This window comes from Shewanella seohaensis (assembly GCF_023283775.1).
In the GTDB taxonomy this organism is placed as follows: domain Bacteria; phylum Pseudomonadota; class Gammaproteobacteria; order Enterobacterales; family Shewanellaceae; genus Shewanella; species Shewanella seohaensis.
In genome coordinates this window covers 1-57,671 of sequence record NZ_JAKILE010000001.1, presented here as the reverse complement: position 1 = coordinate 57,671, position 57,671 = coordinate 1, and the positions used below count along the sequence as shown (strand labels likewise).

General features: G+C 48.8%; 46 protein-coding genes and 2 tRNA genes (1 of these 48 running past the window's edge). 35 read left to right on the top strand and 13 right to left on the bottom strand.

Going from position 1 to position 57,671, the window contains the following annotated elements:
• From greA to secF, 4 genes are all read left to right on the top strand, one after another.
• Positions 1 to 147, top strand: the 3' end of a protein-coding gene (gene greA, locus L2713_RS00240) for a transcription elongation factor GreA (RefSeq protein ID WP_011621805.1). The gene continues 330 nt to the left of window position 1, outside the view; 147 of the gene's 477 nt are visible here — the last part of the coding sequence; its start codon lies off the left edge, out of view; the stop codon is at positions 145 to 147.
• Between the two features lie 314 nt (positions 148 to 461).
• On the top strand, positions 462 to 989 hold the full coding sequence (locus L2713_RS00235; RefSeq protein ID WP_248966746.1) for a hypothetical protein: 528 nt from the start codon (positions 462 to 464) through the stop codon (positions 987 to 989).
• Between the two features lie 379 nt (positions 990 to 1,368).
• Positions 1,369 to 3,243 carry a protein translocase subunit SecD gene (gene secD, locus L2713_RS00230; RefSeq protein ID WP_248966744.1) on the top strand — a complete coding sequence of 625 codons (1,875 nt, stop codon included), beginning with the start codon at positions 1,369 to 1,371 and terminating at the stop codon, positions 3,241 to 3,243.
• Positions 3,244 to 3,245: 2 nt separating this feature from the next.
• Positions 3,246 to 4,130, top strand: a complete 885-nt coding sequence (secF, locus tag L2713_RS00225) for a protein translocase subunit SecF (RefSeq protein WP_248966475.1) — start codon at positions 3,246 to 3,248, stop codon at positions 4,128 to 4,130.
• A gap of 57 nt (positions 4,131 to 4,187) precedes the next feature.
• On the opposite strand, the gene yhbY is transcribed toward secF, so the two are convergent.
• Positions 4,188 to 4,487, bottom strand: coding sequence for a ribosome assembly RNA-binding protein YhbY (gene yhbY, locus L2713_RS00220; RefSeq protein WP_011716136.1), 300 nt, complete (start codon positions 4,485 to 4,487; stop codon positions 4,188 to 4,190).
• A gap of 90 nt (positions 4,488 to 4,577) precedes the next feature.
• On the opposite strand from yhbY, the gene rlmE reads away from it, so the two are divergent.
• The 14 genes from rlmE (at position 4,578) to rpsO (ending at position 17,883) form a co-directional block, all read left to right on the top strand.
• The gene (gene rlmE, locus L2713_RS00215) at positions 4,578 to 5,207 is read left to right on the top strand and encodes a 23S rRNA (uridine(2552)-2'-O)-methyltransferase RlmE (RefSeq protein WP_011621809.1); all 630 of its coding nucleotides are present in this window, start codon (positions 4,578 to 4,580) and stop codon (positions 5,205 to 5,207) included.
• Between the two features lie 29 nt (positions 5,208 to 5,236).
• The gene (gene ftsH / locus L2713_RS00210) at positions 5,237 to 7,210 is read left to right on the top strand and encodes an ATP-dependent zinc metalloprotease FtsH (RefSeq protein ID WP_248966474.1); all 1,974 of its coding nucleotides are present in this window, start codon (positions 5,237 to 5,239) and stop codon (positions 7,208 to 7,210) included.
• A 159-nt stretch (positions 7,211 to 7,369) separates the two neighbouring features.
• Positions 7,370 to 8,203 carry a dihydropteroate synthase gene (gene folP, locus L2713_RS00205; RefSeq protein ID WP_248966473.1) on the top strand — a complete coding sequence of 278 codons (834 nt, stop codon included), beginning with the start codon at positions 7,370 to 7,372 and terminating at the stop codon, positions 8,201 to 8,203.
• 74 nt (positions 8,204 to 8,277) lie between these two features.
• Positions 8,278 to 9,615: a phosphoglucosamine mutase gene (gene glmM, locus L2713_RS00200; protein WP_248966472.1), complete on the top strand. Its 1,338-nt coding sequence runs from the start codon at positions 8,278 to 8,280 to the stop codon at positions 9,613 to 9,615.
• A 193-nt stretch (positions 9,616 to 9,808) separates the two neighbouring features.
• Entirely contained in the window at positions 9,809 to 10,591 is a 783-nt protein-coding gene (gene tpiA / locus L2713_RS00195) for a triose-phosphate isomerase (RefSeq protein WP_011071430.1), read from the top strand.
• A gap of 1 nt (position 10,592) precedes the next feature.
• Positions 10,593 to 10,925 (top strand): preprotein translocase subunit SecG, encoded by a 333-nt coding sequence (gene secG, locus L2713_RS00190; protein WP_011625494.1) that lies wholly within the window; start codon positions 10,593 to 10,595, stop codon positions 10,923 to 10,925.
• An 11-nt stretch (positions 10,926 to 10,936) separates the two neighbouring features.
• Positions 10,937 to 11,023 (top strand) — tRNA-Leu (locus tag L2713_RS00185).
• Between the two features lie 83 nt (positions 11,024 to 11,106).
• Positions 11,107 to 11,183, top strand: a tRNA-Met gene (locus L2713_RS00180).
• Positions 11,184 to 11,351: 168 nt separating this feature from the next.
• Positions 11,352 to 11,807: a ribosome maturation factor RimP gene (rimP, locus tag L2713_RS00175; RefSeq protein ID WP_011621815.1), complete on the top strand. Its 456-nt coding sequence runs from the start codon at positions 11,352 to 11,354 to the stop codon at positions 11,805 to 11,807.
• A gap of 29 nt (positions 11,808 to 11,836) precedes the next feature.
• Positions 11,837 to 13,336: a transcription termination factor NusA gene (gene nusA, locus L2713_RS00170; protein ID WP_248966471.1), complete on the top strand. Its 1,500-nt coding sequence runs from the start codon at positions 11,837 to 11,839 to the stop codon at positions 13,334 to 13,336.
• 25 nt (positions 13,337 to 13,361) lie between these two features.
• Positions 13,362 to 16,031 (top strand): translation initiation factor IF-2, encoded by a 2,670-nt coding sequence (gene infB, locus L2713_RS00165; protein WP_248966470.1) that lies wholly within the window; start codon positions 13,362 to 13,364, stop codon positions 16,029 to 16,031.
• A gap of 62 nt (positions 16,032 to 16,093) precedes the next feature.
• Positions 16,094 to 16,534, top strand: a complete 441-nt coding sequence (rbfA, locus tag L2713_RS00160; protein ID WP_086903703.1) for a 30S ribosome-binding factor RbfA — start codon at positions 16,094 to 16,096, stop codon at positions 16,532 to 16,534.
• Positions 16,534 to 17,487 carry a tRNA pseudouridine(55) synthase TruB gene (gene truB / locus L2713_RS00155; RefSeq protein ID WP_086903702.1) on the top strand — a complete coding sequence of 318 codons (954 nt, stop codon included), beginning with the start codon at positions 16,534 to 16,536 and terminating at the stop codon, positions 17,485 to 17,487. Before rbfA ends, truB begins: the two co-directional genes overlap by 1 nt.
• Before the next feature lie 126 nt (positions 17,488 to 17,613).
• Entirely contained in the window at positions 17,614 to 17,883 is a 270-nt protein-coding gene (gene rpsO, locus L2713_RS00150) for a 30S ribosomal protein S15 (RefSeq protein ID WP_011621820.1), read from the top strand.
• Between the two features lie 85 nt (positions 17,884 to 17,968).
• Here rpsO and L2713_RS00145 read toward each other — a convergent pair whose 3' ends face one another.
• The gene (locus L2713_RS00145) at positions 17,969 to 20,023 is read right to left on the bottom strand and encodes a putative bifunctional diguanylate cyclase/phosphodiesterase (RefSeq protein WP_248966469.1); all 2,055 of its coding nucleotides are present in this window, start codon (positions 20,021 to 20,023) and stop codon (positions 17,969 to 17,971) included.
• A 192-nt stretch (positions 20,024 to 20,215) separates the two neighbouring features.
• Between L2713_RS00145 and pnp the strand changes: the two genes are divergently transcribed.
• The 11 genes from pnp to deoD all read left to right on the top strand — a co-directional run bounded on the left by pnp (position 20,216) and on the right by deoD (position 33,470).
• Positions 20,216 to 22,315 (top strand): polyribonucleotide nucleotidyltransferase, encoded by a 2,100-nt coding sequence (gene pnp, locus L2713_RS00140; protein WP_248966468.1) that lies wholly within the window; start codon positions 20,216 to 20,218, stop codon positions 22,313 to 22,315.
• Between the two features lie 191 nt (positions 22,316 to 22,506).
• A complete protein-coding gene (gene nlpI / locus L2713_RS00135) occupies positions 22,507 to 23,409 on the top strand; it encodes a lipoprotein NlpI (RefSeq protein ID WP_086903699.1) in 903 nt (300 codons plus the stop codon).
• Between the two features lie 99 nt (positions 23,410 to 23,508).
• Entirely contained in the window at positions 23,509 to 25,089 is a 1,581-nt protein-coding gene (prfC, locus tag L2713_RS00130) for a peptide chain release factor 3 (RefSeq protein ID WP_248966467.1), read from the top strand.
• A 74-nt stretch (positions 25,090 to 25,163) separates the two neighbouring features.
• The gene (locus L2713_RS00125; RefSeq protein WP_248966466.1) at positions 25,164 to 25,343 is read left to right on the top strand and encodes a DUF5363 family protein; all 180 of its coding nucleotides are present in this window, start codon (positions 25,164 to 25,166) and stop codon (positions 25,341 to 25,343) included.
• Positions 25,344 to 25,353: 10 nt separating this feature from the next.
• Complete coding sequence (locus L2713_RS00120; protein ID WP_248966743.1) at positions 25,354 to 26,118, top strand: TatD family hydrolase; 765 nt, start codon at positions 25,354 to 25,356, stop codon at positions 26,116 to 26,118.
• A gap of 176 nt (positions 26,119 to 26,294) precedes the next feature.
• Positions 26,295 to 27,554, top strand: coding sequence for a NupC/NupG family nucleoside CNT transporter (locus L2713_RS00115; RefSeq protein WP_248966465.1), 1,260 nt, complete (start codon positions 26,295 to 26,297; stop codon positions 27,552 to 27,554).
• 349 nt (positions 27,555 to 27,903) lie between these two features.
• Positions 27,904 to 28,743, top strand: a complete 840-nt coding sequence (locus L2713_RS00110) for a nucleoside-specific channel-forming Tsx family protein (RefSeq protein ID WP_086903697.1) — start codon at positions 27,904 to 27,906, stop codon at positions 28,741 to 28,743.
• Between the two features lie 414 nt (positions 28,744 to 29,157).
• Complete coding sequence (deoC, locus tag L2713_RS00105) at positions 29,158 to 29,928, top strand: deoxyribose-phosphate aldolase (protein ID WP_011716152.1); 771 nt, start codon at positions 29,158 to 29,160, stop codon at positions 29,926 to 29,928.
• Between the two features lie 184 nt (positions 29,929 to 30,112).
• Positions 30,113 to 31,444 carry a thymidine phosphorylase gene (gene deoA, locus L2713_RS00100; RefSeq protein WP_011625502.1) on the top strand — a complete coding sequence of 444 codons (1,332 nt, stop codon included), beginning with the start codon at positions 30,113 to 30,115 and terminating at the stop codon, positions 31,442 to 31,444.
• 9 nt (positions 31,445 to 31,453) lie between these two features.
• On the top strand, positions 31,454 to 32,668 hold the full coding sequence (locus L2713_RS00095; RefSeq protein WP_248966464.1) for a phosphopentomutase: 1,215 nt from the start codon (positions 31,454 to 31,456) through the stop codon (positions 32,666 to 32,668).
• Positions 32,669 to 32,759: 91 nt separating this feature from the next.
• Positions 32,760 to 33,470 (top strand): purine-nucleoside phosphorylase, encoded by a 711-nt coding sequence (gene deoD / locus L2713_RS00090; RefSeq protein ID WP_011621831.1) that lies wholly within the window; start codon positions 32,760 to 32,762, stop codon positions 33,468 to 33,470.
• A 168-nt stretch (positions 33,471 to 33,638) separates the two neighbouring features.
• On the opposite strand, the gene L2713_RS00085 is transcribed toward deoD, so the two are convergent.
• A complete protein-coding gene (locus L2713_RS00085) occupies positions 33,639 to 34,814 on the bottom strand; it encodes a YtjB family periplasmic protein (RefSeq protein ID WP_248966463.1) in 1,176 nt (391 codons plus the stop codon).
• A gap of 79 nt (positions 34,815 to 34,893) precedes the next feature.
• Between L2713_RS00085 and serB the strand changes: the two genes are divergently transcribed.
• Positions 34,894 to 35,886, top strand: coding sequence for a phosphoserine phosphatase SerB (gene serB / locus L2713_RS00080; protein ID WP_248966462.1), 993 nt, complete (start codon positions 34,894 to 34,896; stop codon positions 35,884 to 35,886).
• 84 nt (positions 35,887 to 35,970) lie between these two features.
• Positions 35,971 to 36,972 (top strand): alpha/beta fold hydrolase, encoded by a 1,002-nt coding sequence (locus tag L2713_RS00075; protein WP_248966461.1) that lies wholly within the window; start codon positions 35,971 to 35,973, stop codon positions 36,970 to 36,972.
• A gap of 16 nt (positions 36,973 to 36,988) precedes the next feature.
• On the opposite strand, the gene L2713_RS00070 is transcribed toward L2713_RS00075, so the two are convergent.
• On the bottom strand, positions 36,989 to 39,361 hold the full coding sequence (locus L2713_RS00070; RefSeq protein WP_248966460.1) for a PilZ domain-containing protein: 2,373 nt from the start codon (positions 39,359 to 39,361) through the stop codon (positions 36,989 to 36,991).
• A 102-nt stretch (positions 39,362 to 39,463) separates the two neighbouring features.
• Between L2713_RS00070 and radA the strand changes: the two genes are divergently transcribed.
• On the top strand, positions 39,464 to 40,828 hold the full coding sequence (gene radA, locus L2713_RS00065; protein WP_011621836.1) for a DNA repair protein RadA: 1,365 nt from the start codon (positions 39,464 to 39,466) through the stop codon (positions 40,826 to 40,828).
• 81 nt (positions 40,829 to 40,909) lie between these two features.
• Here the strand turns inward: radA and L2713_RS00060 are convergent, their stop codons facing one another.
• Positions 40,910 to 41,281: a PilZ domain-containing protein gene (locus L2713_RS00060; protein ID WP_248966741.1), complete on the bottom strand. Its 372-nt coding sequence runs from the start codon at positions 41,279 to 41,281 to the stop codon at positions 40,910 to 40,912.
• 200 nt (positions 41,282 to 41,481) lie between these two features.
• On the opposite strand from L2713_RS00060, the gene torR reads away from it, so the two are divergent.
• On the top strand, positions 41,482 to 42,192 hold the full coding sequence (gene torR, locus L2713_RS00055) for a two-component system response regulator TorR (RefSeq protein WP_011625509.1): 711 nt from the start codon (positions 41,482 to 41,484) through the stop codon (positions 42,190 to 42,192).
• Between the two features lie 78 nt (positions 42,193 to 42,270).
• On the opposite strand, the gene torT is transcribed toward torR, so the two are convergent.
• Positions 42,271 to 43,338 carry a TMAO reductase system periplasmic protein TorT gene (gene torT / locus L2713_RS00050; RefSeq protein ID WP_248966459.1) on the bottom strand — a complete coding sequence of 356 codons (1,068 nt, stop codon included), beginning with the start codon at positions 43,336 to 43,338 and terminating at the stop codon, positions 42,271 to 42,273.
• Between the two features lie 56 nt (positions 43,339 to 43,394).
• On the opposite strand from torT, the gene torS reads away from it, so the two are divergent.
• Positions 43,395 to 46,448 (top strand): TMAO reductase system sensor histidine kinase/response regulator TorS, encoded by a 3,054-nt coding sequence (gene torS, locus L2713_RS00045; RefSeq protein WP_248966458.1) that lies wholly within the window; start codon positions 43,395 to 43,397, stop codon positions 46,446 to 46,448.
• 303 nt (positions 46,449 to 46,751) lie between these two features.
• Here torS and torD read toward each other — a convergent pair whose 3' ends face one another.
• From torD to torE, 4 genes are all read right to left on the bottom strand, one after another.
• Positions 46,752 to 47,381, bottom strand: a complete 630-nt coding sequence (gene torD, locus L2713_RS00040; protein WP_248966457.1) for a molecular chaperone TorD — start codon at positions 47,379 to 47,381, stop codon at positions 46,752 to 46,754.
• 67 nt (positions 47,382 to 47,448) lie between these two features.
• Complete coding sequence (gene torA / locus L2713_RS00035) at positions 47,449 to 49,938, bottom strand: trimethylamine-N-oxide reductase TorA (RefSeq protein WP_011621842.1); 2,490 nt, start codon at positions 49,936 to 49,938, stop codon at positions 47,449 to 47,451.
• A gap of 15 nt (positions 49,939 to 49,953) precedes the next feature.
• On the bottom strand, positions 49,954 to 51,132 hold the full coding sequence (torC, locus tag L2713_RS00030) for a pentaheme c-type cytochrome TorC (RefSeq protein WP_011625513.1): 1,179 nt from the start codon (positions 51,130 to 51,132) through the stop codon (positions 49,954 to 49,956).
• Positions 51,133 to 51,158: 26 nt separating this feature from the next.
• The gene (gene torE, locus L2713_RS00025; RefSeq protein ID WP_011621844.1) at positions 51,159 to 51,329 is read right to left on the bottom strand and encodes a trimethylamine N-oxide reductase system protein TorE; all 171 of its coding nucleotides are present in this window, start codon (positions 51,327 to 51,329) and stop codon (positions 51,159 to 51,161) included.
• 517 nt (positions 51,330 to 51,846) lie between these two features.
• Between torE and L2713_RS00020 the strand changes: the two genes are divergently transcribed.
• Positions 51,847 to 53,199 (top strand): NCS2 family permease, encoded by a 1,353-nt coding sequence (locus L2713_RS00020; protein ID WP_011621845.1) that lies wholly within the window; start codon positions 51,847 to 51,849, stop codon positions 53,197 to 53,199.
• A 25-nt stretch (positions 53,200 to 53,224) separates the two neighbouring features.
• Here the strand turns inward: L2713_RS00020 and L2713_RS00015 are convergent, their stop codons facing one another.
• The 3 genes from L2713_RS00015 to L2713_RS00005 form a co-directional block, all read right to left on the bottom strand.
• Entirely contained in the window at positions 53,225 to 53,656 is a 432-nt protein-coding gene (locus L2713_RS00015) for a CBS domain-containing protein (RefSeq protein WP_011621846.1), read from the bottom strand.
• A 101-nt stretch (positions 53,657 to 53,757) separates the two neighbouring features.
• The gene (gene olsF, locus L2713_RS00010) at positions 53,758 to 55,530 is read right to left on the bottom strand and encodes a bifunctional ornithine lipid synthase OlsF (RefSeq protein WP_487250710.1); all 1,773 of its coding nucleotides are present in this window, start codon (positions 55,528 to 55,530) and stop codon (positions 53,758 to 53,760) included.
• A gap of 119 nt (positions 55,531 to 55,649) precedes the next feature.
• Positions 55,650 to 56,732: a UDP-2,3-diacylglucosamine diphosphatase gene (locus L2713_RS00005; RefSeq protein WP_248966456.1), complete on the bottom strand. Its 1,083-nt coding sequence runs from the start codon at positions 56,730 to 56,732 to the stop codon at positions 55,650 to 55,652.
• Between the last annotated feature and the right edge of the window lie 939 nt (positions 56,733 to 57,671).

Sequence of the window (57,671 nt, the reverse complement as noted above, 5' to 3'; positions counted from 1 at the left end):
GATGAAGCTAACATCAAAGAAAACCTGATTTCAGTCAACTCTCCGATTGCCCGTGGTTTAGTGGGTAAGAATGAAGGTGATGAAGTGTCGATCGCAACCCCTGGTGGTTTGACCGATTACGAAATTATTTCGGTGCAATATATCTAAGTTTTGGTCTCACCAGACTCGATGGTTTACCGATAAGAAGCCGCCTAGCGCGGCTTTTTTATGCCTTTTTTATGTCTAAAGTACTGCGATATCAGCGTCCTTGGCGCACAAATAAGCAAGATGGATAAAGTTTAATTTGCCTCTGAGGCGGCGGTTACCTAAGCTGCATGCTTGGAGCTTTCTATGCATTCATCAAGGTTCTTTACGAAAGCTATCCAAAAAAGTATTGTTTCTTCTGCAAATATTTCATCACGTAAAAGTTGCGTGTACCCAATTAGGAACTGAGTTTGATTAAGCACTGGCGCCAAGGATTAATGTTACTCTGTGTGTCGATCATCTTGATCGCCCATACGGGTGGCTATGCGCCGCGCAGCTTAACCGCCCAGCAACTGCATCTGGCGCCTAAAACGGTAGCGACAACGGTAGTCATAACTGTGCCTACCGCGGATACGCCGTCACTCACTGCGCAACAGAGCAAAACATCACATCACTCAACGGCACAATCGACGGCGAGCGATAGCCAAGCTGTCTGTTCTGCTGTTGATAAGGCACAAGCCACCGATTGCTCCGAGTCTGAATTAGTCCGTCACTCGGATGATTTTAATTTTGCTCCGGCTAACTCCCAGCGTTTTATCAATCTTGTTCAGCATGATATGCGTGAGGTGAAGCCTGTTTACCTGTTGGCTTTTGAGTTCGAACCAGAGCCTGCGCCCGCATTAGGGGAAAATATTCGCCTCGATGCTCGCCCGGATTGGACTCTCTTAGCCGAATCTTCACCAGCGCGGATCTCCGGCTGGAAAGTCTCCAACCTCCAATATCGCTTTAGTCAGCAAGCCGCTTAACTCACCGCTCCCTGTAGCAAGTTAGCAAGGCTTATCCATAACGATACCGTTTGAGCTCATCATCTGAACCAGAGGTCGTTAGGGATACCTTTGATTAACTTTGCATTTTGTTATCCGAAACCTGTACCCGATAACCTAGCATCAAAGCCTGCGGTGTGTACGCCGAAGGTGCGACTAAATCGCATAGGATTTAAATCCATTCGGTTTAGACGGATTTTAATCGGTTATCACCACTGAGTTTGCTCGCGTTTAGCGTACTCCTTGTGGGATCCGTGTTTACAGGTTTCACCGTAATACAGTGATTGTTCGCTCATGTTTAGCTGCACTATTTGCGCTGCAAATAGCTATTCGAGCGGACAATATCATGCGAGTGATATCTATGGATAAAATTCAGAGTAAAAAGCTGCTAAATCATTATTCAGCTTGGAAATACGTTGTGCTTATCGTCACGATTATCGTGATGTTATTTAGCGCCTTACCGACTTGGTATGGAGAAGATGCCGCCGTGCAGGTGGGTGCTAAAGCGGGGCTTAATTTAACCCCCATTGAACTGCGGGATAAATTAAAGGCGCAGGGCGTTGATGTTAAGCGTATCGAAGTTAAGCATGCCCAACATGGCAACGCCAACAGCTCAGATGACGGGCAAACCCTTATCGTGCTGAATGATGACAGCGAGCAAACCTTAGTGAAGACCTTAGTGTCATCCATGGTGAGTGAGCCGAAAGAGCTCACGCTGGCACTGGTGAGTGCCGCGCCAAGTTGGCTGCAAAATATGGGTTTTGAACCGATTAAACTCGGGCTCGACTTACGCGGTGGGGTGCAATTTTTGCTGGATGTGGATGTGCAGCCCGTCTATCAAGCCCAGGCCGATGCATTAGTCGAGTCCCTTCGACAGTTTTTACGCGAACAACAAATTCGCGGCGCCAGTGTGCGTATTGATAGCACGCGCGATGACGCAGGGTTGCAAATCGCAATTGCATTTAATGAAGCGGCTGAATCAACCAATAATGCGCGCTCAACTATTCGCCAGTTTATGCAACAAAGCTACCCGACTTGGCAATTAACCAATGCGGATAATGGCTTAATCGTAAAGCTCGCGCAAGAAGAGCAAATCAAGTTACGTAATTTAACCGTGCAGCAAAACCTGCAAATTATGCGTAGCCGGATTGAAGAGCTAGGTATCACTGAGGCTCTAGTGCAGCGTCAGGGCGAACACCGTATCCGCATCGAGCTGCCCGGTGTACAAGACCCCGCCGCCGCGAAAAACGTGATTGGTGCGACCGCAAGCTTGGCCTTTTTTGAGGTTAAAGAATCGGGTTCGGTGAATGCGCAGGTACTGAAGGATAAATCTGGCAATCCTGTTTATGTGGCACGCACGCCGGTATTGGGCGGCGATCATATTGTCGATGCCCGTGCCAATATTGGCGAAATGGGCATGGCCGAAGTGAACATTCACCTCGACCGAATCGGCGGCCAAAAAATGTCGGAGTTTTCCCGCGCCAATATCGGTAAGCCGATGGCAACGTCTTACAGCGAATATAGCCGGGATGAGCAGGGCAAAGCCAAGCAGACCCAAGAGATCATTAGTGTCGCGACCATTCAATCACAGCTGGGAGATCGTTTCAGGATCACTGGCGCAGGCACCTATCAAGAGGCGCAGCAATTAGCCTTGTTGCTACGCGCTGGCTCAATGACGGCGCCAGTGACTATTGTTGAAGAACGTACCATTGGCCCGACCCTAGGCGCCGAAAACATTCAAAACGGCTTTGCAGCGCTCGGCCTTGGTATGGGAATTACCTTGCTGTTTATGGCGCTCTGGTATCGCCGTCTCGGTTGGGTGGCCAACGTGGCCTTGATTGCCAACATGGTGATCCTCTTTGGTTTGCTGGCGCTGATCCCCGGTGCAGTATTGACCTTACCCGGCATTGCCGGTCTGGTGTTGACGGTTGGTATGGCGGTCGATACCAACGTGCTGATTTTCGAGCGGATTAAAGACAAGTTAAAAGAGGGGCGCAGCTTCGCCCTAGCGATTGACACTGGCTTTGACAGTGCGTTCTCAACCATTTTCGACGCTAACTTCACCACTATGATCACCGCAGTTGTGCTCTATTCCATCGGTAATGGCCCCATCCAAGGCTTCGCCTTGACCTTAGGTTTAGGTCTGTTGACCAGTATGTTTACCGGTATTTTTGCCTCAAGAGCCTTAATCAACCTAGTGTATGGGCGTGATGCGCGCCGCCATGTGAGGGTATAACTATGAAGAATCTCAATCTAACTAAATGGCGTTATGTGTCGAGCGCTATCTCTATCTTTTTAATGTTGGCCTCTCTCACCATCATCGGGATGAAAGGCTTTAACTGGGGCTTAGACTTTACAGGCGGTGTGGTAACTGAGGTTCAGCTCGACAGAAGGATCACCAGCAGCGAGCTGCAACCGCTATTGAACGCGGCTTATCAGCAAGAGGTGACGGTGATTTCGGCCAGTGAGCCCGGACGTTGGGTATTACGCTATGCCGATACGGCGCAAAGTAATGTCGATATTGCGCAAGCCTTAGCGCCTGTGGGGGAGGTGCAAGTACTGAACACCAGTATTGTCGGCCCGCAAGTGGGTAAAGAGTTAGCCGAGCAGGGCGGTCTTGCTTTGTTGGTGGCCATGCTGTGTATCTTAGGCTATTTGAGTTATCGCTTCGAATGGCGTCTCGCCTCCGGTGCGTTGTTTGCATTGGTGCACGACGTGATTTTCGTGCTCGCGTTTTTCTCATTAACCCAAATGGAGTTTAATTTAACCGTGCTCGCCGCCGTGCTGGCGATTTTAGGCTATTCGCTCAACGATTCGATCATTATTGCCGACCGGATCCGGGAGTTATTGATTGCTAAGCCAAAGCTTGCTATCCAAGAGATTAACAACCAAGCGATTGTCGCGACATTTTCCCGTACCATGGTAACCTCGGGAACCACCTTAATGACGGTGGGTGCGTTATGGATTATGGGCGGAGGGCCGTTAGAAGGATTCTCGATTGCCATGTTTATCGGCATTTTAACTGGCACTTTCTCATCAATATCGGTCGGGACTTCATTGCCCGAATTTTTGGGATTAACGCCAGAGCATTATAAAGTGCAAGTCATCACAGATACGCCATAAGTGCTAAAAACAAAACGGCCACTCGCTTGAGTGGCCGTTTTGTTTAAGGCTGGAAAATTACTTAGCTCTTGGCAGGGCAATTTTCATTTCAGGCGATTGACGATAAATCACCAGAATATGACCAATAAGTTGCACTTTTGCAGATTGAGTTTCACGTACTATGGCATCAACGATGGCATTTTTTAGCTCTCTATCGGTAGAGGCTACTTTCACTTTAATCAGTTCATGATAAGCGAGTGCGCTTTCAATTTCAGCGAGTACACCTTCAGTCAATCCATTGGCACCAAGCAGCACCACTGGCTTTAAATTGTGCGCCAGACCTTTTAAATGCTGTTTTTGTTTGGTTGTTAAGTTCATTTCTACCAACTTTTGCTGAGTTACTGTTGAAAAACCGCTATTCTACCCTTATATAGCCCTTGTGTAACTCTCAATTGTTGCGGATTTTAAATGTCAGGTAAAAAACGTACGGCCAGTTCCACCCGTTGGATGCAGGAACACTTTGATGATCATTATGTCAAACTAGCACAGAAACGGGGATTGCGTTCTCGCGCTGCGTTCAAGCTTGAGGAGCTCCAGGAGAAGGACCAATTGATCCGCCCAGGTATGACTGTGGTGGACTTAGGTGCGGCTCCTGGTGGTTGGTCTCAAATAGCCGTCAAGCTGACGGGAGATAAAGGTAAAGTTATCGCCTGTGATATTTTGCCAATGGATCCCATCGTCGGCGTGGATTTCTTGCAAGGGGACTTTCGTGAAGAGAAAGTGCTCGAAGCATTGCTAACTCGCGTCGGTGCGGATAAGGTTGACGTTGTATTGTCTGATATGGCGCCCAACATGAGTGGTTCCGATGGTGTCGATCAACCGCGCGCCATGTATTTAGTCGAACTGGCGTTAGATATGTGTCATCAAGTATTGGCACCTAACGGCAGTTTTGCGGTCAAAGTCTTTCAGGGGGAGGGGTTTGACGAATATATGAAGGCGGTAAAAGACGCATTCAAAGTAGTAAAAACACGTAAACCGGACTCGTCGCGGGCACGCTCCCGTGAAGTCTATCTTGTGGCGACAGGGTACAAGTTGTAGTACTCTAGCGTTAATCATCGCAAGACTTTATGAGGTCTAGTAATTTGAGTGACATGGCAAAAAATCTAATACTCTGGGTTGTCATCGCCGTTGTGCTGATGTCAGTGTTTCAGGGTTACTCCCCCTCTTCTTCGTCATCGCAGAAGATGGATTATTCTACGTTCCTAGACAATGTTCGTGATGGACAAGTCGCCAGTGTTGAAGTGAAAAGTGACCAACGTACTATCGAAGGTTCTAAGCGCACGGGCGAAAAATTCACGACCATCATGCCACTGTATGACCAAGATTTAATTAATGATCTTGACCGTAAAGGCATCACCATGAAAGGCCAAGAAGCCGAAGAGTCGGGTTTCTTAACCCAGATCTTTATTTCTTGGTTCCCGATGTTGCTGCTGATTGGGGTATGGATTTTCTTTATGCGCCAGATGCAGGGCGGCGGTGGCAAAGGCGCTATGTCCTTTGGCAAGAGCAAAGCCAAGCTGATGAGCGAAGATCAAATCAAGACCACTTTTGCTGACGTTGCAGGCTGTGATGAAGCCAAAGAAGAAGTGAAAGAGCTGGTCGATTATCTGCGTGATCCAACCAAATTCCAAAAACTGGGTGGCCGTATTCCAACGGGCGTGCTCATGGTTGGCCCTCCAGGTACAGGTAAAACCTTACTGGCTAAAGCGATTGCGGGTGAGTCAAAGGTACCTTTCTTTACCATTTCAGGTTCTGACTTCGTAGAAATGTTCGTCGGTGTCGGTGCATCTCGCGTGCGTGACATGTTCGAACAAGCGAAGAAATCAGCCCCTTGTATTATCTTCATCGACGAAATCGATGCCGTAGGTCGCCAACGTGGTGCTGGCTTAGGTGGTGGGCACGATGAACGTGAGCAAACCCTTAACCAAATGCTGGTTGAGATGGACGGCTTCGAAGGTAACGAAGGGATTATCGTGATTGCGGCGACTAACCGCCCAGACGTATTGGACTCTGCACTCCTGCGTCCAGGTCGTTTCGACCGTCAAGTGGTTGTAGGTCTGCCGGACGTTCGCGGTCGTGAGCAAATCCTTAAAGTGCATATGCGTAAAGTGCCACTTTCTGAAGATGTGAAAGCAAGCGTGATTGCTCGTGGTACGCCAGGTTTCTCCGGTGCCGATTTAGCCAACTTAGTCAACGAAGCTGCACTGTTTGCGGCGCGCGGTAATCGCCGTGTTGTCGGTATGGAAGAATTCGAGCGTGCAAAAGACAAGATCATGATGGGTGCTGAGCGCCGCTCTATGGTGATGTCTGAAGCCGAGAAAGAAATGACGGCATACCACGAAGCGGGTCACGCGATTGTGGGCTGTTTAGTGCCAGAGCATGACCCTGTGCACAAGGTAACTATTATCCCGCGTGGTCGTGCGTTGGGTGTGACCTTCTTCTTACCTGAGGCCGATGCGATTAGCCAAAGCCGTCGTAAGTTAGAAAGCCAGATTTCGGTTGCCTACGGTGGTCGTTTAGCCGAAGAGCTGATCTACGGCAGCGAAAAAGTGTCTACAGGCGCTTCGCAAGATATTAAATACGCGACGTCGATTGCCCGTAACATGGTGACCCAATGGGGCTTCTCCGATAAACTCGGTCCATTACTCTATGCCGAGGAAGAAGGTGAAGTGTTCTTAGGCCGTAGCATGGGTAAAGCCAAGGCGATGTCCGATGAAACCGCGACGCTTATCGATGCCGAGGTGAAGGCCTTTATCGATAAAAACTACGGTCGTGCCAAGCAAATTCTGCTGGATAACATCGATATTCTGCATTCGATGAAAGACGCGCTGATGAAGTACGAAACCATTGATTCACTGCAAATTGACGATTTGATGAATCGCCGTGAAGTGCGTCAGCCTGCCGATTGGCAAGCGGATGATAATGGTTCAAACGACAAAGGCAGTGACAAAGGCGAGCCTGCGGTTAAAGTCGACGAAGTGGTAAAGACCGCTCCCGTTGAGGCAGAGCTGAAAGATGCCGATGAGTCACCCGTTAAGTAGCGGTTGTTAATTGAAAGAGAACCCCGTTAAGGGGTTTTCTTGTTTTATCTTGCTAGAAAATTGACTGCGCTGTCATTCAATATAAATCAGTCACATGAATAAACCCGCGCAGTAAACGGATGAAACGCGCTAGCAAGCTGTCCCATATGGAGTCAATGCGTGTTTGAATTAATTGCTGGAACCAAACGCTTATCCTTAGCTTCGCCCGTCGTGATGGGCATTCTGAATGTTACTCCCGATTCTTTTTCCGACGGTGGAAAGTTCTCTTCCTTTGAATTAGCTTGTCAACATGCCGATGACATGGTGGCCCAAGGTGCGCTTATCATCGATATCGGTGGCGAGTCGACGAGGCCGGGTGCGGCCGATGTGACGGTTGAGGATGAACTTGCCCGTGTGATCCCTCTGGTGGAATATGTCGCTAAACATCATGATGTGTGGATTTCAGTCGATACCAGTAAACCGGAAGTGATGCGACAAGCGGTGAATGCAGGTGCGCATTTAATTAACGATGTGCGAGCCTTGTTAGAGCCGGGGGCATTAGAGACAGCGGCGCAGCTGAATGTGCCCATCTGTTTAATGCACATGCAGGGCGCGCCGCGCAGTATGCAAACTGCACCCGAATACCAAGACGTTGTTGCCGATGTTACTGAGTTTTTGTGCGAGCGTATTCAAGCCTGTATCGATGCGGGGATCCCGCGGGAGCGATTGTTAATCGACCCGGGCTTTGGCTTTGGTAAAACCTTAGAACATAACTATGAACTGCTCGCGAAGTTAGAGCGTTTTGAGCCGTTTGAGCTGCCGATATTGATAGGTTTATCCCGTAAGAGCATGATAGGAAACCTTCTCGCTAGACCGACCTCCGAGCGTCTAGCGGGGAGCCTTGCTGGTGCCATGATAGCGGCCCAGAAAGGGGCACATATCATTCGTGTCCATGATGTCCCTGAAACTGTCGATATGCTGAAAGTGTTACAAGCGACACAGGCATATCGATAAAGGCTATTTTTGTTAAGTATTTCATTAATATTATGATCCCAACCGAAGGGACACATTGAAGTTTGTGGGGCGATATGAGCGAACGTAAATTTTTTGGAACCGATGGTATTCGTGGCAAGGTAGGTTCAGGCCAGATGACTCCCGAGCTGGCATTAAAGTTGGGTTGGGCGGCTGGACGTGTGTTATCCCGCAGCGGCACGAAAAAAGTGATTATTGGTAAAGATACTCGTATTTCGGGTTATATGTTTGAGTCCGCTTTAGAGGCGGGTCTTTCGGCAGCGGGCCTCAATGTGATGTTAATGGGACCCATGCCAACACCCGCTGTGGCATATCTTACTCGCACTTTCCGTGCAGAAGCGGGTGTGGTGATCAGTGCATCCCACAATCCATACTACGATAATGGCATTAAATTTTTCTCCAATGATGGCAGCAAGCTCGACGATAACTTAGAGCTAGAAATTGAAGCCGAATTGGAAAAGCCCTTAGAGTGTGTTGAGTCGCATTTATTGGGCAAAGTGTCACGTATTGAAGATGCGCGTGGCCGTTATATCGAATATTGCAAGGGTAACTTCCCTGCGGATCAAACCCTAACAGGGTTAAAAATTGTCGTGGACTGTGCTCACGGTGCAACCTATCACATTGCACCTGCGGTATTTCGTGAGTTAGGTGCAGAGGTGATTGCCATTGGTGATAAGCCCAATGGTGTCAACATCAATGACAAAGTGGGCGCCACGTCCATGGCGAAAATTTGTGAAACCGTATTGACCGAAGGCGCCGATTTAGGGATTGCACTCGATGGTGACGGTGACCGGATTATGATGGTCAACAGCCGCGGTGAAGTTATCGATGGTGACCAAATTCTCTATATTCTGGCCTGCGATGCTAAAGCCCGTGGCGTGCTGCGTGGTGGCGTTGTCGGCACGCTAATGTCTAACCTAGGCCTCGATTTAGCCTTACAAGCCTTAGATATTCCTTTTGCCCGCTCTAAAGTGGGTGACCGTTATGTGATGGAGTTACTGAAAGAACTCGATTGGCGCATTGGCGGTGAAAACTCGGGCCACATCCTTAACCTTGACCATGGCACGACGGGAGATGGTATCGTGGCTGGTATCTTGGTATTGGCGGCAATGCGTCGACAAAATGCCACACTAGAGCAACTCACTGCCCCAATGGAGATGCTGCCACAAGTGTTAGTGAATGTGCGTTTTGAGGGGGAACACGACCCATTAAGCTCAGATAAAGTTAAAGCCGCTCAAGCTCAGGTTGAATCAGAACTGGGGGCCCGAGGTCGCGTATTACTACGTAAATCAGGTACTGAACCGTTAATTCGCGTAATGGTTGAAGGTGATGATCACAATACTGTGTTAGCGCACGCCAATTTGATCGCAGATGCGGTAAAATCGGCGAGCTAATCACACCAATCTTTAGTCGAGTGCAGCTGATACCGATTAAAAATGAAGGTGTTAGCTGCATTAATGAGCAAGAATAGGGTTTGGCGTGTAAAAAGTAAGCATTCCAACCTAATATCTGAAAAATTTCGAATTTAGCTATTGTAACTTAATAAGTGGTTCGCTATTATTCACGCCGCTTTCAGAGGAGACAGTGATGGCACTCAGACGTCCTATGGTAGCTGGCAATTGGAAGATGAACGGCAGCGCGGCATTAGCGCAAGAGTTGTTCAAGAAATTTGCCTCAAAGCTCCAAAATGATTCAGCTGAAGTGGTTTTATGCCCGCCTTCTATCTATCTAGAAAGCGTAAGGCAACTGCTAGAAGCAAACAAGGAAGCGTTAGACGGTTCACTTGTTAGGATGGGCGCTCAGAATTTAAGTCAACATGACTTTGGCGCTTATACCGGAGAAGTTTCGGGCCAGATGCTTAAAGATTGCGGATGTCGATATGTCATTATCGGACATTCAGAACGTCGCCGTATGTACGGAGAGACTAGTAATATCGTAGCGGAGAAATTTGCTGCAGCACAAAAGCACGGTTTAACCCCGATTTTATGCGTGGGTGAGTCGGGTCCAGCACGTGAAGCAAGACGTACCTTCGAGGTGATTGCGGAAGAGTTGGATATAGTGATCCAGAAAAATGGCACTATGGCTTTTGATAACGCCATTATCGCTTACGAGCCGTTATGGGCTGTAGGGACTGGTAAGAGCGCGACACCAGAGCAGGCACAAGAAGTACATGCGTTTATACGCAAGCGTCTCTCTGAAGTGTCTCCGTTTATCGGAGAGAATATCAGGATTTTGTACGGTGGCAGTGTGACACCGAGTAATGCGGCAGATTTATTTGCCCAACCTGATGTTGATGGTGGACTGATTGGCGGTGCCAGTTTAAACTCTACCGAGTTTTTAAGTCTGTGTACCATAGCGATGAGCGCATAATATGTATGAAGTTTTAGTGGTTGTTTACTTGTTGGTTGCATTAGGTTTAATTGGCCTGATCTTAATCCAGCAAGGCAAAGGAGCTGACATGGGGGCCTCGTTTGGCGCCGGTGCATCAGGTACCTTATTCGGTTCAAGCGGTTCAGGTAACTTCCTGACACGTACAACGGCGATTCTGGCCATTGCGTTTTTCACGTTAAGTCTGCTGATTGGCAACTTAAGTGCAAACCACGCAAAAAATGAAGATGCATGGAAAAATTTAGGTTCTGATGAACAGGTGACTCAACCAGTTGATCAAGCAACCGAAAAGTCAGAAACGAAAATTCCTGACTAGTAAAAGGTGCCGCCGAGGTGGTGAAATTGGTAGACGCGCAGCCTTGAGGTGGCTGTGTCCTAACGGACGTGCGGGTTCAAGTCCCGCTCTCGGCACCATAATATAGCTAAGTGAGACGAAGTAAGCGCTGACTTAGTTATTGCAAGCAAAGACGATAGTCAATATACTTGCACACAGTTGACGCGGGGTGGAGCAGCTTGGTAGCTCGTCGGGCTCATAACCCGAAGGTCGTCGGTTCAAATCCGGCCCCCGCAACCAGCTCCTAGTAATGAATGTTGTATAATTCATTATGGTTTACAGGTTCTTGAAGCTAATAACCTCGTCATTACGGGGTTTTTTGTTGTCTGGGACTTTTAAATTTGTCGTATCCTTTACGGCGTTTTACTAGGGCTATTAAGCCCTTTTTTGTTTTTTCGGGGGTCAATTTTGGCAACATTAGAATCCAGACTGGTAGACATGCTCACAGTGCCTGTGGAAGCACTCGGCTTCCAACTTTGGGGCATTGAATATGTGCAAGCGGGTAAACATTCAATCCTGCGTGTGTTCATTGATGGTGAGAATGGTATCAATATTGAAGATTGTGCCAACGTAAGTCGCCAAGTCAGTGCTGTGCTCGATGTTGAAGACCCAATTTCTACTGAATATACCTTAGAGGTTTCTTCGCCAGGCGTAGATAGACCCTTATTTACTGCTGAGCAATATGCGGCCTATGTCGGCGAGGATGTCAAGCTTCAACTGACTATGCCTGTCGCGGGCAGTCGTAATTTAAAAGGCGCCATTACACAGGTTGACGGCCAAATGTTGTCGCTAAATGTGAATGGTAAAGAGCTGGTTGTCGCCTTGGATAATATCCGTAAAGGCAACATCATCGCTAAGTTTTGATGGTTTCAAGGTGAACGAGGCAAGACGAAATGAATAAAGAGATTCTGCTAGTCGCTGAGGCGGTTTCAAATGAAAAGGCCGTTCCACGCGAGAAAATTTTTGAAGCGCTAGAAACAGCGCTGGCAACTGCAACCAAGAAAAAATACGAAGGTGATATCGACGTTCGTGTTGCTATCGACCGTAAAACTGGCGCCTATGAAACGTTCCGCCGCTGGATGGTGATCGACGATAACGGTGTTGCGTTAGAAAACCCATACCGCGAAATCACCTTGGAAGCTGCGCGTTACGAAAACCCAGAAATCCAACCTGGCGATTTTATTGAAGACGAGATCGAATCTGTCGCCTTCGACCGTATTACGACGCAAACCGCTAAGCAAGTGATCGTACAAAAAGTACGTGAAGCTGAGCGTGCGCAAGTCGTTGAACAGTTCCAAGATAAAGAAGGCGAACTGATCACTGGTGTGGTGAAAAAAGCGACCCGTGAAAGTGTTGTTGTTGACTTAGGTAACAACGCTGACGGCGTATTATTCCGTGAAGATTTAATTTCACGCGAATCTTTCCGTCCTGGCGACCGTGTCCGTGCACTGCTGTATTCAGTACGTCCAGAGGCACGTGGCGCGCAGTTGTTCTTAACTCGCACTAAGCCAGACATGCTGATTGAGCTGTTCCGTGTTGAAGTACCGGAAATTGCCGATGAGCTGATCGAAGTCATGGGCGCTGCGCGCGACCCAGGTGCACGCGCTAAGATCGCCGTGAAGTCAAACGATCGTCGTATCGACCCAATCGGTGCGTGTGTGGGTATGCGTGGTGCACGTGTACAAGCAGTATCGAATGAACTCGGTGGCGAGCGTGTCGATATCGTGTTGTGGGATGATAATCCAGCACAATATGTGATCAACGCAATGGCGCCTGCCGATGTGGCTTCTATCATCGTTGATGAAGACAACCACTCAATGGATATCGCCGTTGAAGCGGAAAGTCTGGCACAAGCCATTGGCCGTAACGGTCAAAACGTACGTTTAGCGACTCAGCTGACTGGCTGGGAACTAAATGTGATGACAGTGGAAGACATGAACAAGAAGCACCAAGCCGAGAGCGCTAAGGTGAAGAGCTTATTCATAAACGCACTGGATGTAGATGAAGATTTTGCTCAAGTACTGGCTGACGAAGGTTTTACTTCTCTCGAAGAAGTGGCTTACGTGCCTGTATCTGAATTATTAGCAATTGATGGCTTCGATGAAGATATCGTTGAAGCATTACGTGAGCGTGCAAAAGCGGCGATCTCTACTCGAGCTCTCGCCACTGAAGAAGCACTAGATGGTGTGGAGCCAAGTGAAGAGTTATTAGCACTTGAAGGTGTTGAAAGACACTTAGCCTATGTTTTAGCAAGCAAAGGTATCGTGACTCTAGAAGACTTGGCTGAACAAGGCATTGATGATTTGATCGAAATTGAAGAATTGACAGAAGAAAAAGCAGGTGCGCTGATCATGGCTGCCCGCAACATCTGTTGGTTTGGCGAAGAAGCATAAGTCGATCAACAGGGGGATTTAACTGATGGCAGATACTACCGTAGAGAAATTGGCCACGGAAGTGGGTAAAAGTGTTGAACGTCTGATTGAGCAATTCTCTCAGGCCGGAATTAAGAAAGGCCAAACTGATAACGTTTCTGAAGCTGAGAAGCAACAGTTACTGGATTATCTGAAGAAGCAGCATGGCGGCGAAAGCGCACCGACCAAAATGACACTGCAACGTAAAACCGTATCGACCCTGAGTGTGGCCGGTAATGGTGGTCAATCTAAAGACGTTAAAGTAGAAGTACGTAAAACCCGTACTTTCGTTAAGCGTGACGTGAGCGAAGCGGTTCTGAAAGCTGAAGAAGAAGCCAAAGCGAAGGCAGAAGCCGAAGCTCAGGCAAAAGCTGAAGCAGAAGCCAAGGCCAAAGCGGAAGCCGAAGCTAAGGCTAAAGCAGACGCCGAAGCAAAAGCAGAGGCTAAGGCGAAAGCAGATGCTGAAGCAAAAGCTAAAGCCAAAGCGACGACTGATGCGAAAACCACAAAAGACACTTCGCCAGAAGCGGAAGCGGCACGTGTTGAAGCTGAGCGTTTAAAAGCGGTTCAAGCGGAAGCGACAAAGCGTAAGCAAGACGAAGAAGCGGCGAAAGCGGCTGAAAAAGCGCGTCTGTTAGCGGAAGAAAACTCTAAGCGTTGGGACGAAGAAGAGCGTCAACGTAAAGAGGCTGAGCGTTTTAGCGATCACCATATCACGACCTCTAAAGTGGCCCGCGCCGCTGAAGACTCATCGGATATGGATGAAGAAAAACGTGGTCGTCGTGCACGTAACAAAAATACCGCCAAGTCCAAACGTGGTGGTAAAGATGCTCGCGATGGTCGCGAAAAACACATGCGTAACCGCAGCACCGCACCAGAATCAATGGCACACGGCTTTAACAAGCCAGTGGCTGCTGTTAACCGTGATGTACGTATCGGTGAAACTGTTACTGTGGCAGAACTTGCTCACTTAATGGCTATTAAAGCGACTGAAATCATCAAGCAAATGATGAAGATGGGTTCAATGGTGACGATCAACCAAGTGTTAGATCAAGAAACCGCCCAATTAGTTGCCGAAGAAATGGGCCACAAAGTGGTACTGATCCGTGAAAACGAATTAGAGCAACAAGTACTGTCTGAGCGTGATGAAGAAGGCGTTGTGAAGCTTGAGCCTCGTGCTCCTGTTGTGACCATCATGGGTCACGTTGACCACGGTAAAACGTCTCTGCTCGACTATATCCGCCGCGCGAAAGTGGCAGCGGGTGAGGCCGGTGGTATTACTCAACATATCGGTGCATACCATGTTGAGACCGATAATGGCATGATCACCTTCTTAGATACCCCTGGTCACGCCGCGTTTACCGCAATGCGTGCCCGTGGTGCTAAAGCGACTGACATCGTTGTCCTGGTTGTTGCTGCCGATGACGGCGTAATGCCACAAACCATCGAAGCGATTCAACACGCTAAAGCCGGTAACGTGCCATTGATTGTTGCCGTCAACAAGATGGACAAACCAGAAGCCGATATCGATCGCGTGAAGAGCGAATTAGCGCAACACGGCGTTATGTCTGAAGATTGGGGCGGTGACAACATGTTCGCCTTCGTATCTGCTAAGACTGGTGCTGGCGTTGACGACCTACTCGAAGGCATTCTGCTGCAAGCTGAAGTATTAGAGCTTAAAGCAGTACGTGACGGTATGGCGGCCGGTGTGGTTATCGAATCACAACTGGACAAAGGTCGCGGCCCTGTGGCAACGATTCTGGTTCAAGAAGGTACACTGCGCCAAGGCGACATCGTTCTGTGTGGTTTAGAGTACGGTAAAATCCGTGCGATGAAAGACGAGAACGGTCGTTCAATCACTGAAGCGGGCCCATCAATCCCTGTTGAGATCTTAGGTCTGTCAGGTGTGCCATCTGCCGGTGATGAAGCAACTGTTGTTCGCGACGAGCGTAAAGCGCGTGAAGTTGCCCTGTACCGTCAAGGTAAGTTCCGTGACGTGAAATTAGCACGTCAGCAGAAGTCTAAGCTGGAAAACATGTTCGCGAACATGACCGAAGGCGAAGTGAAGGAACTGAACATCGTTCTGAAGGCAGACGTTCAAGGTTCACTCGAAGCGATTACCGACTCCTTAATGGGTCTGTCTACTGACGAAGTGAAAGTGAACATCATCGCTCGCGGTGTGGGTGCTCTGACCGAAACCGACGCGACTTTAGCTGCGGCTTCTAACGCTATCATGGTTGGCTTCAACGTCCGTGCCGATGCACAGGCGCGTAAGACTATCGAAAGCGAAAGTGTTGACCTGCGTTACTACAGCGTTATCTATAATCTGATTGATGAAGTGAAAGCGGCGATGACGGGTATGTTGTCACCAGAATTCAAACAACAGATTATTGGTCTGGCTGAAGTACGTGACGTGTTCAAGTCACCAAAACTGGGCGCAATCGCCGGTTGTATGGTGACTGAAGGTACCATCAAGCGCAGCGCACCAATCCGCGTACTGCGTGATAACGTGGTGATCTTCGAAGGTGAACTCGAATCGCTACGTCGCTTTAAAGACGACGTTAACGAAGTTCGCAACGGCATGGAATGTGGTATCGGTGTTAAGAACTACAACGATGTCCGCGTGGGTGACCAAATCGAAGTATTCGAAACCGTCGAAGTGGCACGTACACTGTAACGATAAAGAGGGCGGCATTAGCCGCCCTTTCAATTTAATACATTAGCTATGGTAACTCTATTATGGCAAAAGAATTCAGTCGTACACGTCGCATAGCCCAGCAGTTGCAGCAAGAGCTGGCTGTTGTGTTACAACGCGACATGAAAGATCCCCGTATTGGTTTTGTAACCGTTAATGATGTCGATGTGTCCCGCGATTTAAGTTACGCCAAGGTGTTTGTGACTTTCTTCGAAGAAGACAAAGAGCTGGTGCAAGAAAAGCTCAATGCCTTGATTACAGCTGCGCCTTATATCCGTACTTTAGTTGCGGGCCGCATGAAGCTGAGAGTCATGCCTGAAATCCGTTTCGTGTATGACAGTTCATTGGTTGAAGGTATGCGTATGTCTAACCTCGTCAGCCAAGTGATCAACAGCGATAAAGCCAAGCAGCAACAGTTTGGTAGCGCCGACGACGTGACTGAGAATGATATCGACGAAGCCGATGACACCGAAGGTAAAGCGTAATGGCGAGACGTTCGAAGGGCCGCTTTATCGACGGTATTGTATTGTTGGACAAAGCCACAGGCATGAGTTCCAACTTTGCATTACAACGGGTAAAGCGCTTTTTTAATGCCAATAAAGCGGGGCACACGGGGGCGCTCGATCCCTTGGCAACGGGTATGCTACCTGTGTGTTTAGGCGAAGCGACTAAGTTTTCGCAGCATTTGCTGGATTCGGATAAGCGTTATCTGGTTACCGCAAAACTGGGACAACGCACAGATACTAGCGACTCCGACGGTGAAGTGGTGCAGACTCGCCCGCTCGAATTCACTGAGGCGCAGTTAATGTCTGCCTTAGAGCATTTTCGTGGCGATACCCAGCAAGTACCCTCCATGTATTCGGCGCTGAAATACCAAGGCCAGCCTTTGTATAAGTATGCCCGCGAGGGGATTGAAGTGCCGCGCGAGGCGCGTCCAATCACTGTCTTTGAACTGAACTTCATCGGTCTAGAAGGCGATGAGCTGACCTTAGACATTCATTGCTCTAAGGGCACTTATATTCGCACTATCATCGATGATTTAGGTGAGATGCTCGGTTGTGGCGCCCATGTTATTATGCTGCGTCGTACTCAAGTCGCGCATTATCCCTACGACAAAATGGTCACCTTGGAGCAACTCGAAGCCCTAGTTGCGAAGGCGCAGGAAGAGCAGCTTGACCCTAGCAGCTTGCTGGACTCGTTGCTGCTGCCTATGGATACGGCGGTTGCTGACTTTCCCGAGGTTAATGTGCCTGATGCGAGCGCTGCTTACTTAATGCAAGGTCAGGCGGTACGAGTCTCTGGACTCGTTGCAGATACATTGGTGCGCATTACATTGGGCACTGAACGTCGTTTCGTCGGAATTGGCGAGATGAATGAAGATGGCTTACTGGCACCTAAGCGCTTAGTCGTCCTTCACGACCAAGCTAAAGCATCTTAATTGATTATCTTGGGTTATTAATCCATCGCATTTATTGCGCGCGCCAAGGATTATGGGTAGAATAGCGCGCCCTCTGGCTGAGTTAGTGATCGGCTAGAGATTCACATTTTATATTTGGAGAGACACATGTCACTAAGTACTGAAGCGAAAGCAAAGATCCTGGCTGAATTTGGCCGTGGCGCAAACGACACTGGTTCAACTGAAGTTCAAGTTGCGCTGTTAACTGCTCAAATCAACCATTTGCAAGATCACTTCAAAGAGCACATCCACGATCACCACTCACGTCGTGGTCTGTTACGCATGGTTAGCGCTCGTCGTAAGTTATTAGCTTACCTGAAGCGTACTGAAGCAGCGCGTTACAATGAGCTGATCCAAAAGTTAGGTTTACGTCGTTAATCACGCGTTTACTGACATAAAAAAGGAGGCTAAGCCTCCTTTTTTATTGTCTTAAATTCACTCTTTTACACTCTCTCTTCGGCGGTTAGGCGCCACGAAATCCATCAATATTGCTAATGGTTGCGGTTTGGTTGGCGATATACAGCGCCTCAAACTCTGCCTGTGGCAACGGCTGGCTAAAGTAGAAGCCTTGGCCAATTTGACATTGGTTACGCTTGAGCCAATCGAGTTGCTGCTCGTTTTCGATGCCTTCGGCAACGATAGTCAGATTTAATTGTTTACCTAACATCAAAATGGTCGAGGCAATCGCGCTGTCCCCTGGTAAGTCGGACACGAAGCAACGGTCGATTTTCATGGTCGTAATCGGCAAATGCCGCAGGTAAGACAGGGAAGAGTAGCCGGTGCCAAAGTCATCGACGGCGATACCAAATCCGGCCGACTTGAGCTGTTCTAACTTGTTGATCGCAAGCTCAATGTCATTCATCAACGATGTTTCGGTGATTTCAATTTCGAGCAATTCCGGTTGAATTTGGTAACGCAGCGCCATTTGCTTAATGTCCGACACTAAGCTGGCATCGGCAAACTGTTGTGACGCGACATTAATGGCAATCGGTATTGCATAGTTATATTTTTTCTGCCAGTCGCGCAGCACGCGGCAGCTCTGCTCGATAACCCAACGTCCAATCGGAATAATAATGCCGGTTTCTTCCGCCACCGGAATAAAGGAGATGGGGCTGATTAAACGACCATCTTTTTGCCAACGGATCAGAGCTTCACAAGCGGTGATCTTGCCAGTTTGTAAATCCAACTTAGGTTGAAAGTAGAGCAAAAATTCATTGTTTTTCAAGGCGTCATGCAGTGATGCTTCGGTACGGAGTCGCACCGCCGCGCGCTCGGTCATCTGTTGTTTGAAGAAGGCCCATTGATTCGATCCTGCGGCCTTAGCGCTGTACATGGCGATATCGGCATGGCGGATAAGATCTTCGGCGCTGTTGCCATCTTCTGGATAGATGGAAATCCCAATCGATGCCGCTGGGTGAATCGCATGTTCATTCAGCTGAATCGGCACATTGAGCTGCACTAACAGTTTATCGACAAAGTCGGCGGCTTGGTCGGGGGAGTGAACTGAGTCGGCAAGAATCACAAATTCATCGCCGCCTAGGCGTGATACTGACCCTTTATCGCCCACCACGCGTTCCAAAATACGGGCGATGCGGGCGAGGAATTGATCGCCAAGGGCGTGTCCGAGGGAATCATTGATATTTTTGAAACGGTCTAAGTCGATAAACATCAAAGCAAAACTGCTTTTATGAACCCGTGAGCGCTGGATAGTCACGGCAATGGTTTCGAGTAATAGGGTTCGATTGGGAAGGCCTGTTAATGGGTCTCGGGTGGCCATTTTACGCAGTTTGGATTGGGTTTGACTGAATTGAATAAGGATCTGGTTAAACTTCGATGTCACTAGGCCTAATTCATCATCCTTATGGGCGCTGGACATGGGCAGCAGGTTTTCATCGGGCGAATCGGGGGAAATCTTATCAATAGCTTCGCTGATCCTGGCTATTGGCTGTGTCAAGAAGCGGTGGAATACGACGGACAGCACTAAGGTGAGTAACAGCGCGCGGGCTAAGGTGGCAAAAAAGCTGAAGCGTAACTGGCTAAAGAGGGTGTTGGTCAGTTCCTGCGTGTCATAAAAAATGGTTAGCGTGCCGATAAGCTGCTGTTTTTGTGTGCCTTCAAAGTAAAAGGGCCGATACAAGGGCCGTGAAATTTCTTTTAAGTCATCGAAGAGTTTATTGCTGAGGCTGATAAAAGTTTGTGAGTTGTTTTTCTTATTATTGCTCACGGAAACAAACATCGAGCCGTCATCGAGTTCAATCACCGCAGAGCCCACATGCTCTACTTTAATCGCCCCCTCTAGGGTTTGTCTTGCCAAATTATCATCTAAAGCCCAGACGGCGTTGGCGGCGGGTTGTTCTACAGAATCGAGTAATTCTTGTTGAGTGGTAGTGAGTTGCTGCTTGGTGGAGACGACGACGAGGGCGATTTCAACAATGAAGATGGCGATAGCGAAAAAAAGCGCTGTAAAAACGACGAGATTTGTTTGTTTCCAAGTTAGGGATTTAAAGCGACCCGTCATTCAACACATCCTTTATTATTGTTTTCGCTATGGGGATCTTGCGACATTAAGTTACAGCATAACTCTTTGTTCGTTTACCCACTTTAGTGAAAAGATAGACCTTTGTCATCATTATCTGCTCTTTATCTATTGTGGATAATTGCAGTATACTTACGCGCGTAATTCAAGGTCATTAATTAAGGAATGGGTCACGTGAATCCAATTGTAAAGAGTTTTGAGTATGGTCAACATACAGTCACCCTGGAAACAGGTGTTATTGCACGTCAAGCAGACGCTGCCGTTTTAGCTAGCATGGGTGACACGACAGTGTTAGTCACTGTTGTTGGTAAAAAAGAAGCTGAAGCAGGCCGTGACTTCTTTCCTCTGACTGTAAACTATCAAGAAAAGACCTACGCAGCAGGTAAAATTCCTGGTGGTTTCTTTAAGCGTGAAGGTCGTCCTTCAGAAGATGAGACATTAATCGCTCGCCTGATCGACCGTCCAATTCGTCCTCTTTTCCCTAATGGCTTCACAAACGAAGTTCAAGTGATCATTACTGTTGTATCTGTCGATCCACAAATCGAGCCGGATATTATTTCAATGATCGGTACTTCGGCTGCGCTTGCTATTTCGGGTATCCCATTCAGCGGCCCATTAGGTGCAGCGCGCGTGGGTTACATCAATGGCGAATACGTGCTGAACCCAACAGTGACTCAGTTAGCAAACAGCCAACTGAACCTGGTTGTTGCTGGTACTGAGGGCGCGGTATTGATGGTTGAGTCTGAAGCTCAAGCATTACCAGAAGAAGTGATGTTAGGCTCAGTGGTTTATGGCCATGACCAACAACAAGTGGTTATCAAAGCGATTGCTGAATTCAAAGCAGAAGCGGGTAAACCAGCTTGGAATTGGACTGCACCAGTTGCCAATGAAGCCTTAGTTGCTCAAGTTAAAGAATTAGCTGAAGACGGTTTAGCACAAGCGTATCAAATTCAAGTTAAACAAGATCGTTATGCTCAAGTTGCTGTGGTTAAAGCTGCTGCTAAAGAAGCGCTGTTGGCTGCAAACCCAGAAGTAGATTTACGTGAAGTTGACGGTCTGCTCGGTAGCTTAGAGAAGAAAGTGGTTCGTGGTCGCATCATCCGTGGTGAGCCGCGCATCGACGGTCGTGAGCCAGACATGGTTCGTGCTCTCAGCGTATTAGCAGGCGTATTACCACGTACTCACGGTAGTGCACTGTTTACCCGTGGTGAAACTCAAGCACTGGTAACTTGTACTCTAGGTACTGAGCGTGACGCACAGAAGATTGATAGCATCATGGGCGAGCGTACTAACCGCTTTATGCTGCACTACAACTTCCCTCCTTACTCTGTGGGTGAGACAGGTATGGTGGGTTCACCTAAGCGTCGCGAAATCGGTCACGGCAAGTTAGCATGGCGTGGTATCAACGCAGTAATGCCAACGGCTGAAGAATTCCCATATAGCGTTCGCGTGGTTTCTGAAATCACTGAATCTAACGGTTCAAGCTCTATGGCATCAGTGTGTGGTACTTCTCTTGCGCTGATGGATGCGGGTGTACCAATCAAGACTTCTGTAGCGGGTATCGCTATGGGTCTAGTAAAAGAAGGCGACAACTTCGTTGTTCTGTCTGACATCTTAGGTGATGAAGACCACTTAGGTGACATGGACTTCAAAGTAGCCGGTACTCGTGATGGTGTGACTGCACTGCAGATGGACATCAAGATCGAAGGTATTACCAAAGAAATCATGGAAATTGCACTGCAACAAGCCTACGGCGCACGTGTACATATCCTGAACGTGATGGACCAAGCGATTGGTTCACACCGTGATGATATCTCTGACCACGCTCCACGTATCACAACCATCAAGATCAACCCAGAGAAGATCCGTGATGTTATCGGTAAAGGCGGCGCAGTGATTCGTGCGCTGACCGAAGAAACTGGCACCACTATCGAACTGGAAGATGACGGTACTGTGAAGATTGCTTCGTCAAATGGTGAAGCGACAAAAGAAGCCATCCGTCGTATCGAAGAAATCACTTCAGAAGTTGAAGTGGGTCGTATCTATAACGGTAAAGTTATCCGTATCGTAGACTTCGGTGCCTTCGTTAACATTCTGCCAGGCAAAGATGGTTTAGTGCACATTTCGCAAATCAGCGATGAGCGTGTTGCTAACGTCTCTGACCACCTTGAACTGAACCAAGAAGTTACCGTTAAAGTAATGGAAGTGGATCGTCAAGGTCGTGTAAGACTGTCAATCAAAGAAGCACAGACTAAAGAAGCCGCTGCTGAATAATCGTCTTAACTGACATTATCGGCGTCAGTTTCGAGATGACGTGACTAAAAGGAGATCAATTGATCTCCTTTTTGTTTGTTTAGGTTTAATAAAATTGCGTTTAATGCTATTCCTCAATAGCAGTCCTGAAGTGGGATTGCTATCATGAACATTCTTCTGCGTGGGTTGGGAATCTAAAAAGGTAGAAATGGATGAGTCTTAAAATTAGAACCGCTGTTGTTGCTGTGCTGGCGGGTGCCAGCTTGATGTTGGCTGGATGTGCGACCACTAAGTCTCCCTTAGACAACCAAAATGACGTTGAAGGCAAGTTAGTCATCGCCCCTGTGATGCCAGACTATAAAGTTGAAGTCACCCTTGCCAAGCTGAATGAAATATTATCGGCGGTTGAGCTAACCAACGAGCAGCGCGCACGTTTTCATTATGATCGTGGCGTGATTTACGATAGCGTCGGTTTACGCTTAATGGCGCGCATCGATTTTATGCAGGCCTTAAAACTGCAACCCGATTTAGCCGATGCCTATAATTTCCTTGGTATTTATTACACCCAAGAGGGTGAATACGATAGTGCCTATGAGGCGTTTGATGGGGTATTAGAGCTGTCGCCAAACTATGATTATGCCTACTTGAATCGCGGCATTGCGCTTTATTATGGCGATCGGAACGATCTCGCCTTAAAAGATATGCAGGCGTTTTACGCTGGCGACAATAAAGACGGTTACCGCGCCCTGTGGCTATATCTCATCCAGTCAAAGGATAACGCTGAGGAAGCCAAACGCCAGTTACAGGAACACCGTAAGGGACTGGAAGCCGATGCTTGGTCAACCGTAATTGTTGATTATTACCTCGGCGTTAAGAGCCGCGAGCAGGTTTTTGCCGACGCCAAGTTAGGCCTGACCCATCCCAAAGAATATGCTGAGCGTTTGTGTGAAGCGTATTTCTACCTCGCGAAAATCGAAATCGCCAAGAATCAATACCAAGAGGCGGCGAATTATTTCCGCCTTGCCCTCGCGACCAATATCTATGACTTTGTTGAGCACAGATACGCGCGAATTGAGCTGGCCAAAGTTAAAGGTTTGCTCGAAGGCACAAAATAAGCCATATCGCCCGAGGCACATCTCGGGCTTTACCTAGCCAAGTACGCACTGAGGCGCTATAATTTGCGCCTTTTTTAGCGATACGAGTGCATAGGTTAAATGTCAGACAATAAAGTAGAGGTCGATAAACGTCGCACCTTCGCGATTATATCGCACCCCGACGCGGGTAAAACCACCATTACCGAAAAAGTGCTGTTATTCGGAAACGCGCTGCAGAAAGCGGGTACCGTTAAGGGCAAAAAATCGGGTCAGCATGCTAAGTCTGACTGGATGGAAATGGAAAAAGACCGTGGTATTTCGATTACTACGTCTGTGATGCAGTTCCCCTATGGTGGCGCGCTCGTTAACCTACTCGACACTCCCGGCCACGAAGACTTCTCGGAAGATACGTACCGCACCTTGACGGCGGTTGACTCTTGCTTGATGGTTATCGACTCGGCAAAAGGCGTAGAGGATCGTACCATCAAATTGATGGAAGTAACGCGTCTGCGCGATACGCCTATCGTGACCTTTATGAATAAACTCGACCGTGATATTCGCGATCCCATCGAACTGATGGATGAGGTTGAAGATGTCCTCAATATCGCCTGTGCACCTATCACTTGGCCTATTGGTAGCGGTAAAGAGTTTAAAGGTGTTTACCATATTCTGCGTGACGAAGTGGTACTGTACCAGAGCGGTATGGGACACACGATTCAAGAGCGCCGTGTGATTGAAGGCATCGATAACCCTGAGCTGGATAAAGCGATTGGTAGTTATGCTGACGATTTACGTGATGAAATGGAGTTGGTTCGCGGTGCATCGAATGAATTTGATCACCAAGCCTTCTTAAAGGGTGAGCTTACGCCAGTCTTCTTCGGTACCGCTTTGGGTAACTTCGGTGTTGACCATATCCTCGATGGTATTGTTGAGTGGGCACCAAAGCCGTTGCCCCGTGAAAGCGATGCGCGGATGATCATGCCTGACGAAGAAAAATTCACCGGCTTTGTGTTTAAAATCCAAGCTAACATGGATCCTAAACACCGTGACCGCGTTGCCTTTATGCGCGTTTGCTCGGGTCGCTATGAGCAAGGCATGAAGATGCACCATGTGCGCATAGGCAAAGATGTTAACGTCAGCGATGCCTTGACCTTTATGGCGGGTGACCGTGAACGTGCTGAAGTGGCGTATCCTGGTGATATTATTGGTTTACATAACCACGGGACCATTCGTATCGGTGATACTTTCACCCAAGGTGAAAAGTTCCGTTTTACTGGTGTACCTAACTTCGCACCAGAAATGTTCCGACGTATTCGTCTGCGCGATCCGCTCAAGCAAAAACAATTGCTTAAGGGCCTAGTTCAGTTGTCTGAAGAAGGTGCCGTGCAGGTGTTTCGTCCATTAGACACCAACGATCTAATCGTCGGCGCCGTGGGTGTACTGCAGTTTGAAGTGGTTGTCGGCCGCTTAAAGAGCGAGTACAACGTTGAAGCGATTTACGAAGGTATTAGCGTTTCAACGGCACGCTGGGTTTATTGTAAAGATGAGCGTAAGCTAGAAGAGTTTCGCCGTAAGTGTAGCCAAAACTTGGCACTCGATGGTGGTGATAACTTAACTTACATTGCGCCAACTATGGTTAACTTAAACCTTTCGATGGAAAGATACCCTGACATCGAGTTCGCTAAGACGCGCGAACACTAGCAGGGCAAGTTCTCTCGTTAAAGAAGGCGGTAAATCACCGCCTTTTTTGTCTCTAAAATTTGTGGGAGCGACCTATGATTCATTGGATCACTCAGGCCTGGCGGGCTTATATTCGTTGGTGTGACAAGATGGGGCTGACGCCAGAGAATCGCCGTTGTTGTATGCCGCGATTGGAGGACCCGCCATTAGCCCGCAATAAGCCGCATTGCCAAGAAAAGGCGCCTGCATCTCAAGGAGAAACAAAATCGGAGTAACAGATAGATGATGCTAGATACCCACGCACACCTCGATTTCGCAGAGTTTGACAGTGACCGCGAACAGGTCGTGCAGCGTATGAGGCAAGCGGGCATCGACAATCTGATCATCCCGGGGGTTTCCCCGCTGCATTGGGGAAAACAATTGGCGATTGCTGAGCAATATCAGTGCTATTTTGCCTTAGGCATCCATCCTTGGTTTTGCCCCGAAGATGTTGATAAGGCTATTTCTGCATTAACATTTCAGGTTTCTCAGTTACGAGAATGTCCCCGTTTTGTTGCTATTGGTGAATGCGGTTTAGACAAACTTTATGTTGATAATTGGAGTCAGCAGTTAGCCTTTTTCGATGCGCAGCTAACACTCGCCCATGAACTTAACTTGCCGGTTATCGTCCATGCAGTGAAAGCTCACCAAGAGGTATTATCCCATTTAAAGCGCCACAAACTCCGAAAAGGTGGCGTAATACACGCCTTTTCTGGCAGTCCAGATATCGCTGCTGAATATATTAAGTTGGGTTTTAAGCTAGGTATTGGGGGCTTAGTGATGAATCCCAATGCGAAAAAACTGCTCAAAACCGTCAGCGAATTGCCCCTAGACAGCTTCCTACTTGAGACTGATTCTCCTGCCATGACCCCGCCAAATGTTACAGAAAAACGGAATCAACCCGCTAACGCTGTACTTTTTATAGACAAAATTGCAACTTTGCAAAAAAAATCTAGTGTTCTAATATCAGAACACTTGGTGTCGAATGCAATGCAACTGTTTGACCTTTAGTTGTTTTTGGTTAAACAGGTGTAGGTCGCAATAGCATTTTGCTCTAAGCGGTTGAAATTAAACTCCAAAATTTTGATCAAAACGACGATTTTCGACTTTCTCTCGGGTATAATCTGACTCGGAAATAGGTTGATTAACAACATAATTAAAAAGTGTTAACAATAGGGTGATGGTTAATGAATATATTGATGAGCTTAGTAGGGGTGGTCGTCCTACTTGCGATAGGTTTCCTCCTATCGAATAACAAAAAAGCAATTAACTTGCGTACTGTGGGTGGTGCATTAGCCATCCAGGCCGCCTTCGGTGGTTTTGTACTGTACGTTCCTGTCGGTAAAGATATCCTGAAAAGTGTATCTGACGCGGTTTCTAGCGTTATCGGTTATGCACAAAACGGTATCGGCTTCCTGTTCGGTGATTTAGCTAACTTCAAACTTGGCTTTATCTTCGCGGTAAACGTGTTGCCAGTTATCGTGTTCTTCTCTTCTCTGATCGCCGTTCTGTACTACTTAGGCATCATGCAGTGGATCATCCGTATCATCGGTGGTGGTCTGCAAAAAGCATTAGGCACAAGCCGTACTGAATCTATGTCAGCGACTGCTAACATCTTCGTTGGTCAAACTGAAGCGCCGTTAGTGGTTCGTCCATTCATTCCTACTATGACTCAATCAGAACTGTTTGCGATCATGGTGGGTGGTTTAGCTTCTATCGCAGGTTCAGTACTGGCTGGTTACGCGCAAATGGGCGTGCCTATTGAGTACTTAGTTGCTGCGTCATTCATGGCGGCACCAGGTGGTCTATTAATGGCTAAACTGATGCACCCAGAAACGGAAGCTGCTAAAAACGACATGGATGAATTACCAGAAGATCCTGATAAGCCAGCTAACGTATTAGACGCTGCTGCTGCGGGTGCTTCATCTGGTATGCACTTAGCGTTAAACGTTGGTGCAATGCTGTTAGCCTTCGTTGGTTTGATCGCAATGATCAACGGCATCATCGGTGGTGTAGGTGGTTGGTTCGGTGTTGAAGGTTTAACACTGGAACTGATCCTTGGTTACATCTTCATGCCTTTAGCCTTCTTAATCGGTGTACCTTGGAACGAAGCGCTGGTTGCTGGTTCTTTCATCGGTCAGAAAATCGTTGTTAACGAATTCGTTGCTTACCTGAACTTTGCTCCATACCTAAAAGACATCGCTGATGGTGGTATGGTTGTCGCTGAAACTGGCTTAGCAATGACTGACAGAACTAAAGCGATTATTTCGTTTGCACTGTGTGGTTTCGCTAACTTGTCTTCTATTGCGATTCTGCTAGGTGGTTTAGGTGCTATGGCTCCTAACCGTCGTCACGATTTAGCTAAGTTAGGTATCCGTGCAGTTATCGCCGGTTCTTTAGCTAACTTAATGAGTGCAACAATTGCAGGTCTGTTCTTAGCTATCTAAGCATAGATGTGTAGGGGAGACGCTCCCCACTAACTGGGTCCTGACCATGCAGGGCGGGACCTAAGTTAATTCAACCATTTTCCAGTAGTGATTCCTGTAGTGAATAGTATCTCCGATTGTATAGGCCAGATTACAACTAGACGTTAGCTGTGATGCTGTCTTAACAGTCGTGACGTACGGTTAAGTTAATTAGTCGTAAACAACAAGTCGCGACTTTGTTCACAATTAAGAATTTTGTGTTCGTGATTTTACGCCAGATTATTGAGATTTTTTTTAATCGAGGTAGAATGCGAGCGCCACAAAAAGAACGCTACCCTTGACGGTAGCAAACAAAATAATGGGGTTGATGATGAAAAACGTTAAAACTTTAGCTTTAGCTGCTACAGCAGTAGCTGCAATGTCTGGTAACGCATTTGCTGCAGACCGTTCAGACCTTCACGGTTCTGACTACAAGTGGATGCAGTTCAACGCTATGTACTCTATCGGTGAAAAGCCTGATAACCCAGCTACTGGCGACCAACACAACTACTTAGAAATGGAATTCGGCGGCCGTTCAGGTATTTTCGATCTGTATGGTTATGTTGACGTATTCAACTTAGCAAACCAATCAAGCAGCAACGGTGACAAGAACCCAGGTTCAGGCACCAGCAAACTGTTCATGAAATTTGCTCCACGTGTTTCTATCGATGCATTAACTGGTAAAGATTTATCTTTCGGTCCAGTACAAGAAGTTTACTTCTCTACTCTGTTCAACTGGGACGGTCTGAACGGTGAAGGCGTTAACTCTACTTTCTGGGGTGTTGGTGCTGACGTAAACGTGCCTTGGTTAGGCAAAACAGGTATGAACCTGTACGGTTACTACGACATGAACGCGAAAGAGTGGAACGGTTACCAATTCTCTGCTAACTGGTTCAAGCCTTTCTACTTCTTCGACAACAAGAGCTTCCTGTCATTCCAAGGTTATATCGATTACCAATTCGGTGCTGACGAAGACAAGACTGCTTTCGTACCAAAAACCTCTAACGGTGGTAACATCTTCTTCGGTCTATACTGGCACTCAGATCGTTACGCTCTGGGCTATGGCCTGAAAGGCTTCAAAGACGTTTACCTGTTAGAAGACGGTGCTGGTGCACTGGCTCTAGAATCAACAGGTTGGTCTCACTACCTGTCAGCTACTTACAAGTTCTAATTTCTTGTAAGAGCCGTTGGAGCCGCGATGGCGGCTCCATCTTTTATGTGTCATGAATCTTTATCTAAACCCATTTATAATTTGAGCAGTGCGTTTATATAAAGGTTTGTGTTTTTCTCGCGCTAAAACGGATTTTTCGCGGAAAAGTAGGAACAAGACATTATTCGTATCCTCTCTTCCGGTCTTCAAGGATTCAAGTCGTGATCACTTATAGTTCATTTAAGTGTCAGGATGCGTATGTGTTATGCATAGGCAAGATTGAATACCTAATAAAAATGTAATTTGCCCTACACAAATTACTCGGCATCGCCTGAAGGCCCGGCCATATAAAAATAATCAAAATAATGCCAGCTCTGAGCGTTGCGTATAAGCGACTGATTTCTATTTATTTGTTTTTTCTTTTGGAGAGCTATTATGACTGATTTAAAAAAAGCAGCACAACGCGCCATCGAACTTATGGATTTAACCACCTTAAACGATGACGATACCGATCAGAAAGTGATCGACCTGTGTCACAAAGCCGTGACGCCAGCGGGTAATACTGCTGCCATCTGTATCTATCCTCGCTTCATTCCTATTGCACGTAAAACCCTCGATGAGCTGGGCGCAGAAGACATTCAAATCGCAACAGTAACCAACTTCCCACACGGTAACGATGATATTGCTATTGCAGTATTAGAAACCCGTGCCGCCGTTGCCTATGGTGCCGATGAAGTCGACGTGGTATTCCCTTACCGCGCGCTGATGGAAGGTAACGAAAGTGTCGGTTATGAGTTAGTCAAAGCCTGTAAAGAAGCCTGTGGCGATGTATTACTGAAAGTGATTATCGAATCTGGTGTATTAGCCGATCCTGCGCTTATCCGCCGCGCCTCTGAACTGTCTATCGATGCGGGTGCTGATTTTATCAAGACCTCTACCGGTAAAGTACCAGTCAACGCGACCCTTGAAGCGGCCGAAATCATGCTGACTGTGATCAGTGAAAAGAACACCAAAGTGGGCTTTAAGCCTGCTGGCGGCGTACGTGATGCTGCTCAAGCTGCAGAGTTTTTAGGTGTGGCTGAGCGTATTCTCGGTGCGGATTGGGTCTCTCCACGTACCTTTAGATTTGGTGCTTCAAGCTTACTCAACAGCTTGTTACACACATTAGAATTAGCCGATGCGCCTAAGCCGACTCAAGGCTATTAATCGAACATTGCATCTCGATTAATACCAAAATCGTATATCGAAACTAATTAAGTGTGACCTAAATCTAGTTGGAAACATCAAAACTTCGATAGCATGTAATTGTAATATTGCTACAGTTTTGATGTTTCATTGCAAAGCTAAATAACGGATATGTTGTATTAGTATTTAGCTTGGAGGCAGTATCATGTTTCTAGCTCAGGAAATTATACGTAAGAAACGCAATGGGTTAGCCTTAAGTACAGAAGAGATCCAGTTCTTCGTTAAGGGCATAACCACTAATGCAGTGTCGGAAGGTCAGATCGCCGCATTAGGCATGGCTGTGTATTTTAATGACATGAATATGGATGAAAGAATCGCTTTGACCACGGCAATGCGCGATTCTGGCACTGTACTCAACTGGCAATCACTTGGTCTGAATGGCCCTGTCATCGATAAACACAGTACAGGTGGTGTCGGTGATGTGATTAGTCTCATGCTCGGCCCCATGGCTGCGGCCTGCGGTGGTTATGTGCCGATGATTTCGGGGCGCGGACTCGGACACACAGGCGGTACGCTCGATAAGTTCGACGCTATTCCCGGTTATCAAACCGAACCTTCGAGTGAATTGTTCCGCAAAGTAGTTAAAGACGTTGGTGTGGCGATTATCGGCCAAACTGGCGATCTGGTTCCCGCCGATAAACGTTTTTATTCCATCCGTGACAACACTGCGACTGTCGAATCCATCTCCCTCATCACCGCCTCAATTCTCTCTAAGAAATTAGCTTGTAGCCTCGATGCATTGGCGATGGACGTCAAAGTCGGTAGCGGCGCATTTATGCCAACCTACGAAGCCTCTGAAGAGCTTGCTCGCAGTATTGCTGCGGTAGCCAATGGCGCTGGTACTAAAACGACAGCCTTACTCACTGACATGAACCAAGTGTTAGCCTCATGTGCGGGTAATGCGGTTGAAGTGAAAGAAGCCATCGATTTCTTAACCGGGGCTTACCGTAATCCTCGTCTGTACGCTGTGACTATGGGTCTTTGTGCCGAGATGTTACTCCTTGGTGGCCTCGCGACCGATGAAGCGGATGCCCGTGCCAAGTTAAACCGCGTATTAGATAACGGCCGCGCTGCCGAGATCTTTGGCAAGATGGTTTCAGGCCTCGGTGGTCCAGTCGATTTTGTCGAAAACTACAGTAAGTACTTACCGCAATCGCAAATTATTCGCCCTGTCTTTGCGGATACCCAAGGTTATGCCCACAGCATGGACACCCGCGAACTCGGTTTAGCCGTGGTTACCTTAGGTGGCGGTCGTCGCAAGCCTGGTGATGCACTCGACTACAGTGTTGGTCTGACACAAGTCTGTGCCCTTGGCGATAAGATTGATGCTTCAACGCCGATTGCCGTGATCCACGCGCAATCTGAAGATGCCTTTGCTCAGGCGGAAGAAGCGGTTAAAAAAGCGATTCGTATTGATGAAGTCGCTCCAGAAAAAACACCTGAGATCTATGCTTATATCCGAGCAGCGGATCTTTAAGGAAGAATTATGAAACGTACAGTTATAATGATGTTGGATTCCTTTGGCGTAGGCGCCGCTGGCGATGCCGCCAAGTTTGGGGATCTAGGTTCTGACACTTTTGGCCATATCGCTAAAGCGTGTGCCGAAGGTAAAGCCGATATCGGCCGTGAAGGTCCATTAACGCTGCCAAACTTGGCGCGTTTAGGTTTGGCCCATGCGGCGATGGAAAGCACGGGGGCGTTTGCTCCAGGCTTTGCGGACAATGTTGAGCTGATTGGTGCCTATGGCCACGCTCAGGAATTAAGTTCGGGAAAAGATACTCCGAGCGGTCACTGGGAAATGGCGGGTGTGCCCGTATTATTCGACTGGGGCTATTTCAGTGAGCACCAAAACTCGTTCCCTAAAGAGCTGACAGATAAGATTCTAACCCGTGCAGGACTCGATGGCTTTTTAGGTAACTGCCATGCTTCTGGTACCACGATTCTGGAAGAGTTAGGCGAAGAGCACATGCGTTCTGGCAAGCCGATTTTTTACACTTCGGCGGATTCGGTATTCCAGATTGCCTGCCATGAAGGCACATTTGGTTTAGAAAATTTATATCGTCTTTGCGAAATCGCCCGTGAAGAGTTAGAGCCTTACAACATTGGTCGCGTGATTGCGCGTCCATTCGATGGCACAGGCCCAAGCGACTTTGCTCGTACTGGCAACCGTAAGGATTACTCCCTCGAGCCGCCAGCGAAGACAGTATTAGATAAGTTAAAAGCCGCGGGTGGTGAAGTCGTGAGTGTGGGCAAGATTGCCGATATTTACGCTTACTGTGGCATCACCAAAAAGGTGAAGGCAAACGGTTTAGAAGCGCTATTTGATGCGACTTTAGCCGAAGTGAAATCAGCGGGTGAAAATACTATTGTATTCACTAACTTTGTTGATTTTGACTCCCACTATGGTCACCGCCGTGATGTGGCAGGTTATGCGAAAGGGCTGGAGTATTTCGACTCGCGTTTACCTGAAATGCTTGCGCTGCTGGATGAGGACGATCTGTTAATCCTCACCGCTGACCATGGTTGCGACCCAACATGGCAAGGTACTGACCATACCCGTGAATATGTGCCTGTATTGGCCTATGGCGCAGGGCTAAAAGCCGGTTCACTCGGTCGCCGTAACAGTTTCGCCGATATCGGCCAATCTATCGCGAGCTACTTCAAGCTTGAGCCGATGGAGTACGGAGAGTCGTTTATCTAAGTAAACGTGCAAGATCTCGATTTGGCGGCCAACATTGGGCCGCCAGTAAACAAAGACTTAAGTCTTAATAAAATAAACAGGGGTTATTTCGATGGCAACACCACACATTAATGCTGTAGAGGGCGCATTCGCTGAGACAGTTCTGTTTCCTGGCGATCCATTACGTGCAAAATATATTGCTGAAACATTCTTAGAAAATGTTGAGCAAGTGACTGACGTTCGAAACATGCTAGGTTTTACCGGTACTTACAAAGGTAAACGTATTTCTGTTATGGGTTCAGGCATGGGTATTCCTTCATGCTCAATCTATGCAACTGAATTAATTAAAGACTACGGCGTTAAGAACCTGATCCGCGTGGGTACTTGTGGCGCGATCAGCACTGACGTTAAAGTGCGCGATGTAATCATCGGCATGGGTGCTTGTACCGATTCGCAAGTTAACCGTTTACGTTTCAAAGGCCAAGATTTCGCTGCTATCGCGAACTACGAGCTGATGAATGCCGTGATCGAATCTGCCAAAGTAAAAGGCACTAAGATCCGTGTTGGTAACGTTTTCTCTGCCGACCTGTTCTACACTCCAGATCCACAAATGTTTGACGTGATGGAAAAAATGGGCGTGTTAGGCGTAGAGATGGAAGCCGCTGGTTTATACGGTGTTGCCCATGAATTCGGTGCTCGTGCACTGTGTGTGGTAACCGTATCTGACCATATCCGTACTGGCGAAAAAACCACTTCTGATGAGCGTCAAACCACGTTCAACGATATGATCGTGATGACATTAGACGCTGCTATTACGCTGTAATGTGTCGCTAATTTCGTTATAAAAAAAGGGTTCGCACTGCGAACCCTTTTTTATTGCCTCGTTATCTTCAAGTTCAATCGGTTTAGCTGTGTTGTTGGCTCTTAGATGGATAATTTTGCAAGGCGGCTCTAGACCCAAGATGCTTCAGTTTGAGCTGATACGCCTCGATTAACCCGTAGAATCGGTATCTAAATCGCTCGGTTGAGTTGGGGCTTTCTCTGTGGTGGATTTCGCGGCATTGGTTTTCACTCGGCGCACCGATTTAACCTTAGGTTTATTCGGTGTGGACACTGAGGTTTGTGGCTCTGTGGCCAATGCAACAGCTTGCGTCGACTGCGTTTTAGACTGAGGCATAGTGTTGGATGATGACTCATCCTTTGCTCCCATCTCAGGTGCTATCTCTGGTTTCAACTCAGTTTTCAGATCAGACACTTGCTCTGGCATTTGCTCAGACTCAGTTTTTGTTTCTGTAATGGCTTTGGCCTTCTTCACTTTAGGCTGAATACTGGCTTGATTACTGTTTTCATCCGGCACTTTAGCGTTTTCTGTGATTTTTCCTAAAGGCAAAGTATCTGTAGTTTGTTTATTTTCTTCGGTTTCTTTATTTTCTGTCGGCTTTTGAGCGGCCTCTGTATCACTCGCGATGACTTCATCCAACTGCTCATCCTGATGACCCGCAGACTTCGATTCCTCGGCCGCTTCGGGGGCTTTTATGGCTTTATTCTTCTTAGGGTTTTTACGCAATTTGGCGCGGGTGCGACGGCGGTCAAAATCGGCACGCTTAAAGGACAAGGCGCGGGATAACAACATACCGATAAGGCCGGCAACCAGCAGCATCATTTGCTGCTGCTCCATATTTAGGTTATGCGCTTCTTTGATTTCATTAAAAAATAGTTTGGTATCGAGTCTAACCTCGACATAGCCTAAATTTTTTCCATCTTGGATCACGGGTTCGACATAGGGCGGATATTTGCTTAGGAGCAAACTCATGTCTTCGGATTCGGGATCTAAGGCTTCATTGGTCAGGCTTTGGGCGAAGGCTAAGCGTATACCTTGGTCGCTGAAAATGGCCGCCGACATTACCTTAGGATCTTCGACTAAGGCGCTGGCCAGCCATTGGAGCTGCTCATCGTTTTGCAATTGTAGGGCGGGTGCCGCGCTGTAGGCCGTTTGTTGTACCAGTAATCTGGCCATCTTTTGCGTTTGGGACTTTAGAAGCAGCTGACCTTGTAGTAGGCTTGTCTGCCACAATTGCACTAAGCCGACCATCAAGGTCAGGGCGATGGCGATTTGGAGCAGTCTACTGATTTTATGGCTTTTCTTTAGCCCTTTAAGATATAACACTTTGACCCTTAATAGTTAGAGCGCTTGCCTAATCATAATTGATTCTGAGTAAGCCCGATAGTTGGAGAACACGAGTCCTATGGAAAGCTTGAACCAAAATGCGCTGTTTGTATGGGTAGCTGCTAGCCCTTCACCTCGCTTTGAATATCAGGGGCTCAGTTTCGAGGCTTATCAGGAATCGTCTACGCGGCCATCCCCAAGTGGATTTGCTATGCGTCTGATTTACGAAGATTTAAGCATTGAAGACTCATTAGCGGCTTGGATTGTTTCTCTAGCTAAAAGCCTTAAATTAACTTCGCTCTCCATCGCACCTATTCGCCGTCAAGTGGCGCTGCATTGCGTTGAATTAGCGCTTCCCGTGGAGCCGAGTGCCGAGCTGTTAGCCACCTGTCCATCGCAGGTGGAGTTACACCTTATTCGCGGCCCATTACCTAAACTGAGCGAGCCCGGTTTACTGGTGATGGACATGGATTCTACTGCGATTCAAATTGAATGTATTGATGAACTTGCCGCGATGGCAGGGGTCGGCGAGCAAGTGGCGGCGATCACCGAGCGCGCGATGCAGGGCGAGCTGGATTTCGAGCAGAGTTTGCGCCAAAGGGTTGCCCAGCTCGAGGGCGCCGATGCCAAGATTATTCAAACCCTGTGTGACACTTTGCCACTGATGCCTGGCCTTGAGGCCATGCTGACCGAGCTTAAGTCGCACCATTGGCGCCTCGTTGTGGCTTCTGGCGGCTTTACGCCGTTCGTTGGTCACTTAAAACAGCTGTTGAATTTAGACGCTGCCTTTGCCAATGAATTAGTCATAACGGACGGTAAGCTGGCGGGAGCCGTCACCGGAAAAGTCGTTGATGCCCAGTTTAAGGCCGATGTGGTCAACCGTTGTAGCCAAGAATGGCAAATCCCAGTGGGGCAACGTGTGGCGATAGGTGATGGTGCTAACGATATTCCTATGGTGCAGGCGGCTGACTTTGGGATTGCCTTCCATGCCAAGCCCAAACTTGCCGCCGCAGCAGATGCTCGGATCCGTAGTTTGGACCTTAGAGTATTGCCTTATCTATTGCAGTTTTAAATAAGTGTCTCAGTCGATTATGTGGTGACATTAGAGTAATGACTCTTGTTTTTTGAGGCTTAACTGGTAGTTTAGTGTTCATTAATGGACTACCAGCGACTGACTTTGACTTCCCCTTCATCCCAACACTCGGCGCAAACGCCCGCACAAACTTCCCTCTATATTCCGTACCGAGATGGACAGCTGCATCTGCGCCAGTTGTTGCCTGCTAATGCGGATTTTTCAAAGCCTCCGATCCTGATGTTGCATGGCGCCATGTCCAATGGCCGAGTATTTTACAGCCAGAGTGGCCGAGGCTTAGGATGCTTTCTCGCTCAGGCGGGCTTTGTGGTTTATGTGCTGGATACGGCGGGCAGAGGCTTGAGTTTACCCAAAATTGCGCGTGGCTTTACTCTGGGGCAAGGTGAGGTGATCCGCGAGCAACTGCCATTAGTGCAGCAGCATATTTTGAAGATACATCAACAGCTTTGCCAGGAGCAGGGAAAGCCGGCGCCATCGCAGCTGCATTGGTGCGCGCATTCTTGGGGCGGCGTCTTGATGGCGAGCGCCCTAGCGCGTTACCCCGAATTGCAGCAGAGTGTACGTTCATTGCTGACCTTTGGCAGTAAACGCACGATTCGAGTGAAGTCCTTTAAAAAATGGCTGATGGTCGATGTGTTTTGGAATCGCCTCGCCCCGAGTTTAGCCGTTGGGCAAGGGTATCTCGCCGCCGATAAACTGCGTGTCGGCATGGATAACGAGAGCCGCGCCTCGTTAACTCAAAGCATAGATTGGGTGCGTGGAGAGTGGCGTGACCATGACGATGGCTTCGATTATGGCAAGGCGGCGAAGGCGGCCAACTGGCCCGTTACGTGGTTTATTGCTGGGCAAAACGATACTGTGCTTGGGCATCCCGAAGATGTCGCCGATATGATCTCTGAATGTGGTTTTCGCCAAGTGAAATACACTCTGCTCTCAAAGGCGAATGGCTTTAAACACGACTATGGTCATGCGGATATGCTGACCCATCTGGATGCGATGAGTGACCATTTTCCGCTGATCCGCGATTGGTATCTCAGGTTTGAATTGGCGGTGTTAAAAGACTAGGGCGATGCACCCTCGTTTATTTTTGCAGAGCAGGGTAGCGCAGCTCCACCTCTTGGGTAATATCGAGTAGCTCACCTACGCCGATAATCCGCCAGAGTTGTTCCTCGAGTTGTTTCGCCCTGTGGTTTGCGTGGATGTTGATGTATTCCAATTCGCGGCGCAGGTAACCCATATCCGGTTTCTCGGTTGCACCACGGTAAATCCGTAGCGCCATAAAGCGTCCTGCCAGTTTACTTTGGTTGATAAAGGCGATTTTGGCCTGCGCATCTCCAAGCTCGGTGGCGGAAACACATTTTAAATGGAATTGACCGCGGGACTGGCGGGTCATTTGGATAAATACCTCAATAAAATCCATATCCTGCTGCGGTTTCATTTGGCGGATAGGATCGAGAATATCCCGTTTAAAGAATCCATCTTTTAGTAGCGGCGCGAGATTATATTGCAGGGTATCCGAGGAGCCCGCGGCAAAAATATCACTGATTTCATCATGCTCAGTGCTGACCCCTAAACAGGCCACCTGTGCCGATTTTGTTGTTTTTTCAACAAAGTAGGGGACCGAATGCAACTCGCGCAATAAAATGTTTTTTAAACCATCGGCGAGCTCTTTTATCTCGCTGTTGTTCTCGGTCAGCTGCTCGAGTTTTTCACGGTTATGGGCGATCAGTTTATTTAAAAACTCCACCCCAACGTGGGGCGTGTGACCCATGACCGCAGCTAAATGGAGCGTCACGCCATTTTTACGGGTACGCACTAGGCGGTAGGGTAAATTATCCAGTTGAGTCTTACCGGCAATGGTCTGCAACTTAGGCAAACTGATCATTATTGGCTTGTTGGTGGCAAACTCAGTCGGATTATCTAGCGTCAGCTGCATGCCTCTGCCTGAAATATCTAAGGTTATCCCCGTCGCTTTTAGGGCTCCCTGTGACACATTGACTAAGGTTTTGAAGGCAAAACGCGCCTCCTGCCGACGCTCACTAAATTGCATCGAAACCGGCTTGATTTGGTGTGCCGTTAGGCGCTGTTGGCCAAAGGCTTTGAGCGCATTGGCATTGCTATCATCCTGCCAGGCTTTGTAGCTGGCCCTTTCATCGTCATTGGTGAGGTCTATAAGTTGCAGCATATGGCTGAACTGGGACAATTGCTGCTCCACCAGCGGGCTGTACTTGGCATCATCCCCCGGCAAGGTCGCACGGCGATAGCCTTTAGCATGGTAAATCTTATCTGGGATGAGTTTGAAAATCCGCCAGCTCGGTTTCGTTGAGGCAAAACCGAGGAATAAAGACGTCATGCCCTTGGCTTTTAATTCGGCTAAAGTGGCCGAGTAAAAATACAGTGAGCCTTGGGCGTTGTAGGTAAAGCTAAAAAACAATCCGTAATCGGGATTTTCGGGATGATTGACTAGCGCAGAGAGCCTTGTTGGCGTCAGCATGGCGGGCAACTGGCTGATATCATTCTCATCCTGAAAATAATGCACTATCTGCTGATTGTCGCGGCTCAGCAACATATGGGTGATGGATTGGGACTGCTGATTGAGAAACAAAGGCAGATGCGGCAGATGTGGTAGGTAATGGCGCTCGAACCCCAAACCCGAGGCCGTCACTAAGACATCATTCACATCCAGCTTATAACGAAGTTTATAACCACGGATTAAGTTGCCCAGCATTTCACCTAAAGCATCGGTACCACCAATCCTGCGCAAGCGTAACCAAACGAATTCACCATTGGTTTGGCTATCGACAATCTGATAATCGACCCCGAGTTGTAAATCGGGGTAGTAATATTCTTCACTCAGCTCGAGCAGTTTGACCTTAAGCGGCTTATCGAGGTCGAAGGGATGATTCGCCGCCAAGCGAATGCGCGCACCGCCAACCGATAAATCGACGGTGATCCCCGGCATTTCCGTCCGCCCGGGTTGCGACACCGCAATGCGTATACTGTAATTCATCCGCTCTTCGGCGCGGTTAAAATAACTGCCGAGCACTACGCCGGGGACCATAAAGGGTTCGGGTTCGACGCTATCGGTTTGTTGTGTCACCTGACGCAGTTTTTGTCGCCGCTGTTGATGGGCGGTGATGACATATTCATACACCCCTAAAGTGTACTTATTGCGGTATAAAGACATGGCCGCTTGCAGACTATGCTTGGCGGGCTCATCGAGAAAATGGCGCTGTTGGCCGAGCATGACTTCGGTGCAGGGCAACTCAGACTTGTCCCTAAGATCGATAATCCGGGTGCAGGGCGAAGCCAAACGATTCAACTCCATTTTCAACAGAAAACGGGTCGAATTGTTTTCATCGGCAGTCAGCTGCTGAAAAATCTCTTGGAAATTCGGTTCCATGAGCAGCGGCTTGAGCTGTTCTATGAGTGCACTATGGTTATCTAAACTCATGTAGGGTCTTTTCTAATGCTGATTTTATACCGTGCTGTGTTAGTCTAATGTCGGCAGTATTCACAGTTACTTAAATTGATTTTATACAGATTTTAATAAGTTATGGCAAAGAATAAAACCGCGTACGTGTGCAATGAGTGTGGACAGGATTTTCCTCGCTGGCAAGGGCAGTGCAGTGCTTGTCAGGAGTGGAATACGATAACCGAAGTGCGCTTAGGCGCCGCCTCGCCCGGACGGGGAACTAAGTTTGCGGGTTATGCCGGTGCTGGTAGTAGCGAAGTCAAAACCTTAGACCAAATTGACCTCAATGCGTTACCACGGATTGTGAGCCATTTTGGCGAGCTCGACCGTGTGCTCGGGGGAGGCATAGTGCCAGGCTCTGCGATTCTGATTGGCGGTCATCCCGGTGCCGGTAAGAGTACGCTGTTACTCCAAACCCTGTGCCATTTAGCCGAGCAAATGCCTGCGCTCTATGTGACGGGTGAGGAGTCCCTGCAGCAAGTCGCTATGCGCGCCCATCGCTTAGGGTTGCCGACCAATAAACTGCGGATGTTATCCGAGACCAGTGTGGAGCAGATCTGCGAAGTCGCCCTGCAAGAATCGCCAAAAGTCATTGTCGTCGACTCTATTCAAGTCATGCATATGAGTGATGTGGCATCGAGCCCTGGCAGTGTGTCGCAGGTGCGTGAATCGGCCTCCTATTTAACTCGCTTTGCCAAGCAAAATGGCATTGCCGTGATCATGGTCGGCCATGTGACCAAAGACGGCAGCCTCGCCGGACCTAAAGTGCTTGAGCACTGTATCGATTGTTCTGTGATGTTTGAAGGGGATAGCGACAGCCGTTATCGCACCTTGCGCTCCCACAAGAACCGTTTCGGGGCGATTAACGAGTTAGGCGTCTTCGCCATGACCGAGCGTGGTTTGAAGGAAGTGGCTAACCCTTCGGCGATTTTCCTCTCCCGCGGCGAGGAAGAGTCCTCTGGCTCCTTAGTGATGGTGGTGTGGGAAGGTACGCGTCCGCTGCTGGTAGAACTTCAGGTGCTGGTGGACAATTCGGCGATGTCGAACCCACGCCGCGTTGCTGTGGGCATGGATGCAAACCGTTTAGCCATGTTACTGGCAGTGATGCATCGCCATGGTGGGTTACAAATGTCGGATCAGGACGTGTTTGTCAACGTCGTTGGTGGGGTTAAAGTGACGGAAACCAGTGCTGACTTAACCTTGCTGCTGGCCATGGTGTCGAGTTTCCGTGGCGATATTTTACCGAGCGATTTAGTGGTATTTGGCGAAGTGGGTTTATCTGGGGAAATTCGCCCCGTGCCCAATGGTCAAGAACGCCTCGTTGAAGCTGCCAAACATGGCTTTAAGCGGGCGATTGTGCCCCGTGCCAATGTGCCGAAAAAGCCGCCAGCGGGCATGGAGGTGGTGGGCGTGGCAAAATTATCCGAAGCCCTCGAAGCGATATAACACCATAAAAAACAGCGCCTGATGGCGCTGTTTTTTATGGTGTTATCGGCGGTGAAATCTGCGTCACGCCGAGCTTTTCGCTTAATCGGCGCTGTTGTGTTTTTCGATAAATAGCGCTAATTCACGATTCAGTATCGACGCATCGCCTAGGTTCAGCTCAACGATGCGTTTGAGGTGGCTGATGCTGTCAACATCGATAAAGTTACATTTCAGGCCCAGTTGCTGGTTGCGTTGATGCACTAACTCGGTTTCCATTTGCAGCTCAATATCCGAGCCCGGCAAGGTAAAACTCAGGGTGATAGGCTCACCTGAATGGCTAAATCCGGCAGGTTCGTCCACTAGTGCGCCATTTAGGCTGAGGTCGAGTATGGTGGTTTGCCACTGTTTATCGCCTTGGTGTACCGATGCGCTAGCGGCAAAGAGGATCCGCGAGAACTTTCGTCTTTCATCAATCACTACTTCTTTATTGTTCATAGTTTGTTAGTGCTCACCCCAATCAATATGCCTAAGCATATGTCATATTGATGTTACTGTAAAAGTTCGGCAGTTTTTTGTGCGAGAAAGTAACGGAGATCGCATATTTTACCTTTTCCTCATATGCAAATATGAAAAAGTATGAATAATTCAGTTAAGCAAAATAAGAGATGTAGAACATGGCCTATAGTGTGCTCGTTGTCGATGATGAAGCGGTTATTCGTGCTCGATTGAAAGGGTATTTTGAAAAAGAAGGTTACCGCGTTGTCGAGGCGGCCGATGGCGAGCAGATGTGGCACGAGTTTAATCGTCAACATATTGATTTAATTATGTTAGACATTAACCTGCCCGGGGTGGATGGTTTGAGCTTAACCCGTGAGTTACGTAGCCGCTCCCATGTGGGGATTATCTTAGTCTCGGGCCGTGATGAATCGATTGATAAAATCGTTGGCCTGGAGATGGGCGCCGATGATTATGTGACTAAGCCCTTCGAGCTGCGGGAGCTATTGGTTAGGGTTAAAAACCTACTGTGGCGGATTTCTCTGGTAAAACAAGCCGAACAAGCACTGGTGCAGGAATTATCCGAGCCCGATGATGTGATGAGTTTTGAAGGCTATCGGCTTGAATTAAACAGCCGTAAGCTGCGCCAAGGGGAGGAACTTATCAAGCTCACTAAGGCCGAATTTGAGTTGTTAACCGCCTTTGCTTTACATCCGCAGCAGGTACTTTCCCGCGAGCGTTTAATGCAGCAAACCAGTCATCGCAATCAGGATGTGAATGACAGAACCATAGATGTCATCATCCGCCGCCTGCGTAATAAGCTTAATCCCGAACTCTTTGTTACTGTCCACGGCGAGGGCTATTTGTTTGCCGCTAAGGTGGATGACTAATTGCTAACTTAAGTTCCTAACTTAAACACCTGATTTTAGGCCTGTGTTAAGTGTAGAGTTAATCGCTATGTTAAGCACTTAGGGGCGCACTTGATACAGGGGATAAAAATCCGCTTCGGCGAGACTAAAGCTAAGATCAGATAGGGTATTTTGTGAGGTCGTGCGCTCAACGATAGCAGGACCTATATCGCCAAAAGGCGCAGCGCCTTCGAGTTGTTTTACCGTGACATCGATAGCGAGTTTACCCTGTAACACGACCAAGTCATCATTGCTGTAGACCACTTTTTGTCGCTTTAAGCCGCGCAGAATCGCGGGGGATAAGTAACTACTCACCAGCTTGATGTCTTGCGTCAGCTGCTTTTGTTTGAGGGTACTGACAGCGGCTTCTATCGCCACCGCACTGCCGAGAATATAGTCTGGGCGCTGGGCCTTAAGCAGTATCTGTAATTGATCGCGGTAGAGATTGCGATTGTTATCGGCATGCTGAATCGCACTGATGCTGACATTGCTGCCCTCGAGGGCATGGCGAATGCCTTGTTCGACTAAATCTGTGCCACCGAGGTTTTCAGGGCCCGCTAAGAGGGCCAAGGTGGTCGGCTGGGTGGGCGTATGCGCTTTGGCATCCGCCTTAATAAAATTGCCCGCGCTGAGCCCCATTTGATACCAGTTAACGCCGATATGGGTCTGCACTTGCTTAGCGTTGAGCTTATTCACTAGGGCGAGCACGGGTTTGGTTAGCGGCTCAGAAAACTGTTCGAGCAGATTGGGACTCACGGCGCCAAGCAAAATCGCGTCGTAATCTCCCTTCATGCAGGCGCTTAATTGCTCGAGCTGTTTATCTTGATGGTAGTAGCTGCCCGCTTCGAACAGATCCAGCGACACACCGAGGTGTTTCGCCTGTTGGATCAGGCCGTAGTCGATGCCAATCCAATAGGCATCCTTCAGGTGCGGGACTAAGGCACAAATGCGCCAAGCCTGTTGTGCTTTACTCAGGGGATGATAATTAAGTGCCTGCGCCTGTTGAATCTTGGCATTAAAGGGATGGCGTTGCTCCAATGGCCAAGTTTGGCTGTTGGCGCCAGTTGCAGATAAACATAACAGGCCAAAAGTGGTGAGTGTGAGCAAAGCTTGCCAAAATTTTCCCATTGTCTCGTATCATCCACTGTGATTATCTCGAAGGCATTGTAACAGAAGGAACAAGTGTGGCGCCTTTATCTTTATCGCGAAGTAGTTTAACCGGCAGACTCATGCTCGCCTTCGGCGTGCTTGGGGTATTGCTGTTGCTACTGGTTAGCTTAGGTAGCCTGAGTTTGCATTGGCTCAAACAGGCCGACAGTTATCTGTATGAAGAATCCTTACCCGCCTCTCAAGCCGCGCGCCAATTAGTGCAGGCCTCTAATGCCTTATCCGATGGCGTGACCCAGTTAGGCCAAGTGGAGGACGAGCGGCAGCGGGAATTTATCGGCCGTAAGCTCAGCCTTGAAAGCGCCACAATGTTAAATAGCATCAAAGTGTTACTAACACTGGATGTGAACGAAGATAATCATCTATCCGTATTAGCTGGGCAAATCATCGAGCAATTAACCTTATTGGGTAAGAGTGTAGGCCAGCGTATTACCTTAGGCGATGAGTTACAGCTTAGGGCCCGCGAATTATCGGTTGCCGCAGGCCGCGCCTCTGAGTTATTGCAATCCGAATTGGCGGTTGTCGACTCGGCGATTTTGGCAAAACTCAGCCAAGCCTATCCGGATATGGCGGGGGATAAACGCAGTGGCCAATTGCTCGATGATGTGATTGAGCGAGAGTTAGATGTGCAGGAGCAGCTCAACCGCGCTCTCAAATTAGTGCATCAAATTGCGCTGCTCAGTCAGTTATTTGAGGCATCCGAATTACAGTCCGAACTGCAATTGAGTGTTCCCCGTTTATTGGCAACCTTTGCCAGTACTGCACCAGCGCACCCCATGGCGCAGAATCATCCAAATCATCCAGATCATCCAAAGCAAGGGACGGCTATCGAGCTGGCAACCACTGAGGCGCCAGCGGCAGAGGTGGGTATCGATTTAATGGCGCTCACCACAGTATCTGAGCTTATCCGCGACCCCGGCAGGCTCAATGCGCTAAAGGCGGAGCTGGCACTCCTTCTTCATACCCCAAAAATCATTAAATTACAGCGAGAACTGAGTCAAAGCCTGCAGCGCCAACAGCGGCAGCAGCAGGAGTTAGCGGAAAAACTCTATAGCCTCAACACGCTGGTGGACAGTGCGCTTAATCAACAGCAACAGCGGGCGGAGCTGGCGCGAAGTGATTATTTAATGCAGTTGTCTTACGCCCGCTTGGGGCTGTGGGGCACGGGCATATTAATGTTGGTTATCATGGCCGTCGTGGTCTATCGGGTGATCTATCGCGGTATTGCCTTGAGGTTAAATCAGGCGACCGAGGCCATGTCGCGCTTAAGTTTAGGGGACATCAATGTGAGCCTCGATGCCCACGGCGACGATGAATTGACCGCCATGGCCAATGCTATCGAGGCATTTAAGCGAAAAACCGCCCATAACCTGAAATTGCAGACGGATTTACGCCAGGTCGCCGATGAGCTGACCGAGCATAAAAAGGCCCTCGAACAAACCGTGGCCACGCGCACGCAGGAATTGGCCGAAGCCAACCTGCGTCTCGATGCGGAGGCCAAAGGCCACGCGAAGGCAAGAATCGTTGCCGAGGAGGCGAGTCAGGCAAAATCCCAATTCTTGGCGACCATGAGTCATGAAATTCGCACCCCGCTCAATGGTTTACTCGGGACGCTTACCCTGCTCGGCCATAGCCAGTTACCGCCCGCGCAGCAACAGATGCTCGCGCTGTCACAATACAGCGGCACGTTGCTGCAAACCGTGCTGAGCGATATTCTCGATTTCTCCCGCCTCGAGCAGGGTAATTTAACCAATGAGCCTAGGCCAACGGATATCAACGCTCTGCTCGATGAAGTGCTGGCGATCATGGTGGCGGGCGCCAATTTGGCGGGATTGAGCCTAAGGCTGAATCGCCCCCAGTTACCCGCGTGTATTCAGATTGATGGCCCTAAGTTGAGGCAAGTGCTGTTTAACTTGATTGGTAACGGCATTAAATTCACCCCCGAAGGCGGCGTGAGTCTCAATGTTAGCGTTCGAGGCGATAAGTTAGCCTTTGTGGTGGCCGATACCGGCGTGGGGATTGCGCCCGAGGTGCGCGAGCAATTATTTATGCCTTACTGCGTATTGCCTAATCAGGGGCGCAGCCGTGGGACAGGCTTAGGGCTTGCCATCTGCAAACAGTTAGTTGGACTGATGGATGCCGAGGGGCCAGGCATTTGGGTTAAGAGCGAGCCAGGCAAGGGCAGCGAGTTTGGTTTTGAGCTGAGCTTTACCCAGTGTGATAGGGCATTGGATACGCAAACTCAGGTGCAAAAGCGGGTTAATCCCCAGAGGGTGTTAGTGATTGAAGACAACAAGGTCAATGCCATGGTCGCGCAGGGATTTTTGGCGCATTTAGGCCACAGCTCCAGCTTGGCCGTCAGTTGTCAGCAGGCGCTGGCGCATGTGAGTGGCGATAAGGCATTCGATGCCGTGATGCTCGATATTCAGCTGAGTGATGGCTCGGGACTCATGCTATTACCCCAGTTAAAGGCGTTATTCGCCAATGACAAGGTGAAGTTTGCCGCCTTTACCGCGCAGATGCAGACGGAGGATCTTAGCCTGTATCGGGAGGCAGGGTTTGATACTGTGTTGGCTAAACCCTTGAGCCTGCAAACCCTGACCGAATGGTTAGGTCTTGCGCGTGTGCCAGCTTCAATGCCGACTTCACTAGGCGAGTCATCGCCGCAATCACTTCAATCGCCGAATAAGGCCGAACCTACCAGCCAGAAGCATCAAGCTGAAACCTTGTTAGATCTTAACCAGTTACAGCAAGATCTTGAGGTCTTAGGCGTGAAAGCCGTGAGTGATATGTTGGCGCTCTATCGAACCTCCAGTGCCGAGCAAATTGAGCGACTCTCGGCGCTAAGCGCTGTGGCGGATTTCAGCGAGGGCGCAAAACTATTGCATGCGCTTAAGGGCAGCAGTGCCAGCATGGGGCTAAAAGCACTGACTGTGTGTTGTCAGCAGTGGGAGAAAACACTCAACACCACAGGGGAAAATGGATTGGATAGCAAGGCGGTGGCTGAATTAACCGCCTGCTGGCAGGCGTCGATAACAGCGCTTGAGCAGTGGCTCGCAACACAGGGCTAGCAACACTGGATTAGCAGCACGGGATTAGCAGTTAAGGATTCGCGAAAAGACGTTAACGCTATAAGTGAGTCGTTCTTACAAGCACGTATTTCTGCCTAACCAATGCAAATCGAGGAATAAAAAAGCGGCTCCCATGGGAGCCGCTTTTGTTAACTTATTTCAGAACAAGACATGAGCCATCAATTTGAGTCTTAATGCGACTCTGGTTTAACGCTACTCAGGTTTAACGCTACTCGGGTTTAACGCTACTTGGGTTTAACGCTACTCGGGTTTAACGCTACTCGGGTTTTAGGCTTATGGCGATCAATGCATTGCCTGTTCTAACAGCTGTTTATCTTGCTGCACCCAAGCGAGGGTGAGTGTGGCGAGAGCGCTGTAAAAGCCATTGCTGTGTTTGCTATCACACTCAACGACCTTGGCGACAAACTTGGCTAACCAAGAGTCTATACAAGCATTTAGGAAGCTTAACTGGGCAGCATCTTCACTGTGACAAGTTAAGTGTCCCATATAGGCGAGTATCACGGCTAAGTGATCGGCAGGCTCAGGGAAGTGACTCTGCACTTGCAGTTGGCTCTGGTGTAAAAACTCGCTCATTTGTTGATGCTGCTGCCCAAATAGCAAGGGTTCTTCCTCGTGGCTCAAGTACAGGCTGGCATAGGGCGAGGCGCTGTGCTTTGTGCCTACAAGGAATAAACCGCAATAATCGGCGGCAAGTTCGAGCAAGGCTTCATCGCTCGTTAAGCCATTCAGCACCTTCTGTATGCTGACGACTGGCGCACTAAACTCGGGCGCATAACCCAGTTGTGTCCAGAATTGCTGCGCTTGCTCACTGGTGAGTTGCTTAAGGCGCTGCTCATCAATTTCGCGGGCAAACAGAGAAGACAGCAGTTGATACACTAAGGCTCTGGCATGATTGATATCGACGTTGCTCATCGCATGTTCCTCAAGATTAACAGTGGAATGCGCCTAGTTGGCTAGGCGCATCGCCTTGTGGGCTCGGTTAGATTTCGACTTCGATAGGACCATCGAAGGAGCTGACCTTAGGGACTTTGCCTTGGTATTTCTCAAACTCGACCAGACAAGTATAGGCTGAGCAGGCTTGAGCCAACTTCGATGTGCCAATGTCTAAGGTCAGAGTATTCGGGTCGCCATAGCTACACAGGGCACCGATTTCGGCGCCGCCTTCGACGCTGCCATCTTTACCCACTGGGCCATACCATGCGCCTTCATGAATTCGCACTACACCTTTAGGGAAGCGATCCGATACCACGGCGCCCGCTAACAGTTGGCCACGGTCGTTAAAGACGCGCACTATATCGCCATCTTTAATGCCGCGCGCTTTGGCATCCACAGGGCTGATATAGATGGGTTCGCGGCCGTTGACTGTGTAGGTTTCGCGGTATTCCTTCGACTCACACATTTGTGAGTGCAGACGTTTATCCGGGTGGCAAGATTGTAGCCACACAGGATATTTGTCCGAACCTGGGCCACCATGGCTACGCTCGGCTTTTTCCATCCAAATTGGATGGCCTTGGCAGTCGTCATAACCGAACTGTTCAATCTTACGGCTGAAGATTTCAATCAAGCCCGAAGGCGTACCTAATGGATTGATTTCAGGATCGTTTCTAAAGTCGGCGTGGCGTGTCCACAGCTCGCCATCACCAAAGTGCACATAACCTTGCTTCCAGAAAGTGGCAAAATCTGGCATCTCATACTTACCCGCGTTCGCGGCTTTACACTCGTTATAGAGGGTTTCTATCCACTCCATCTCGCTCATATTGCGGGTGTATTCTTTCTCTTTACCCATCAGCGCGGCAAAACGAGTGAAGATTTCAAAGTCTGACAAACTTTCAAACAGCGGCTCGACCATCTTCTGCATCGCCAAAATACCGCGGTTAGCATAGGCGCCGTATACGTCGATATCGTTGCGCTCATAGGTGGTGCAGGCGGGCAGCACTATGTCGGAGAAGCGGCAAGTCGCCGTCCAGTTCACATCGATAGTGACCACGCATTCCAACTTATGGAAGGCTTGCTTCATGCGGTTACGGTCTTGATGGTGGTTCCATGGGTTATTGCCCGAGAAAATCATCATCTTAATATCGGGATACACCACTTTCGAACCGTTGGCATCAATGGTTTTGCCGGGCTCGAGGATCGCATCAATCCAACGGGCGACGGGAATCGTGCTGCTCGCGCCTTTAAAGTCGGTGCTGTCGAACAGGGGTTTTTGGTTCTCGTCTAAGTTACGCGGGAAGGCGCCGGGCGCCGCCGCATTTGTCGCAGGTACACCAATGCTAGAGTAGTGGTGACCATAGCTGATGCCGCCGCCGGGCAAACCAATTTGTCCTATCATGGTCGCGAGGACTGCGGCCATCCAGTAAGGTTGCTCACCGTGTTGTTGGCGCTGAATACACCAACCCATCATGATTTGAGTGCGGCCCTTAACTAAGGTTTTCGCCAGATCGCGAATGATGTGTGGCTCAACCCCACAGATTGGCGCTGCCCACTCAGGGGTTTTGGCGATACCATCTTTAGTGCCCATTACGTAAGGCACAAACTCTTCGAAGCCTAAGCTGTAGCCTTGGATGAATTTATCATCGTAAAGCTTTTGGGTAATCATCTCATGGGCGATGGCCAGCATCAGCGTCACGTCAGTCTGTGGGTTCACATACAACTGTTCACAGCCAAGGTAAGCCTGAGTTTTGGTGACCACAGGGTCGATACTGATCACGCGGATCTTGCCCTGTTTAACCTTCTCTTTTAGCTGCGCGAGGTAAGCGAAGGCCTCATGGGTTTCGGCGTTCCAACCCACTTGCAGGTTTTTGTAAGGATCGTTTGACCAGAGCACTATAGTGTTGCTGTTTTCTAAGATCAGCGGCCAAGAGGTGCCTTGGGCATACACTTCGGTTGAACCTAACACATAGGGCAGAATGGTTTGGCCGGCTCCGGTGGAGTAGTCACCGATTTTCTTCACATAGTTGCCGTGCATCCCCACAGCCCGCTGCATATGGCTGGTGCTGGAATGCAGTTGCCCGGTTGCGCGCCAGCCAGTTTGCCCCGCGTGTAAGCCCGATGGACCGTACTTGGTTTGGACTTCATCGAGTGAGTGTTTAAACAGCTTTAATGCTTTATCCCAGGTCACACGAACGAAACGGAAATCCCCCCGTTGCTGGGTATTGCTCTTATGGCCTTTTAGTAAAAAGTCTAAGCGAACCATAGGGTAACGCACGCGGGATGGGTTGTAGACCATGCCGCGGATACCGTTAATCATATCCGTTGGATATTTATCTAAATCGAAGGCTTTGACTTCGGCAATCACACCGTTTTTACGTTTGATTTTAAAGGCGCCAAAGTGTGAGCCCGTGGTCAGCCATTCGTCTTCATTTAAGCCCGTGCTGGCCAGCGCATTTAAGGGCGCTAACACTGAGCTGCCACCTAAAGCAACGAAAGAGGTTGAGGCTAAGCCTTTTAAAAAGTCTCTTCTGTTCATGGTATTACTCCCGAATTAGTGCTCTTTTTTCACGAAGGTTGACGAATGTTCCTGCAGGTATTTCTGCACTAGCGCTTGGGTGTCTTGGTCCATGTTCACGAAGGCCAACATGCCTTGGAACATGCCAGGCCAGGTATTGGCATCGAAATGCGCTTCATCTGGCTGGGTGTGGCACACGCTACAGCTTGAGCGGAACGTATCGCGGGCATAGCCCCAGAGTGGTTGTAGCTCGGTGAGCAGGTAATCCTTATCGGTCCAGATTTGGGCTTCAACCCGTTGCCATTTCAGGCCTGTCATTGGGTCTTCTTTCTCTTCAAAGGTTTGGATAACACCTTCGGTTTCGGCGGCATCTTTGCTTAACTGCGCCGACAGAATGTTTACCCCAAAGTCCATGTAGATCACGCGGCCTGCGCCGATTTTCTTACGCCAGCCATCGATGCCAATTTTGATGCGCTTACCTTGGGTTTCGAGCACTTTGACTTTAGTGGCCACGTTTAAGGTACCGGCTTCAACGTCACCTTTTTCACTAAAGAACAGTGGCTTAGTCAGGGCGCTGTAGTAGGTTTGGTTGGTTTCGACTGAGCTGACGCCAGCGCCCACTTCGGCGATGAGTTCGGGTGCGCGGGCCGTGCCCATTTCAGGTAAATGGTGGGCAATACCTTTGTGGCAATCGATACAGCTTTGGTCGATTTCGGCGGCGCGTTTCATCTGTTTTTGCGCCAGTGGTGACATGCTTTCCCACTTCATCGAGTTGTAGTTGTGACAGTTTTTACAGGCCAGTGAATTGTCGCGATCGAAACGTTTCCATTCGCGGCTCGCCATTTCCAGGCGTTTAGCTTCAAATTTTTCAGGGGTGTTGACCGTGTTGAATAACCAGCCCCAAACATCGTGGGAAGCTTCCATCTTACGGGCAATCTTACGGCTCCAGTTGTGGGGCACGTGACAGTCGGGGCAGGTAGCGCGCACGCCAGAGTGATTCGACCAATGCACCGTTTCCTGCAACTCTTGGTAAGGCTTGCTTTCCATACTGTGGCAGCTAATACAGAAGGCTTCGGTGTTGGTGGCTTCCAGTGCGGTGTTAAATCCGCCCCAGAAGATGATGCCCATGATAAAAGCACTGATGCTGACAGCGCCTAAGGTGAGAGCTTTTGTGGGTTTGTTTAGTGTGCGCCAGAGGTTGGTTAACCACTTCATAATAGCGTCCTCAAAGTATCAGTGAATTAGTGGCCGACAACGCCGCCGAAGGCTTGGATCATCCAAATGATGAAACCGTAGAGACTGATCCCCGCGACAGTCAGTGCGGGAAAGAGTATGAAAATGATGAATCCCAGCGCCTTTAACTCATTGCTGCGTGAGGACTTATCCGATGTTTGCATGGTGGGCTTTGTCATTGGGAAGAGCTCCGTTCGAAAGCGATTTTTGATGGGAGCACTATAAAGGGGAGATGTGAATGGACTTGCCTGTAGGGATGAATGGGCTTTGACAATATATGAAAAATTATGAAAATTTTAAAAAGCCGATGACTTTTTGTTTTACTGACAGAGAGTTAATCTAATTTCTGTGATCGAACTCGGCAGTTTGCTGTGCGGTTTAGGCGTTTTTTTAAACACTGATTTTGAATTTTTTCGCTAATTATTTACTGAAGTGCAGGCGAGGTCTTAGCTATCTGGCGGCGTTTACAGTATTATCCGCGCCCAACAAAGGCTGCGTTTGTCTCGTTAAAGCCATTTTAACGATGCAAAGCGTCACTGCTTGCAGATCATGGATTTTTCCCGATGTAGGAGAATGATGTGGATCTCTCACCCAAGTCATTGGATTTGGGGCTCTAATCTGCCGCAGCCAGCGTCGCCAATGGTTAAGCCAATTGGTATCGACCCTATTTTAAGAGATCACAAGGTATAACAAGATATGTCTGAGCAATTGAGTTCAACAGCCGTACCCTCTGGTTCGTTTCTGGACCGTTATTTTTCAATTCAACAACGTGGTAGCACAGTACGCCAAGAAGTGATTGCAGGGTTAACCACCTTCCTCGCTATGGTGTACTCAGTGATTGTGGTACCCAATATGTTAGGCAAAGCGGGATTCGATCCCGGCGCCGTGTTCGTCGCCACCTGTTTAATTGCCTCCTTTGGCTCGCTGCTGATGGGACTCTGGGCGAATCTGCCCATGGCTATTGGTTGTGCTATTTCACTCACCGCCTTTACCGCCTTCGGTTTAGTGTTAGGTCAGGGCATGAGTATCCCTGTGACCTTGGGCGCCATCTTTTGGATGGGCGTGATTTTTACCGTTGTGAGTGTCACGGGCGTGCGTCAATGGGTGCTGGCTAACCTACCCAAGGGGATTGCCCATGGTACAGGTATAGGTATTGGCTTGTTTTTACTCTTAATTGCCACTAACAGTGTGCAGTTGATTGTGGCCAACGACGCGGGTCTGCCAGTGAAGCTAGGCGACATTAACAGCCTGCCCGTTATCGCCACCGTACTGGGGTTAGCGGCCACTATCGGTTTAGAGCGTCGCGGTGTACCCGGCGGGATTTTATTGGTGATTATTGGCCTATCCCTGTTTGGTTTAGTGTTTGATCCAAGCGTGACATTCCAAGGTTTCTTCGCCGTGCCTGATTTTACCTCTGAGCACTCGCTGATTGGCCAAATGGATATTATGGGCGCCTTGAATCCTGTGGTATTACCGATTGTGCTGGCGCTGGTGATGACGGCGATTTTTGATGCCACGGGCACCATCCGCGCGGTGGCAGGGCAAGCCAATCTGCTGGATAAAGACGATAATATCGTCGGCGGTGGCAAGGCGCTGACCTCGGATTCGGTCAGCAGCATGTTTGCGGGTATCGTTGGTGGCGCCCCTGCTGCCGTGTATATCGAATCGGCGGCGGGTACGGCGGCGGGCGGTAAGACGGGTTTAACCGCGACTATAGTCGGTGGATTATTCCTGCTGATGGTGTTTTTAGCGCCGCTCAGCTATTTAGTGCCTGCCTATGCTACGGCGCCTGCGCTGATGTATGTGGGGCTATTGATGCTCAGCAATGTGACTAAGCTGGACTTTAATGACAAGGTCGATGCGATGGCGGGATTAACCTGCGCCGTATTCATCATCCTCAGCTGTAACATTGTGACCGGTATTATGCTTGGCTTTGTGACTTTAGTGGTTGGCCGCATTTTTAGCGGTGAAATCCGTCAGCTTAAGTTAGGCGTGCTCGCCATTACGCTGGGCCTTGTGGCCTTCTATATGGGCGGCTGGGCGATCTAGTTTATAAAGTCGAAAGCGAGTGTCGTTAGCACTCGCTTTCATTGACTTCATTGTGCTCACAATAGGCTCGCAGTAAATCCTTCCAAGTCACAATCCCGACTAAATCGCCATTATCGAGCACGGGCAAACAGCCAATGTTGTGTTCTAGCAGGGTGTGCGTCGCAGCATCGAGCGACACATGTGGCGCAACGGTAACGGGATTACGGGTCATCACCTGATGAACGCGTTTTTGTAGGGTTTCGAGATCCTTAGCGGTTTCGGCGCTGCTGCCCAGATTCGGGCTGATGGCACGCAGTAAGTCGCGCTCCGACAATACCCCTTCGAGTTTATATTCATCCACCACCAGCAGATGGTGGAAGTTTGCCTGATCGAAAATATCCTTCGCCACGGTTAAGCGATCGTCCATTTCGACCGTGACGACTCGGGTACGCATAATATCGGCGATAATGATCGGCATGATAAACCCCTTCCTAGGACGTGTATCGTTAATGCACTGTATTACAGATACTTATAACAGACCGATGTTTATTTAGCCAATGTATTAGGGCGGATTTGTGCCTAATCCTGTTCGTCGGTTTCGTCCTCTGCCATCAAGGGGTTGCGTAAGTCTTCGGGTAAATGGGCGCCGATATAACGCTGGTACTTTTTCCCTTTCAGTTTATGGGTATCGACCAAGACTAAGCCATCGACACAGTCGCCAAAATCGGCATCGATCCCGAAGGCGAGAAACTTCACCCCATCCTGCTTACACAGCTCGCCGTACTGCTTGTACAGGGTTGGCACCGCGGCGCCCATACTCGCCAGCATTTGTTTGAGTTGCTTAAAGTGGCTTTGGTAATCCTCGCCCGAATAGAGTTCATCTAACTGCAACTTGCGCTGCTTGGACAGGCCAAAGGGCGACATGGACACCGCCAGCTGCTCTGCTGGCGCAAACTCCTTGGAGTAGAAATGCACTAACATCTCCCGCGCGCTGCCAGGCAGTTGATTACTGATAGAAACAGGGCCAAACAGGTAGCGGTATTCGGGATGTTTTGCGAGGAAGGCGCCAATACCAAACCAGAGGTAGTCGAGACTGCGTTTGCCCCAATATTTGGGCTGCACAAAGCTGCGGCCAAGTTCTAAGCCTTGTTTGACGAAGGGCATAAAACCGTCGGCATATTGGAACAGGGATTGGCTGTAGAGGGCGTTGTCGCCGTAGCGATTCAGCACTTGCTCGCCGCTGGCGAAACGATAGGCGCCGACAATTTCAAACTGTTCTTTATCCCACAACACCAGATGTTGGTAGTAGGAATCATATTTATCGATATCGCGGCGTTTGCCCGTGCCTTCGCCAACGGCGCGAAAGGCGATTTCCCGTAGGCGACCAATTTCGCGCATGATGGGGTTACTGTCCTGATGCTGATACAAATAAATCAGCTTGTTATCTTGGGTTTCGCCGAGGAGTTCACATTGTTGCAGCGCGGCCTGTAGCTCTCGGCGCGACTCAGGGTGGGCGATGGCGCTTTGGGTGATAAACAGTGGGTCTTTATCTTTACCGATACGATACAGATGATTTTTAAGCAGTTTTATCTTGGTCTTTAGCGGAAAGTCCATCGAGCGTACGGCTTCGTTCGGGATAAGCTCGCCGATACGAATGGGCATATTGCGTTTGGCCTGTTTAAACATCTCCTTGACCAATAGCAATGTGGCTAAGGGTTTGTAAATCATCGAGGCGCCGTAGAAGGTGGCCGAGTTTTTAGCATCCAAAAAGATTGGCAGCAGCGGTGCATTACAGGAAATCGCCATCTTCAAAAAGCCCGAGTGCCACTGGGTATCGCGCACGCCGCTCGGACGCAGGCGAGAGACTTCTCCCGACGGGAAAATCAGTACCGCGCCTTCATTGCGCAGATGCTGGTGGATTTTTTCGAGGTGCTGTTTCGGCGTGCCGCCCGTCATATTGCGCACTGGCAGTAGGATAGAATGCAAAGGTTCGAGCGCCATCAGGAGCTCGTTCGCCACAACCTTGATATCGGGGCGAATTTCGCTGACGAGTTTAATCAGAGCTAGGGCATCGAGGGAGCCAATCGGATGATTGGCGAAGATCACCACGCGGCCCTCACAGGGAATATTTTCGACCTCGTTGGCGGGCACGGTAAAGCTAAAATCGAAGCTGGCGAGCACTTGCTCGACAAAATCGACCCCTTGCAGATAGGCAAATTGATTGGCTATCTCGTTACATTGTTTTTCATTCAACAGGTAGCGCAGCATGGCCTTAGTCGGCTTGGCTAACCAAGGTTTGTCCTTGAGGGCGGGCAGGTTTTGCTCCACCACATTATCGACAGTAAAGATCATCGAACTGGCTTTTAAGGCGGGCAGTGGCATGGCTGCGTCCTGCGTTAATGCGTTGGCGCTTAATGTGTTAGGGCTTAATGAATCAGCGTTTGGGGTATGAGGAGTTAATGGGTTCATGATTAGGCAACATCCCTTGGTTGGATTTCTGCTTGTTTGGGGCTGTGTGTGGCCGTTTGTGGAATAGGTTTTGGGGCGTTAACAGGCGCTGTGGGTGGCGTTTGCGCCAGCACAATACTGCTCAGAATATCGAGGTTTACGCTTTGCTCGTTCCAGCGGCAGAGCTGTAATTCCCCGTTTAAGGTTTCGGTGATCAGGCTGCAGTTTTCGACCCAGTCGCCATCATTGGCATAGATTATCTGGCGCTTATCCGGCGTGCTGTATTGGTTATCTCGAGCGTGAACCGATAGCTCTGGCTGGTGGATATGGCCGCAGATCACGCCGTCCACATCATAGTGCTGGGCATAATTCACTACGGCTTGGCGAAAACGGGCGATAGCCGTCTGCGCCTTGCCCACGCGGGATTTGATATAGCTGGCGAGTGACCAATACGGGTAGCCTAAACGCTCACGCAGGCGATGGAGATTGCGGTTGAGGAACAGCAACAAGTCGTAGAGATGATCTCCCAAGATGGCGTAGAAGCGGCCAACGCAAACATCGGCATCGAACTGATCGCCATGCAGCATTAATAGTTTGTGGCCGCCAATCCCCTGATGAATATGTTGGCGAGCAATCTTGATGTTCAGTAGCGTCAGTTCGGCATAGGGCTTGATTAACTCATCGTGATTACCCGGCAGATATATCACCTGAGTGCCGTTTTGTGCCAGTTCAATCAGTTTTTGCAATACCTTATTGTGACTCTCGGGCCAGTGCAGGCGGCGTTTGAGCGCCCATAAATCCACAATATCGCCGACCAGATACAAGTGCTGACAACGCACGGTATTTAATAGGCTTAACAGATAGTCGGCTTTGCAATCCTTACAACCGAGATGGATATCCGATAGCCAGAGGGCGTTGACTGTGATGGTTTGGCTATTTGCGGCGTTGCTGGCGTTGGCAATATGTGGGGTTGAGAAGGAAGTGTCGTAAACACTGGATGGAGCATTGTCGGAAGAGTTGGAGGGAGTGTTACGGGAAGAGTTGCGGGGAGTCTTGAGTGCGTCGATAAGCGTGCGATCAAGTCCCCTGTAATTAGCTCCAGTCATCTCATATTCACCCTATGCGGCTGTTGACTGCCTTAGAGATTAGTGACGGGCTTTGACTGAATGATGAAGCTTAAGTGACATGCAGATGACAGTAAGTTGGATTAACTTGAACTTAACCATCAAGATTTGGATCTGGATGCAATGAGAACTGGCTGGAGGATTTAACTTACTTTTGCCTAAAGCTAGATTGTATTATCGCTTGGTGTGCTGGATGAATTGTCATTGTTTCCCCTGTGACACGCCATGAACTCATCCTTGAGGGCTCGACGGCGGCATCCATGCCGCCAACGGTCACAGTTGCAACAATGGCAATCTTAACGACCATTGAACTGTTCATTTGGCTAAAAGCTTTTTATCCCTTTTCGTGTTTCAGCTCGTTATCTCAATCGAAAATACCTACTCTTGTTGCCATACAAATTTTCATCTAGTTACCTATGTTTGGCCCTACCGCTAAACGGCTAATAATGTATGGCTATACAGTCATATTTAAATTTAGGTGTTTTGGTATGATTTTTAGACAAAATCAGTGCGCACTAATTCCATCAGCAATAAATAAAACCCTATAAAATCAGGTGAATATAGTAACTGAATTTTAGTTAATAGGTCTGGAAAACGCGCATGCGCGTTTTTCCAGATGGTGTATTTGGCAGAAAGCTGATAAGTTCTTTGCATACAGATAGTTAACCGTGCTCGTTTTCACTGGTCTAACGTGATAAGCGCGCATGCGCACTAATAAAATAATGAAATGGACACCCCTTCTATACTGAGGAAGTCAGTTTAAAAGGAGACCGTCATGAGTGATATTTATACAATCGGAATTGATCTAGTAAAGTCTGTTTTTCAATTATGTGCGTTTGATAAGACAGGGAAAAAACTGATTAATAGATCACTAAAAAGAAATCAAGTCATTAAATTTTTGAGCAATATTGCTCCTTGTCT

What these genes read in the sequence shown, in the direction of transcription:
- L2713_RS00235 (WP_248966746.1), top strand. Translation starts at nt 462, where the DNA reads ATGTTACTCTGTGTGTCGATCATCTTGATCGCCCATACGGGTGGCTAT.
- secD (WP_248966744.1), top strand. Translation starts at nt 1,369, where the DNA reads ATGGATAAAATTCAGAGTAAAAAGCTGCTAAATCATTATTCAGCTTGG.
- secF (WP_248966475.1), top strand. Translation starts at nt 3,246, where the DNA reads ATGAAGAATCTCAATCTAACTAAATGGCGTTATGTGTCGAGCGCTATC.
- yhbY (WP_011716136.1), bottom strand. Translation starts at nt 4,487, where the DNA reads ATGAACTTAACAACCAAACAAAAACAGCATTTAAAAGGTCTGGCGCAC.
- rlmE (WP_011621809.1), top strand. Translation starts at nt 4,578, where the DNA reads ATGTCAGGTAAAAAACGTACGGCCAGTTCCACCCGTTGGATGCAGGAA.
- ftsH (WP_248966474.1), top strand. Translation starts at nt 5,237, where the DNA reads ATGAGGTCTAGTAATTTGAGTGACATGGCAAAAAATCTAATACTCTGG.
- glmM (WP_248966472.1), top strand. Translation starts at nt 8,278, where the DNA reads ATGAGCGAACGTAAATTTTTTGGAACCGATGGTATTCGTGGCAAGGTA.
- tpiA (WP_011071430.1), top strand. Translation starts at nt 9,809, where the DNA reads ATGGCACTCAGACGTCCTATGGTAGCTGGCAATTGGAAGATGAACGGC.
- secG (WP_011625494.1), top strand. Translation starts at nt 10,593, where the DNA reads ATGTATGAAGTTTTAGTGGTTGTTTACTTGTTGGTTGCATTAGGTTTA.
- nusA (WP_248966471.1), top strand. Translation starts at nt 11,837, where the DNA reads ATGAATAAAGAGATTCTGCTAGTCGCTGAGGCGGTTTCAAATGAAAAG.
- infB (WP_248966470.1), top strand. Translation starts at nt 13,362, where the DNA reads ATGGCAGATACTACCGTAGAGAAATTGGCCACGGAAGTGGGTAAAAGT.
- rbfA (WP_086903703.1), top strand. Translation starts at nt 16,094, where the DNA reads ATGGCAAAAGAATTCAGTCGTACACGTCGCATAGCCCAGCAGTTGCAG.
- truB (WP_086903702.1), top strand. Translation starts at nt 16,534, where the DNA reads ATGGCGAGACGTTCGAAGGGCCGCTTTATCGACGGTATTGTATTGTTG.
- rpsO (WP_011621820.1), top strand. Translation starts at nt 17,614, where the DNA reads ATGTCACTAAGTACTGAAGCGAAAGCAAAGATCCTGGCTGAATTTGGC.
- L2713_RS00145 (WP_248966469.1), bottom strand. Translation starts at nt 20,023, where the DNA reads ATGACGGGTCGCTTTAAATCCCTAACTTGGAAACAAACAAATCTCGTC.
- nlpI (WP_086903699.1), top strand. Translation starts at nt 22,507, where the DNA reads ATGAGTCTTAAAATTAGAACCGCTGTTGTTGCTGTGCTGGCGGGTGCC.
- prfC (WP_248966467.1), top strand. Translation starts at nt 23,509, where the DNA reads ATGTCAGACAATAAAGTAGAGGTCGATAAACGTCGCACCTTCGCGATT.
- L2713_RS00125 (WP_248966466.1), top strand. Translation starts at nt 25,164, where the DNA reads ATGATTCATTGGATCACTCAGGCCTGGCGGGCTTATATTCGTTGGTGT.
- L2713_RS00120 (WP_248966743.1), top strand. Translation starts at nt 25,354, where the DNA reads ATGCTAGATACCCACGCACACCTCGATTTCGCAGAGTTTGACAGTGAC.
- L2713_RS00115 (WP_248966465.1), top strand. Translation starts at nt 26,295, where the DNA reads ATGAATATATTGATGAGCTTAGTAGGGGTGGTCGTCCTACTTGCGATA.
- L2713_RS00110 (WP_086903697.1), top strand. Translation starts at nt 27,904, where the DNA reads ATGAAAAACGTTAAAACTTTAGCTTTAGCTGCTACAGCAGTAGCTGCA.
- deoC (WP_011716152.1), top strand. Translation starts at nt 29,158, where the DNA reads ATGACTGATTTAAAAAAAGCAGCACAACGCGCCATCGAACTTATGGAT.
- deoA (WP_011625502.1), top strand. Translation starts at nt 30,113, where the DNA reads ATGTTTCTAGCTCAGGAAATTATACGTAAGAAACGCAATGGGTTAGCC.
- L2713_RS00095 (WP_248966464.1), top strand. Translation starts at nt 31,454, where the DNA reads ATGAAACGTACAGTTATAATGATGTTGGATTCCTTTGGCGTAGGCGCC.
- deoD (WP_011621831.1), top strand. Translation starts at nt 32,760, where the DNA reads ATGGCAACACCACACATTAATGCTGTAGAGGGCGCATTCGCTGAGACA.
- serB (WP_248966462.1), top strand. Translation starts at nt 34,894, where the DNA reads ATGGAAAGCTTGAACCAAAATGCGCTGTTTGTATGGGTAGCTGCTAGC.
- L2713_RS00075 (WP_248966461.1), top strand. Translation starts at nt 35,971, where the DNA reads ATGGACTACCAGCGACTGACTTTGACTTCCCCTTCATCCCAACACTCG.
- L2713_RS00070 (WP_248966460.1), bottom strand. Translation starts at nt 39,361, where the DNA reads ATGAGTTTAGATAACCATAGTGCACTCATAGAACAGCTCAAGCCGCTG.
- radA (WP_011621836.1), top strand. Translation starts at nt 39,464, where the DNA reads ATGGCAAAGAATAAAACCGCGTACGTGTGCAATGAGTGTGGACAGGAT.
- torR (WP_011625509.1), top strand. Translation starts at nt 41,482, where the DNA reads ATGGCCTATAGTGTGCTCGTTGTCGATGATGAAGCGGTTATTCGTGCT.
- torT (WP_248966459.1), bottom strand. Translation starts at nt 43,338, where the DNA reads ATGGGAAAATTTTGGCAAGCTTTGCTCACACTCACCACTTTTGGCCTG.
- torD (WP_248966457.1), bottom strand. Translation starts at nt 47,381, where the DNA reads ATGAGCAACGTCGATATCAATCATGCCAGAGCCTTAGTGTATCAACTG.
- torA (WP_011621842.1), bottom strand. Translation starts at nt 49,938, where the DNA reads ATGAACAGAAGAGACTTTTTAAAAGGCTTAGCCTCAACCTCTTTCGTT.
- torC (WP_011625513.1), bottom strand. Translation starts at nt 51,132, where the DNA reads ATGAAGTGGTTAACCAACCTCTGGCGCACACTAAACAAACCCACAAAA.
- torE (WP_011621844.1), bottom strand. Translation starts at nt 51,329, where the DNA reads ATGACAAAGCCCACCATGCAAACATCGGATAAGTCCTCACGCAGCAAT.
- L2713_RS00020 (WP_011621845.1), top strand. Translation starts at nt 51,847, where the DNA reads ATGTCTGAGCAATTGAGTTCAACAGCCGTACCCTCTGGTTCGTTTCTG.
- L2713_RS00015 (WP_011621846.1), bottom strand. Translation starts at nt 53,656, where the DNA reads ATGCCGATCATTATCGCCGATATTATGCGTACCCGAGTCGTCACGGTC.
- olsF (WP_487250710.1), bottom strand. Translation starts at nt 55,530, where the DNA reads ATGATCTTTACTGTCGATAATGTGGTGGAGCAAAACCTGCCCGCCCTC.
- L2713_RS00005 (WP_248966456.1), bottom strand. Translation starts at nt 56,732, where the DNA reads ATGACTGGAGCTAATTACAGGGGACTTGATCGCACGCTTATCGACGCA.